This window comes from Pseudoalteromonas sp. SG41-1 (genome assembly GCF_014164575.1).
In the GTDB taxonomy this organism is placed as follows: Bacteria; Pseudomonadota; Gammaproteobacteria; order Enterobacterales; family Alteromonadaceae; genus Pseudoalteromonas; species Pseudoalteromonas rhizosphaerae.
The window spans coordinates 1-57,671 of the sequence record NZ_JACJFL010000008.1; the positions used below are offsets into that span (position 1 = coordinate 1).

General features: G+C 40.7%; 55 protein-coding genes and 1 tRNA gene (1 of these 56 running past the window's edge). 26 read left to right on the forward strand and 30 right to left on the reverse strand.

The window, feature by feature from the left end:
• Positions 1–495: 495 nt before the first annotated feature.
• From H5203_RS07150 to H5203_RS07195, 10 genes are all read right to left on the reverse strand, one after another.
• Positions 496–1,011 carry a hypothetical protein gene (locus tag H5203_RS07150; protein WP_182739800.1) on the reverse strand — a complete coding sequence of 172 codons (516 nt, stop codon included), beginning with the start codon at positions 1,009–1,011 and terminating at the stop codon, positions 496–498.
• A 315-nt stretch (positions 1,012–1,326) separates the two neighbouring features.
• The gene (locus H5203_RS07155; RefSeq protein ID WP_182739801.1) at positions 1,327–1,626 is read right to left on the reverse strand and encodes a type II toxin-antitoxin system RelE/ParE family toxin; all 300 of its coding nucleotides are present in this window, start codon (positions 1,624–1,626) and stop codon (positions 1,327–1,329) included.
• Entirely contained in the window at positions 1,614–1,871 is a 258-nt protein-coding gene (locus H5203_RS07160; protein ID WP_145241243.1) for a type II toxin-antitoxin system Phd/YefM family antitoxin, read from the reverse strand. Before H5203_RS07160 ends, H5203_RS07155 begins: the two co-directional genes overlap by 13 nt.
• Before the next feature lie 455 nt (positions 1,872–2,326).
• Positions 2,327–2,869 carry a hypothetical protein gene (locus H5203_RS07165; protein WP_182819532.1) on the reverse strand — a complete coding sequence of 181 codons (543 nt, stop codon included), beginning with the start codon at positions 2,867–2,869 and terminating at the stop codon, positions 2,327–2,329.
• A 127-nt stretch (positions 2,870–2,996) separates the two neighbouring features.
• Positions 2,997–3,509: a hypothetical protein gene (locus H5203_RS07170; protein WP_182758139.1), complete on the reverse strand. Its 513-nt coding sequence runs from the start codon at positions 3,507–3,509 to the stop codon at positions 2,997–2,999.
• Positions 3,510–3,627: 118 nt separating this feature from the next.
• Positions 3,628–4,182: a hypothetical protein gene (locus H5203_RS07175; protein WP_182819533.1), complete on the reverse strand. Its 555-nt coding sequence runs from the start codon at positions 4,180–4,182 to the stop codon at positions 3,628–3,630.
• 365 nt (positions 4,183–4,547) lie between these two features.
• Complete coding sequence (locus H5203_RS07180; protein WP_145235009.1) at positions 4,548–5,099, reverse strand: cytochrome b; 552 nt, start codon at positions 5,097–5,099, stop codon at positions 4,548–4,550.
• 502 nt (positions 5,100–5,601) lie between these two features.
• Positions 5,602–6,063 carry a GNAT family N-acetyltransferase gene (locus tag H5203_RS07185; protein WP_145235007.1) on the reverse strand — a complete coding sequence of 154 codons (462 nt, stop codon included), beginning with the start codon at positions 6,061–6,063 and terminating at the stop codon, positions 5,602–5,604.
• Positions 6,064–6,272: 209 nt separating this feature from the next.
• On the reverse strand, positions 6,273–6,617 hold the full coding sequence (locus H5203_RS07190; protein WP_310736546.1) for a GNAT family N-acetyltransferase: 345 nt from the start codon (positions 6,615–6,617) through the stop codon (positions 6,273–6,275).
• A gap of 193 nt (positions 6,618–6,810) precedes the next feature.
• Positions 6,811–7,437: a LysE family translocator gene (locus H5203_RS07195; protein ID WP_149981251.1), complete on the reverse strand. Its 627-nt coding sequence runs from the start codon at positions 7,435–7,437 to the stop codon at positions 6,811–6,813.
• A 519-nt stretch (positions 7,438–7,956) separates the two neighbouring features.
• Between H5203_RS07195 and H5203_RS07200 the strand changes: the two genes are divergently transcribed.
• A complete protein-coding gene (locus H5203_RS07200; protein WP_145234995.1) occupies positions 7,957–8,340 on the forward strand; it encodes a DUF1842 domain-containing protein in 384 nt (127 codons plus the stop codon).
• 461 nt (positions 8,341–8,801) lie between these two features.
• On the opposite strand, the gene H5203_RS07205 is transcribed toward H5203_RS07200, so the two are convergent.
• Positions 8,802–10,739, reverse strand: coding sequence for a BspA family leucine-rich repeat surface protein (locus H5203_RS07205; protein ID WP_182819534.1), 1,938 nt, complete (start codon positions 10,737–10,739; stop codon positions 8,802–8,804).
• Between the two features lie 296 nt (positions 10,740–11,035).
• Positions 11,036–11,120 (reverse strand) — tRNA-Leu (locus tag H5203_RS07210).
• A gap of 253 nt (positions 11,121–11,373) precedes the next feature.
• Here H5203_RS07210 and H5203_RS07215 point away from each other — a divergent pair.
• The gene (locus H5203_RS07215; RefSeq protein ID WP_145234991.1) at positions 11,374–11,874 is read left to right on the forward strand and encodes an RDD family protein; all 501 of its coding nucleotides are present in this window, start codon (positions 11,374–11,376) and stop codon (positions 11,872–11,874) included.
• Positions 11,875–11,906: 32 nt separating this feature from the next.
• Here H5203_RS07215 and lptG read toward each other — a convergent pair whose 3' ends face one another.
• Positions 11,907–12,974 (reverse strand): LPS export ABC transporter permease LptG, encoded by a 1,068-nt coding sequence (lptG, locus tag H5203_RS07220; protein WP_145234989.1) that lies wholly within the window; start codon positions 12,972–12,974, stop codon positions 11,907–11,909.
• The gene (lptF, locus tag H5203_RS07225; RefSeq protein ID WP_145234987.1) at positions 12,971–14,083 is read right to left on the reverse strand and encodes an LPS export ABC transporter permease LptF; all 1,113 of its coding nucleotides are present in this window, start codon (positions 14,081–14,083) and stop codon (positions 12,971–12,973) included. Before lptF ends, lptG begins: the two co-directional genes overlap by 4 nt.
• A 264-nt stretch (positions 14,084–14,347) precedes the next feature.
• On the opposite strand from lptF, the gene pepA reads away from it, so the two are divergent.
• From pepA to H5203_RS07240, 3 genes are all read left to right on the forward strand, one after another.
• Positions 14,348–15,859: a leucyl aminopeptidase gene (pepA, locus tag H5203_RS07230; RefSeq protein ID WP_145234985.1), complete on the forward strand. Its 1,512-nt coding sequence runs from the start codon at positions 14,348–14,350 to the stop codon at positions 15,857–15,859.
• 174 nt (positions 15,860–16,033) lie between these two features.
• The gene (locus H5203_RS07235; RefSeq protein WP_145234983.1) at positions 16,034–16,480 is read left to right on the forward strand and encodes a DNA polymerase III subunit chi; all 447 of its coding nucleotides are present in this window, start codon (positions 16,034–16,036) and stop codon (positions 16,478–16,480) included.
• A 60-nt stretch (positions 16,481–16,540) separates the two neighbouring features.
• On the forward strand, positions 16,541–19,396 hold the full coding sequence (locus H5203_RS07240; RefSeq protein ID WP_182734581.1) for a valine--tRNA ligase: 2,856 nt from the start codon (positions 16,541–16,543) through the stop codon (positions 19,394–19,396).
• Between the two features lie 97 nt (positions 19,397–19,493).
• Here H5203_RS07240 and H5203_RS07245 read toward each other — a convergent pair whose 3' ends face one another.
• Positions 19,494–20,756 (reverse strand): outer membrane protein transport protein, encoded by a 1,263-nt coding sequence (locus H5203_RS07245; RefSeq protein WP_145234979.1) that lies wholly within the window; start codon positions 20,754–20,756, stop codon positions 19,494–19,496.
• Positions 20,757–21,045: 289 nt separating this feature from the next.
• Between H5203_RS07245 and H5203_RS22825 the strand changes: the two genes are divergently transcribed.
• Positions 21,046–21,387 carry a hypothetical protein gene (locus H5203_RS22825; protein WP_145234977.1) on the forward strand — a complete coding sequence of 114 codons (342 nt, stop codon included), beginning with the start codon at positions 21,046–21,048 and terminating at the stop codon, positions 21,385–21,387.
• On the opposite strand, the gene H5203_RS07255 is transcribed toward H5203_RS22825, so the two are convergent.
• The 10 genes from H5203_RS07255 to H5203_RS07300 form a co-directional block, all read right to left on the reverse strand.
• On the reverse strand, positions 21,347–22,564 hold the full coding sequence (locus H5203_RS07255; protein ID WP_145234975.1) for an HD-GYP domain-containing protein: 1,218 nt from the start codon (positions 22,562–22,564) through the stop codon (positions 21,347–21,349). The two genes, H5203_RS22825 and H5203_RS07255, sit on opposite strands and share 41 nt — an antisense overlap.
• A gap of 193 nt (positions 22,565–22,757) precedes the next feature.
• Positions 22,758–23,093, reverse strand: coding sequence for a ribonuclease E inhibitor RraB (rraB, locus tag H5203_RS07260; RefSeq protein WP_064667208.1), 336 nt, complete (start codon positions 23,091–23,093; stop codon positions 22,758–22,760).
• Complete coding sequence (locus H5203_RS07265; protein ID WP_145234973.1) at positions 23,093–23,806, reverse strand: 1-acylglycerol-3-phosphate O-acyltransferase; 714 nt, start codon at positions 23,804–23,806, stop codon at positions 23,093–23,095. The genes rraB and H5203_RS07265 overlap by 1 nt, the downstream gene beginning before the upstream one ends.
• Before the next feature lie 157 nt (positions 23,807–23,963).
• The gene (gene parC / locus H5203_RS07270; protein ID WP_145234971.1) at positions 23,964–26,255 is read right to left on the reverse strand and encodes a DNA topoisomerase IV subunit A; all 2,292 of its coding nucleotides are present in this window, start codon (positions 26,253–26,255) and stop codon (positions 23,964–23,966) included.
• 10 nt (positions 26,256–26,265) lie between these two features.
• Complete coding sequence (locus H5203_RS07275) at positions 26,266–27,360, reverse strand: sorbosone dehydrogenase family protein (RefSeq protein ID WP_182731349.1); 1,095 nt, start codon at positions 27,358–27,360, stop codon at positions 26,266–26,268.
• 320 nt (positions 27,361–27,680) lie between these two features.
• Positions 27,681–29,570 carry a DNA topoisomerase IV subunit B gene (gene parE / locus H5203_RS07280; RefSeq protein WP_145234966.1) on the reverse strand — a complete coding sequence of 630 codons (1,890 nt, stop codon included), beginning with the start codon at positions 29,568–29,570 and terminating at the stop codon, positions 27,681–27,683.
• 31 nt (positions 29,571–29,601) lie between these two features.
• Positions 29,602–30,162: a YqiA/YcfP family alpha/beta fold hydrolase gene (locus H5203_RS07285; protein WP_182819535.1), complete on the reverse strand. Its 561-nt coding sequence runs from the start codon at positions 30,160–30,162 to the stop codon at positions 29,602–29,604.
• Positions 30,147–30,938: a metallophosphoesterase gene (locus H5203_RS07290; RefSeq protein ID WP_182819553.1), complete on the reverse strand. Its 792-nt coding sequence runs from the start codon at positions 30,936–30,938 to the stop codon at positions 30,147–30,149. Before H5203_RS07290 ends, H5203_RS07285 begins: the two co-directional genes overlap by 16 nt.
• Positions 30,925–31,383, reverse strand: coding sequence for a DUF1249 domain-containing protein (locus tag H5203_RS07295; protein WP_145234962.1), 459 nt, complete (start codon positions 31,381–31,383; stop codon positions 30,925–30,927). The genes H5203_RS07290 and H5203_RS07295 overlap by 14 nt, the downstream gene beginning before the upstream one ends.
• A 44-nt stretch (positions 31,384–31,427) precedes the next feature.
• Positions 31,428–32,057, reverse strand: a complete 630-nt coding sequence (locus H5203_RS07300) for an NUDIX domain-containing protein (RefSeq protein ID WP_145234960.1) — start codon at positions 32,055–32,057, stop codon at positions 31,428–31,430.
• Between the two features lie 178 nt (positions 32,058–32,235).
• On the opposite strand from H5203_RS07300, the gene tolC reads away from it, so the two are divergent.
• From tolC to H5203_RS07315, 3 genes are all read left to right on the forward strand, one after another.
• Entirely contained in the window at positions 32,236–33,579 is a 1,344-nt protein-coding gene (gene tolC, locus H5203_RS07305; protein WP_182731346.1) for an outer membrane channel protein TolC, read from the forward strand.
• Positions 33,580–33,685: 106 nt separating this feature from the next.
• Positions 33,686–34,612, forward strand: a complete 927-nt coding sequence (gene lpxL / locus H5203_RS07310) for an LpxL/LpxP family Kdo(2)-lipid IV(A) lauroyl/palmitoleoyl acyltransferase (RefSeq protein WP_145234954.1) — start codon at positions 33,686–33,688, stop codon at positions 34,610–34,612.
• Positions 34,613–34,666: 54 nt separating this feature from the next.
• Positions 34,667–35,239, forward strand: coding sequence for a TcpQ domain-containing protein (locus H5203_RS07315; RefSeq protein ID WP_182819536.1), 573 nt, complete (start codon positions 34,667–34,669; stop codon positions 35,237–35,239).
• Here the strand turns inward: H5203_RS07315 and glnE are convergent.
• Positions 35,236–38,034 (reverse strand): bifunctional [glutamate--ammonia ligase]-adenylyl-L-tyrosine phosphorylase/[glutamate--ammonia-ligase] adenylyltransferase, encoded by a 2,799-nt coding sequence (gene glnE / locus H5203_RS07320; RefSeq protein WP_145234950.1) that lies wholly within the window; start codon positions 38,032–38,034, stop codon positions 35,236–35,238. The genes H5203_RS07315 and glnE overlap by 4 nt on opposite strands.
• A 73-nt stretch (positions 38,035–38,107) precedes the next feature.
• Between glnE and H5203_RS07325 the strand changes: the two genes are divergently transcribed.
• From H5203_RS07325 to ruvX, 6 genes are all read left to right on the forward strand, one after another.
• Complete coding sequence (locus H5203_RS07325; protein ID WP_145234948.1) at positions 38,108–39,001, forward strand: hypothetical protein; 894 nt, start codon at positions 38,108–38,110, stop codon at positions 38,999–39,001.
• Positions 39,002–39,031: 30 nt separating this feature from the next.
• A complete protein-coding gene (locus tag H5203_RS07330; RefSeq protein ID WP_145234946.1) occupies positions 39,032–39,505 on the forward strand; it encodes a hypothetical protein in 474 nt (157 codons plus the stop codon).
• A 105-nt stretch (positions 39,506–39,610) separates the two neighbouring features.
• Complete coding sequence (rsmE, locus tag H5203_RS07335; protein WP_145234944.1) at positions 39,611–40,345, forward strand: 16S rRNA (uracil(1498)-N(3))-methyltransferase; 735 nt, start codon at positions 39,611–39,613, stop codon at positions 40,343–40,345.
• A 54-nt stretch (positions 40,346–40,399) separates the two neighbouring features.
• Entirely contained in the window at positions 40,400–41,353 is a 954-nt protein-coding gene (gshB, locus tag H5203_RS07340) for a glutathione synthase (protein ID WP_145234942.1), read from the forward strand.
• 27 nt (positions 41,354–41,380) lie between these two features.
• Positions 41,381–41,938: a YqgE/AlgH family protein gene (locus tag H5203_RS07345; RefSeq protein ID WP_145234940.1), complete on the forward strand. Its 558-nt coding sequence runs from the start codon at positions 41,381–41,383 to the stop codon at positions 41,936–41,938.
• A 36-nt stretch (positions 41,939–41,974) separates the two neighbouring features.
• On the forward strand, positions 41,975–42,421 hold the full coding sequence (gene ruvX, locus H5203_RS07350) for a Holliday junction resolvase RuvX (protein ID WP_145234938.1): 447 nt from the start codon (positions 41,975–41,977) through the stop codon (positions 42,419–42,421).
• Here the strand turns inward: ruvX and H5203_RS07355 are convergent.
• Genes H5203_RS07355 through H5203_RS07365 form a run of 3 tightly spaced genes read right to left on the reverse strand, consistent with a single transcriptional unit; the run spans position 42,384 to position 45,487 of the window.
• Positions 42,384–43,295, reverse strand: coding sequence for a hypothetical protein (locus tag H5203_RS07355; protein WP_145234935.1), 912 nt, complete (start codon positions 43,293–43,295; stop codon positions 42,384–42,386). The genes ruvX and H5203_RS07355 overlap by 38 nt on opposite strands.
• Position 43,296: 1 nt before the next feature.
• A complete protein-coding gene (locus H5203_RS07360) occupies positions 43,297–44,427 on the reverse strand; it encodes a PilT/PilU family type 4a pilus ATPase (RefSeq protein ID WP_145234933.1) in 1,131 nt (376 codons plus the stop codon).
• Positions 44,428–44,446: 19 nt separating this feature from the next.
• On the reverse strand, positions 44,447–45,487 hold the full coding sequence (locus H5203_RS07365) for a type IV pilus twitching motility protein PilT (protein WP_145234931.1): 1,041 nt from the start codon (positions 45,485–45,487) through the stop codon (positions 44,447–44,449).
• 2 nt (positions 45,488–45,489) lie between these two features.
• Here H5203_RS07365 and H5203_RS07370 point away from each other — a divergent pair, with 2 nt between their 5' ends.
• From H5203_RS07370 to H5203_RS07405, 8 genes are all read left to right on the forward strand, one after another.
• A complete protein-coding gene (locus H5203_RS07370; protein ID WP_145234929.1) occupies positions 45,490–46,203 on the forward strand; it encodes a YggS family pyridoxal phosphate-dependent enzyme in 714 nt (237 codons plus the stop codon).
• Between the two features lie 15 nt (positions 46,204–46,218).
• Positions 46,219–47,040, forward strand: coding sequence for a pyrroline-5-carboxylate reductase (gene proC / locus H5203_RS07375; RefSeq protein WP_182731342.1), 822 nt, complete (start codon positions 46,219–46,221; stop codon positions 47,038–47,040).
• A gap of 57 nt (positions 47,041–47,097) precedes the next feature.
• Positions 47,098–47,631 carry a YggT family protein gene (locus tag H5203_RS07380; protein WP_145234925.1) on the forward strand — a complete coding sequence of 178 codons (534 nt, stop codon included), beginning with the start codon at positions 47,098–47,100 and terminating at the stop codon, positions 47,629–47,631.
• A gap of 51 nt (positions 47,632–47,682) precedes the next feature.
• A complete protein-coding gene (locus tag H5203_RS07385) occupies positions 47,683–48,126 on the forward strand; it encodes a DUF4426 domain-containing protein (RefSeq protein WP_145234922.1) in 444 nt (147 codons plus the stop codon).
• Between the two features lie 3 nt (positions 48,127–48,129).
• On the forward strand, positions 48,130–48,729 hold the full coding sequence (locus H5203_RS07390; protein ID WP_182819537.1) for an XTP/dITP diphosphatase: 600 nt from the start codon (positions 48,130–48,132) through the stop codon (positions 48,727–48,729).
• Positions 48,726–49,862 (forward strand): radical SAM family heme chaperone HemW, encoded by a 1,137-nt coding sequence (hemW, locus tag H5203_RS07395; RefSeq protein WP_182731341.1) that lies wholly within the window; start codon positions 48,726–48,728, stop codon positions 49,860–49,862. Before H5203_RS07390 ends, hemW begins: the two co-directional genes overlap by 4 nt.
• A gap of 81 nt (positions 49,863–49,943) precedes the next feature.
• Entirely contained in the window at positions 49,944–51,776 is a 1,833-nt protein-coding gene (locus H5203_RS07400) for a DUF885 family protein (protein WP_145234916.1), read from the forward strand.
• A gap of 138 nt (positions 51,777–51,914) precedes the next feature.
• A complete protein-coding gene (locus H5203_RS07405) occupies positions 51,915–52,613 on the forward strand; it encodes a hypothetical protein (protein WP_182734559.1) in 699 nt (232 codons plus the stop codon).
• 2 nt (positions 52,614–52,615) lie between these two features.
• Here H5203_RS07405 and H5203_RS07410 read toward each other — a convergent pair whose 3' ends face one another.
• On the reverse strand, positions 52,616–53,332 hold the full coding sequence (locus H5203_RS07410; protein WP_182819538.1) for an SIMPL domain-containing protein: 717 nt from the start codon (positions 53,330–53,332) through the stop codon (positions 52,616–52,618).
• 170 nt (positions 53,333–53,502) lie between these two features.
• Between H5203_RS07410 and H5203_RS07415 the strand changes: the two genes are divergently transcribed.
• The 3 genes in view from H5203_RS07415 to H5203_RS07425 are tightly spaced (at most 30 nt apart) and all read left to right on the forward strand, a layout consistent with a single transcriptional unit that may run on beyond the window.
• Positions 53,503–56,157 (forward strand): bifunctional acetate--CoA ligase family protein/GNAT family N-acetyltransferase, encoded by a 2,655-nt coding sequence (locus H5203_RS07415; RefSeq protein ID WP_182731337.1) that lies wholly within the window; start codon positions 53,503–53,505, stop codon positions 56,155–56,157.
• 10 nt (positions 56,158–56,167) lie between these two features.
• Entirely contained in the window at positions 56,168–57,100 is a 933-nt protein-coding gene (locus tag H5203_RS07420; protein WP_182819539.1) for a uroporphyrinogen decarboxylase family protein, read from the forward strand.
• A 30-nt stretch (positions 57,101–57,130) separates the two neighbouring features.
• On the forward strand, positions 57,131–57,671 hold the 5' portion of the coding sequence (locus tag H5203_RS07425) for a M48 family metallopeptidase (RefSeq protein ID WP_145234906.1). Its footprint extends 500 nt past the window's final position; only the first 541 of its 1,041 coding nucleotides appear in the window; it begins with the start codon at positions 57,131–57,133; the stop codon falls past the right edge of the window.

The window sequence follows — 57,671 nt, forward strand, 5'->3', positions numbered from 1 at the left end:
GCAACGAGCAACGAGCAACGAAAAAATAAAAGTGCCGTTAATTTAAGTCAAGCATGTTTTTTTAATATAACTACAATTGGTTAAGTTAGCCGTAGCTAAATCGACTTAAATTAAAATAGCAGTCTTTTGACCTGTAAGAATTATTATGGCGACAGAGTGTCATGAACGGACGTTGCCGATCCTAATTGCTTGTTATTAGCATTTTAATTCTGGGATCCTGTTATATAAAGCTTCTCTTACTCTATCTTCTAGTTCAAACGCTTCAGCTTCCCACGGTTGATATTTAGAGCATGAGTAATTTGAATCACTAGCTGACAAGTTGGGATAGCTTTTGCCTTTTCAGAGACTATAACCTTCGCATGGTTCCGTCGGCAGGTCTTTCTTTTTGACTTTTATAATAAAATGCAAGATGTAAGACCTGATGCTGTTTTTCTTCGATATGGCGCGCGGGTTTGCAGTCTCAGCCCAAATTGTTGGGCGAACATAATCGACTTGTTAGAGTTTTTTTGCCAACTTATTATGAATTGCACTGTATGACGTCTCTAGTCTTTTTAAATGCTTACTGACATTTTTCCATTCCCAAACTAAAAAAGACCCAAACTCTGGATAAGTATCCTGCCACTCTTTTGCTTCCTTTTTATCTCTTGCATGAAGCGAAAACAACACGAAGTAATCTCCTTCAATAAAAATATTGAAATTGATTGTGCCCCAGCCATCTGCTGTATATCTATAGGTAGCACCATCACACTTATCTGGAACCAAATCATGTTTCTCAATGTAAACCTCCCCACCAGTGTCAGAGTAGTGGAGAGTCAAGTTGATATCTTTACACCTAAAGTCATTCTCAGATAGTTTGAAATTAGCATATTCATTCAAATCCTTCCGATTAGAAAAAATTTGTATTTCTTTATCGAAATCTGAATAAGCTTCGTAAATAAGAACATCATCTTCAAAGATAAGATTAAGAACCTTTGGTAGTTCTGAAATTGGAATTCCGTTTACAAGAGACATACAGAAAACTCTAACGAGGCTGTAGAATAACTCGTTTTTAATTTATTTTTATTGATGCATTAACCATAGCCCAGTTGCTATTTTGATTCAATCGACAACTGGCTTTCACGTAAAATATAAAAGACGATTTGCTGCTGTTTTAATTGGCGTTTTGGAAGGTCTGACAAGTGTTTGAGTGTCTTATTTTAGGCGGTAAGTGCCTAGCCTTATCAGTACATCTTGATTACAGGATATGAACCGCCCACTGCACTTACTGTAAATAATAAGCGCATATGGGTGATGTTGAAAGAGCTCAGGCTACCCGATTAGTGTAAGCTACATTTGCAACAAGAACTTACGTAAATCACGCTCTTGTCTCATTATGTGTAAAATAAAAATCTTATCATTGTCTATTTTGTAAAATATACGACAAGGATTAACTATCACTTCACGGTAATTCAGATTTGATAGTTCAATCGGTGTTTTCCCTGATTCAGGGAACTCTTCAAGGCGTTCAACTTTAGCAAAGATTTTCGCCACCAACTTTTTAGCTGACAGCAAGTTACTCAATGCAATATATTCAGCGATATCGTTTAGATCTTCCAGAGCAGGATTTGTCCAGATTATTTCAGCCATTTATTCATTTTCTCTTTAGCTTCAATATTAGACATAGTTTCTCCTCTACTTATTGCCTGCTCGCCTTTAGCTAACGCCTCAAGGATTTGCATACGTTTTTGCATGAATTCGAAGTCATCAACATCAACAAGATACGCTGACGGTTGCCCATGTTCGGTGATTAATACGGGCTCTTTAGTTAAATGCAGTTCAGATAATATTTTCGTCGCTTGGCGTTTCAATGTTGTTACTAACTCTACTCTCATAATAACCTCCACAAAAATGTATCACTATAGTAGCACTGAGTAAGCAATTTAGGAAACACGCCTAACGAGCATGTAGATTAAAATTAAACTAAACTAGACTGACATATTCGATTGAGGAAACCAGCCCTCTTGAGTAGTGCCATGATGAAGTTAACCGATGAATGTCTCGGCTCTGGCATACTGCTTCGCTCTACCTTCTAAATCCATTTGGTCGTAGTGCCCCAGCGACCCCAAAAGGATATGGGAAAAACCTGGCTGCGATGAGATCGCAATAATCTATTACTGCGTAACACGCCTATATGTGTTTGCCGTAAGCAACTTGCTTAACAGCCATATCGACAGACGAAGTAAACGAATTTGTTTATTGATTTAAAATTGACCGTCCATTTATAAAAACGGTCAGAAAGAATACTAGTGCCTATTGACAGAGTTAAGGCTCATATGTGTTATATGCTCTATCTGGAAAAGAAAACATATTCACCTGACTCTATTGGTGGCCCTTGCCAACCCCAATCAACTTTTATTTTATCGTTGATAATACTTGGATTGTCTCTTTCAAATTTTAAACGACAAAGATACTTAAACCATACAGATTGAATTGAACCACCCTTATCACGATTGCTAAAATAAGAAAGCATTTCCTTCAAATTAAGTGCTCTGAAGCGCTGACACTCTTCTACAAATAGCTTTTGACCTTTGGTTTCAGGATTAATCTGATTTGACGCAAGAGCGCTTAACCATGCTCCATATTTATTAATAATTTCAAGCTCGGCAAGTGTAAACACCTCTGTTTTACATTGCATGCTATACGGCTTATTAATTAATGCACGATGCTCCTTTGAATATGAGACCTTCTCATATTTTTTCGGAGAACGAGTTTCACTTGATTCACAATTGCTAGCCTGTAGCTGATCAGGTTTGTTTTCTTTCCTCTGAATAAGAAAAAAGAAAGCAATAACGACTACAAGTACAATTATCAATGTGACTTCTATATTCATATCGAAACTCTAAGGCTATCGTGCCAACGTCCGCATAGTGGGCTAAAAATTGTTGGCTATAATTAGCGACGAAGGAGCAAAAAACCAACAATTTTTTGTCCCTGTTAATGCGTTTGTTAGGGCTTCACTACTCGTTATAGGCATTGAAAGTCTCGATGAGCTTACTTGAAAGAAGGTATTTTTCATGCATGATTAGCTTAATAGCAAGCTCATTACCTTCTAGCCTCATTTTATTTTGAAGGTTTTCAAGTTTAACGAAACGACTCACTGTTTCATTTTCCACGAGCGCAAATACTTTCGCCGGAAGCCTCGACTCATTAACCGAAGTAATAATGGAGTTGTCGGGGTAAAAGTAAATTTCAGAAACTTCATGTTCAGAAGGAGTAACACACTTGAATGAGCCATCAGGAAGCTTTATGACAACATGACCCGTAAGTTTAAGGACTATCTTCCCAAGTTGAGAAAATGACCAACCAAATTGGATATCACCGCTGTTTGTCTCTAAGAATTTTAGAACGTTGTTGTAGCACTCAACCTTCTTACTACCACTGAACGGCTCAATAGAAACTCGCTCAACCGTTGATATACCAAGTGAATTCAAGAATTCATAAGGCAAATCTTTTGGTATCAAATAATCCACAAAACCCTCCTTGCAGCCCTAACGCCCGCATAAAGTGCGGAGCAAGTTGGACGCTTTTTTGCGCCGTTTGTTTTTGCAAAAAATCGGACATCTTGTGGAGTCAAATTTAATGCGCTTGTTAGCATATCTGTGCACGATCATAGATTCCTTCGTCGATTTGCTCTGAAAAGGAACAATTCGAGATATATAATGCATAAGGAAACATTGAACTTGCAACAATAAACGGCATACCTGATTTTTTAGTTATTTCAATTCCAGCATGCAAGGTAGCTTGATTATTTGCATTAGAAGGTATTTCTGAAGTTAAACCCTCACTCTGCACCATTGCACCTAAAGTTTCACCAACCATTTTAGATTTATCTTCTGGATTGGCAGCAACAGTCCATTCTGATTTACTCAAAATATTTACACCTAATTCAGGTAAAAAATCTGAACCATCTAATTCAATTTCAGGAGATACAGATAAATTTTGTTCTGAAACAGTTATAGGAAAAACTTCAAACCAATGTGCTACATACTCTTTCTTTATTCGAATAGTTACTGTCTTTCCATTTATTAATATAAATGACACTACCGATGGATATAAGCCACTCTTGTATATTTTTATCTTTTCAATACCAAGGCTCAAAGATAGCAATAATGCTTTTTCTTCTTTACTGATTTCAAAGTGCATGCTGAACCTATGGGTATGCTAACAATTTTATAGTGCGCGAAGGGCGGATCTTTCTACTCCGACCACACTCACATTAATACATTACACAGTTTTAACAAATTAGCTAAGGTATTACTATCACTAAGTTTTCTATTATCTTTAAGCAAAGCTAAATGAAACAATATACGCGCGCCGCTCATATCCTTGAATATGTGCGCAAACAACAGTTTGAGCACTTAATTAGCTATTATATTTAGTCAATTTCAATGTCTGGCTATCACTCTTAGCCGAACTTCGTCAAAGTGGCAATAGCGTTAAGTTAAACAGAAAGTAGCAAAATTAAAAAAGGGAGACTGAATCTCCCTTTTTTAAATTTTTATTCGCTGTTATTTTTTCGGCAAACGCATTCTTGCAACCGTATTATCAGATAAAACATAATGGTGGAATAAGGCGGCGGCTGCATGTAATCCAATCAAGTAATAACCAACTTCCCCTGCGGTTTCATGCAGCTCTTTGATGGTTTTAGCCAAGTCTAAATCTTTACTGGCCAATGGCGGCAGCTCTAGACCAAAAAACGGAATTGGTTTGCCTGCCGTGCTCAAAATTAACCATCCAGCAATAGGCATAGCAAACATGAAACCATACAAAATAACATGCACTAGTTTGGCGAGGTTATTTTGCCACTTAGCTGGTTCTGGTTTTATATCAGGAGCCGAGCCACCCACTACGCGAGCAATTAGCCTAACGCTTACTAAAGCTAAAACCGATAAACCAAGCATAAAATGCCACATTTTAAAGGCATCTCGGGTTGTAGTCCCTTTGTCGAATAATTCGCGCAGTTCAATGCTTGCGTAAACAGCTACAATCAATATGAACATAAGCCAATGCAAAGCAATGGAGAGCGTATTGTAATGAGTTGTCGTGTTTTTTAAATTCATAATGCCTCTCGAAAAATGAAATTATACCAATCGTGTTAAGTTACTGACCATTTATAGCGACAGATAAATACAGTAATAACAAGGCATAAATTTTGACATGTAGTTGTTCTACTTGAAAAATTATAACGCAGTTAGCGCTTTATTTAGCTCGCTAGAATGGTTAAATATTTAAGTCGATCGGTGTTACATGGCTACTCATCAACCTACCTCTTATGTTTTGAGAGCTTGAAGAGGTAACCTCTACCCTTGTACGTATTAAATACTCCACATACAGTAACCTATCGTTACTAAGTATTTAGTGATCTAAAACATAAAATTTGTATTTCAAAAATCATGTTTAAATATGTTTGGTTAAGCGTAAACAGTAAAACTTAAAATAAACTTAAGTGATTGGCATAACAAAATAACAACTGTTGGTTACCTTTCGATAAGTATTTGCTAGTTAAACTAATAATTGAAAAGAAATTGAATTTACAACGTTTTTTACACTGTGGCTTTTGAATCAAACAATGCCAGTTCGAATCATGGCCAGCTTTTCAATACCGTGATCGGGCGTCCATCTTTTAAACTCAACAAAGTCATGCTTTTTATATAACTTAATAGCGGGCTCGTTAACTACTGCGGTTTCAACTATCGCTGTTGATGCTGTTTCAATAAAGTTAGTTAACGCATAGCGGATTAACTTATCGGCGATGCCTTTTCTAAAATGCTTTGGGTCAACCGTTAAGCTATTAATTTCTAATCGCTCATTGATAATTACCAGTTCAATAACCCCTGCAAGCTGAGTATCGTCATAAAATCCATAAAAAAGCGTTTGCGAATTGTGTATATCATTAACAGTGCGCGATAAAGGCGGAAAATTCTGCGTACCTATTAATTCAGCTTCTATTTTATAAGAGCGTTGAAAGGTGGTGTAAATTTGCTTTGCGACTGCCTCATTTGCATTATCTAACTTTGCAATCATCTTTTAACGCCTCTGTATTCGATATTTAATCGCTTAGATTATAGTGGGAGTAAACTAGCAATATTATAGTTATCAACCGTTCCGTTTAGCTTGTTTTTCTCGAAGGTTATTGTTATTAAAAAATGACCAGCGCTCACATAACCAGCTCAAATTTGACCTAACTAAAACTGAACATCAGCTGCTTCAAGAAAATAAAGCAATGTATTTACTCATAACAAGCACTTCAACACCACGATTGCTAACCAGCTCAATAGGTGACCAACCAAGTTGCTATAAAGGCCACCATCTAACTTTTCAGTCTGTAGGTGTATATCAATCACACCGAGTGAAGCCGCTAAAGATTCAAGGTGATTAACTAATGCAGAGGCCACTCCTTTTCCTCGGTATTCATTAGTAACATACATCCCGCCTAACCAATGCTCTTTATCTGGATAAATAGTCACTTCATGGTAACGTAAGTGTGCGACTCCCAATACATCGTCCCCCTCGACAGCCATGATAACTAAAGGAATACTATCGCGGTTTAAGTAATCATTTAGCTTATTATCAAACAATTCGACAGAAGAGTCTTCTATCAGGTGCCCCCCACTGCTGAAAATACCACTTTGCTATAACGGGTTTCATGGCAGCCCTATCGGCAAGGAATACAAAATCCAACCAAACGCCCTCCTTTGCAAATTTCAAATATTGAGTTAACAACTGCTTGCAACTCTAATTGATGCAGCTCTTTGTAGAATCAACTTCTCCCTAACGTTCGCTCAATGCAATTTTACCAGCTAAACCAATTAGCAATACTCCTGATACTCCTTCCAATATTCGCGTGTATCTACCTGCGTTAGGTCGATTGAACAACCAACTTCCAACAGTTGCATACAGTACGTTGCAGAGGGTTGCTAACACACTAAAAACTAATCCTAAAATCAGTAATTGCGAGGCTGCTGAGCCAGTGGATGTATTTATAAATTGCGGGAGAAATGAGAGAAAGAACAAAGCAACTTTAGGGTTCAAAACACTGACCACAACCCCCTGCATAAAAATATTTCCTTTCGTATCCTTACTTTCACTAACGACTACCCGACTATTCCCTTTGTACATGGAAATAAGTGCTTGAACACCTAAATAAACTAAATAAAGAGCACCAAGCCATTTAACGATACTAAAAGCTAAAGCTGAACTTAAAATAATGGCTGATAATCCCACACAGGCCGCTAATGTATGAAAAAAGTAACCAACCCCCAAGCCAAGCGCAGCTTTCATGCCACTGACCATCTTACCTTTCATGGTATTTGATACGATGTAGATAACATCAGGCCCCGGTATTAAATTGATAGTCAGACAAGCAATAACAAATAACATCATTGAATTAAATTCCATTAACTTTCTCCATTTTTACTATTAAGGCTTAATATTAGGTTTTTTATACACATTGCTAGCTTTGCAATGTAGATACAAGTGGTTAATTGTCTATTTTCTAAACTCAACACACAGCCATGTTTTTAAAACCATAAAAAGTGTTGTTGAGTTTTTTATATTATTAACTTTACAAGATAAACAAAGAGAATTAAACATACCTATTAGTGGTACGGTTGATTTATTTGGAATATATTGATAAATGCTGTTTATTTGCATCACTTGTAAATAGAGCAAGCTACTCTGCTTTTTTAATAGCTCACAATTCACCTGCATTCCTAATCTATCGCAAAAACGACTAATCCAACACATTACAGCAGATATTTGAACTGCAAGAATAGAGCGACTATGCCGTAAACTAATTTACATGACCTAGCTGTAATACGCTGTAATATGTCTTTTGTGGTGGTCATTCTACACTTTCACTCGGTTACTGAGTAACCATATAACAGTGTGAATGCAATCTACAAAAGGAACAAGAAAATGTCTGATGAAAGCTTATATCTCGTTAAATTACAATTTCAATCTGGTGTTGTTGGTGGTGGCTCTATGGAAATTCAGTTTGCTGTAGATCCAAAAACAGGTTCATTAAATGGTCGAGCGAATGGCAGCATCCAAGAAGGAACGCAGCATTCACCTCATTTCACCGCTAGCGCATCGGGCCATATGCATGCAACTGGCTATAATGATGTAACTAAAGTTGGCGCGCTAACAGGTCAAGCAGTGGTGTCTTTTCCACCACCTGCAATTGGTAGTTACCAGTCACCTTTTACGGCAAGCTTTGGCGTTGATAACCAATGGAATGGCAAAGGCAGTTTTTCAGTGGGTGATAATACCTACCAATGCAAAGTGACTCTAATTGACTAAATAGAACATAGTTTGCTCTACTAGATTAAATTAAGCGGCGTATAGTAACTTTGAACGTCGCTTAGCTCTCACCTGTTTAGGTTTTCTTGGCTCACGTTTTAACTAAAGCTGAAGGTAAACAAGTCCGCACGACTACAACTATATTTAAAGTATCTGTTGATTTAATACTGAGCAACTTGCTTCTATTTGATAAGTGCGCTGAAGAACAGTGTGAATTTGCTTTACGACTGTCCTTGTATGCATTACCTAGATTTTTAATCAATAAGTTAAGTTCTCTGCCAACTTGTTTTATGGCTCAACTTATCATGTATCGCGTTTTTAAAAGGCTTATTACCGTAACTCATAAACACTAGATAAATTTACACTTATATAATATAGAGCTTATTAACCATGCACTTCTGTGATGCAAGTAAATGCTGCGATGCTCTAAACATAGAACAACACAGCTTACTGGTTAAATGCTATTGTACTAATCCGCCATCAGCAATATTCCATTCATGTATGTTAGTGAGAATATCGCGTCCAGTTTTTCCAGCTTCAGAATACTGGCTATTACCAGCATGAAAACCAATTTTTAGCGGTGGAGTCGATAACTTACTCCAGCCATTGAGTAGAGCATCGTAGTTTTCAACCGACAATGCAATCCCTTCAAACATGCTACGCATATCACTGAGGTTAGAAATATCCCAATCACTTAAGTTCTGATCAAATGAAACCGCATTGCGAAACATACTGTTCATATAGGCAACGTCGGACACATTCCAGCGGCCAATGTCTTGATTAAATGCTGATGCACCATCAAACATATTGCCCATATAAAATACAAACCCAACTTTCCAATCACCTAAGTCTTGATTAAATGACACTGCATTAGCAAATAGTCCTGTCATCCTATAAACACCGCCAACTGTCCATCTGCCTATTGGTTGGTTGAATTGACTGGCATTATTAAACATGCGTATCATGTCTTTTAAGCTCGCTGTATCCCAATTGCTAATATCTTGATTAAAGTTCGTTGCACCATCAAACATATGCCCCATTCTTACGACACGAGACACATCCCAGCTTTCAAGAGCTTGATCAAATAAAATAGCACCTTGAAACATACCGGTCATATCAGTAATAGTAGAAACATCCCAATCGTTTATGTCTTGATTGAACGATTGCGCATACGAAAACATGTAAGAAAGATTCGTGACGTTTGATAAGTCAGGTGTATCTAAGGCATTAATAACAAGGTTAGAGCAGCTTATAAATGCACGCTCCATTGATGACCAACGAATATCACCCCACTGCTCTACCGTTAATAATTTGCTCCAATCAGCTTGCATTTCATCAAAGTAAAAACGTGGGAAATCACCACTTATTTTAATGGTATAGGTTCCGCTAGTTTCGTATGTGTGGGTAATTGTATTAACAACATTGCGGTCGATAGTGCCATCGCCCCACTCTATCTGGAAATTATAACCCTCGCCTTTAGTTGTAATTTTAATTGTATTAGCATCTGTTGAGAGCAGTTGTGTATTATCCGTTTTCCAGGTTGTGATAAATTCACGAGGTATAACCACCTCAACAGTGCGCTCAATACTTGCCGTGTTTCCTGCTTTATCTGTTGCAGTATAGGTAACTATGTATACACCTACGTTATTAACGTCAACCTCACCAAATACTGTCGCACTGATTGCACCATCAAAGTCATCAAGTGCCGACGCCCCTTGCTCTGAGTACTCTTCATTTAAGAATAACTTAATATACTCTTTACCAATGAGAGTAAGCAGCGGTGGCGAGATGTCTTTAGCCTCAAGTACTGTCACTTTTCGGGTAATTGAACCCGTATTACCAGCGGAATCGACTGCAGTATATGTAATTGTGTAGTCGCCGGGCGTACTTTCGTCCACTGAGCCTGAAATAGCGACACTGACTGTTCCATCCACATTGTCTTGTGCTTGCGCCCCTAGTTCTTGGTATGATTCGCCCAGCTCAAGAGAAATAGACTTTTCACCATTCAACGTTATAGTTGGCGCTTGTGTATCGTCGGGTGCAACCACTGTAATTGTTCTAATTACACTTGAAGAGTTTCCCGCGCTGTCAGTAGCAGTGTATGTAAACGTATATACACCAGCTTGATTAAGGTTCAAAGAGCCTGACACGCTAACACTTACGCTACCGTCTTTATCGTCTGAAGCAGATGCACCTAACTCTTGGTAGCTATTGCCTATATTGAGCGTAATAGCTTGCGAACCGTTTAAAGTAATAACAGGCGCTGTTATATCTAGGTTTGAATTAGTTCCTGTGTCAGATTTTTCTGCACTACCAGAGCCACCGCCACAAGCAGATAATGTAAACAGAATGCACAAAATAAAAATATGCTTAAAGATAAATAAGCGATTAGTCGTCATTTTTTTTCCTTTAAAATGCCTCAATGTACGAACTTTGAGTAAGGGTAAGTAATAAAGTAAAAATATATTTAGGGCGCGCATTCTACTATACCCACAATAGGTAATCTGTATTTATTTACCAATAGACTATTGTTGATAAGTTTTTTAATCAGCATGAGGGAAAGTTAAAACGATACGGATTGGCTAAAAAAGCTATGGTTCATCGTCAAATATTGGTTTGAGTGGCGCTCGAGTCCGCATTTCACTTTTCTATAGGCATAAAAAAACCCTTGCTAAAAAGCAAGGGCTATCAAAAGTGGTACCAGCGGCCGGACTTGAACCGGCACGCCTTGCGGCAGGGGATTTTGAATCCCCCATGTATACCAATTTCATCACGCTGGCATCATTTTTCTTTAACCTTCTAACATGAGAAGATAAAGAAAAACCACTTTAGAGCTAGGACTTATCAAGCTGTCTTTGTCTCTATGCCATGCATTATACAAACAATAAGAGGAGCAGCAAGCGTTTTTTACAAAACCACGAACAACCGCTTAACAATTGAGCAACCATTAACATTCACTCATAAAAGCGACTAGCTAGTATTTGTCTCGCTATTTGCTAAACTAGCGCACATATTAACTTTGTGAGTTTATTTATGTCTGCTGAATTTCCGCGTGCGAGCTTTTGGCGTCGCTTTGCGTCGTTAGTTTACGATACGTTAGCTATTATTGCATTTGCTATGCTAAGCGTTGTTTTGTATCTGTTTGCCGTACAAGGGCTTATTTCACTTGAGGTTATTAGTTTAAATGGTGCTGAGGATGTGTCTGCGCTAATTCAAAATTCACTATTGTTATCAGGTCTTCGCAGTACACTTTTAGTCGTTGTAGCGTTAGTGTTTTTTGGCTATTTTTGGACTAAGAGTGGCCAAACGATTGGTATGCGCGCATGGCGTTTAAAAGTACAAACTCGCGATGGTAAGCTAATTAGTTGGTCACAAGCCGTTATTCGTAGCGTAACCGCATTACTTGGCTTGGGTAATTTAGTGGTATTAGTTGATTTTAAAAACAAACGAGCGCTGCAAGATTACCTGTCTAAAACCGAGGTTGTTGCGCTAACAAAAGAAGAAAACAAACGAATTTATCGTTCTTTAGATTAGCAATAAGGAGCTAGGCTGCTAGCTCCCCATTATCAATTTCGCTTATTAAGCAAGTAAGTCGCAAAACCTATAAATATTATGCTTGGTAAAGTCGCCCCGATTATCGCAGGGATTTGATACACCATCACCACAGGACCAAATATTTCATTGGTTAGGTGAAATGCAATACCGGTTACTACGCCCATTACAATCCGCGCGCCCATCGTCACTGTACGCAGTGGGCCAAATATAAACGACAGCGCCACTAATAACATCACCGCTATCGATACTGGCTGCATAATTTTACGCCATAAAGCCAGCTCATAGGTGCTGGTATCTTGCTCATTTTGTTTTAAATAACCTAAATACGACCAAAGTCCTGTGAAAGAAAGCGCCTCTGGTTTTACCGATACTACACCCAGCTTTTCAGCTGTAAGTTGTGATTCGTAAAACTCTTCATCTTGTTGCTGTGTACTGATCAACTCTTCACTGAGTTGCAGTTTACTTACATCACGAAGTAACCAACCATCTTTACGGCCTACTGCTTCGCGAGCTTTAGTAATTTGTGTAAGTTGTAGTGATTTATCAAAATGATACATGTTCACACCGTGTAATACGCCGTTTTGGTCAACATCTTCTATATTAATAAAGTTATTACCATCTTTAGCCCATACACCTTGCTGAGCGTTAAATACATCGCCACCGTGTATAGCTTGATTACGCATTTCTTTCGCTTTGAGCTGTGCGGCCGGTGCGCCCCACTCGCCTAATACCATCATACAAAGCGCCATAAATATTGCAGTTTTCATCACTGAGACAATAATTTGCAAACGCGACATACCAGCAGCTTGCATAACCACCAGCTCACTATTTGACGCAAGTGCTCCAAGACCTGTTAAGCCACCAATTAAAGCGGCCATTGGGAAGAACACCACAAGATCGCCAGGCATGCTATATAATGTATATAACAATGCAGTTGCAATATCATAGCTACCGCGACCGACTGATTTAAGCTGCTCAATAAATTTAATCAGGGTACTGATCCCCACCAAGACCATCAAAGCAAAACCAGTGGTTTGCAAGATGCTACGGCCTAAGTACCAATCAAGCATTTTCATCATGCGCCATACTCCCGCTTAGTCAACACAGCTTTTAGCCAAGCACCGAGTGGCCGCCCTTTAATGATCAAAAAGCCGCCGATAAATAACGCCGTAAAGTGGATCCACCATAGGCCAATTGAAGGCGGAATTTTACCATCCTCAACTGCAAATTTTGCTGCATTCAATAAGATGAAATAACCTAAATACAAGCTTATGGCAGGTACTAACTTGGCAAACTTACCTTGGCGCGGATTAACGACACTCAGCGGTACTGCTAATAAAGTAAGTAGCGGAATAGAAAGCGGAATAGCAAGACGCCACTGCCACTGAGCAATCGCATCAGTCGTTTTCATCGCAAACAAATCAATGGTCGGCACAGCTTCAAGTTTGCGGCGTTGATGTTCTATCTCTTGCTCACGGATTTGTACACTATAGCCATCAAATTCGGTTAAATTGAGCGCTGGCGTTTCGCCGTCAGTTTCGTAACGCTTACCGTCACTGAGCACCAATTCCTGCTCACCGCTTTCTTGCTCGACCACCACACCCCGCTGCGCATATACTAACCGTGCGAGATTGTCTTTTTCACTATCGGGTAGTTGTGCTACAAATACTTTGTGTAATTCTTTGCCGCCGTTTTCGATATTGTGAATAAACACCACCGCTTTTTCGTTCCCTGTTTGTTGAAAGCGCCCAGCACGCAGCGCTGATAACCCGGCATCCGCTTTGGCTTGTTCTTTCAATTGATATTCTTGTTCACTCGCCCATGGGGCTATATATAAAGTCAGTACTCCCGCCAATAGCGCTAGTACCACACTAGAAACTAAGGTTACACGCACTACGTACCATTCACTAACGCCACAGGCTTTGAGAACAGTCATTTCACTGTCGGCATAAATGCGACTGTAGGCGAGAATAATCCCTAAAAAGATACTTAGCGGTAGTATTAATGATGCCAATTGCGGTAACTTTAGTGCAATCATCGACAGTACTAACTTAGCAGGAATACCGCCTTCAGAGGCGTCGCTTAGAATAACAACAAACTTTTGCGACAAAAAAATTGTCATCAAAGTTAAAAATACGGCGACCTGAGACTTTAAAACTTCAGTGGTCAAATAACGGAAAATTAGCAATGATCGCCCCTGTTAAACATGATGTTTTACTTCAAGAGTAAGAAAATTTGAGTAAACTTAGGGTTTTATTATATGTCATCAACATTAAATATCATACCTAGCAACTCGATATATTGTCGCATTAGTGGTATTGATGGCTACAAAAGTATAAAGTTCAAATACACATAATGAGTCAGCGTTTATAAGCTAATATTAAGCTAGTATCTGGATTTTTATTTTATTACCCTTATTTAAGGGTTAAATGACTCAAAATTAGGAGTGACAATGGAATTTAGCGTAAAAAGTGGTAGTCCTGAAAAGCAACGTAGCGCATGTATTGTAGTTGGCGTTTATGAGCCACGTCGTTTATCCCCCATTGGTGAACAACTCGATAAAATCAGTGATGGTTATATCTCTAATTTATTGCGTCGCGGCGACCTTGAAGGCAAGCCGGGACAAGTGCTGTTATTGCATCATGTACCCAATGTGTTAAGTGAACGCATACTATTGGTCGGCTGTGGTAAAGAGCGCGAGCTAGACGACAAACAATACAAACAAATTATTTCAAAAACTATCAATACCCTAAATGAAACTGGGTCGATGGAAGCGGTATGCTTTTTAACTGAGCAACATGTTAAAAGTCGCGACACCTACTGGAAAGTCCGCCAAGCGGTCGAAACCACCCAAGACTGCTTGTACACATTTAACCAATTAAAAAGCAAAAAAAGTGACCCGCGTCGCCCGCTGCGTAAAATTGTGTTTAACGTGCCAACTCGCCGCGAACTTACCATTGGTGAAAGCGCCATTGAACATGGTCTAGCGATCGCTGCAGGTAGTAAGTTATGTAAAGACGTAGCGAACATGCCGCCAAACATCTGTAATCCTGCATATTTAGGTGAACAAGCGCAAGAACTTGCAGCTAACTTTGACAACGTTACAGTTGATATAATTGGCGAAGATAAAATGGCAGAGTTAGGTATGAATTCATACTTAGCAGTTGGTCGTGGTAGTGATAACGAATCTATTATGTCGGTAATTAACTACCAAGGCGGCGCGAAAGATCAAGCCCCAATCGTGCTAGTTGGTAAAGGTTTAACCTTTGACTCAGGTGGTATTTCACTCAAACCAGGCGAAGCCATGGATGAAATGAAATACGACATGGGCGGTGCAGCCGGTGTTATTGGCGCAATGCGTGCTTTGGTGCAAATGCAATTACCGATTAACGTAATTGGTGTACTCGCAGGTTGTGAAAACATGCCAAGCTCGAATGCTTATCGTCCGGGTGATATTTTGACCACTATGTCAGGGCAAACAGTTGAAGTACTAAATACCGACGCTGAAGGCCGCTTAGTATTATGTGATGCACTCACTTATGTTGAGCGCTTTGAACCTGAAACCGTGATTGATGTCGCTACTTTAACTGGCGCTTGTATTGTTGCCCTTGGCGCTCATGCAACGGGGTTATTATCTAACCACAACCCACTGGCACATGACTTGTTAAAAGCATCTGAGCAAAGTGGCGACCGTGCGTGGCAGTTGCCACTGTGGGATGATTATCAAGATCAACTAGAAAGCCCATTTGCTGATTTTACTAACTTAGGCGGCCGCTCTGCGGGAACGATAACAGCAGCATGCTTCTTATCTAAGTTTACTAAAAAGTATAACTGGGCCCATTTAGATATCGCAGGCACTGCTTGGCGCAGTGGTAAAAACAAAGGCGCAACAGGTCGACCGGTGCCAATGCTTACGCAATATTTACTCAACCGTGCCGGTGTAAGCGAAACCAGCCAAGATTAAACCCCGCGTTTAACAATACATTGTAAATTTAAATAAGGCGCTTTTTAGCGCCTTATTTATTCCCCACTTATTAACGTATAAATTAGCGTATTAATTGAAGCAAAACGCGTTATATGGCAAAATCCCTGCTTTGATTTAAGTATTATTTTCAATACTGTGGGAAGCCCCGATACAATGAGCATGAACGCCCAGTTTTTCGTTCTAAAGCAACAAGATGAGTCATTAGCCAAGGCTGATGATCACTTTAGCTTAGCGGCTGATATTGCTGCTGAACAGTATCGTCTTGGTCATCGTATCTTTATTTACGTTGATGATCTTGAAATTGCCCATGCCATTGATGAAACTATTTGGTCATTCGACCCCGACAGTTTTGTGCCTCACAATCTCCAAGGTGAAGGTCCAAAAGGTGGTGCGCCCGTTGAAATAGGTACTACCCCGCCAGTCGGTAATCGTAAAGTTTTAATTAACTTGGCTGCACAATTGCCGGACTTTATTCGTCGGTTTAACCAAGTTTTTGATTTTGTGCCCGTTGAAGCCACTGCTAAACAAGCTGCCCGTGAGCGCTTTAAAAAGCTACGCCAACTCGGTGCTAATATCACCACGCAAGATATTAATAGCTAACATACCTTTTGTATAAATAGCTAACTAACTCATTTAAGTACTTATTTAAGGTTCTGTGTAATGGATAAAACCTACAATCCGCAAGATATTGAACAGTCGTTATACCAAGACTGGGAACAAAAAGGCTACTTCAAACCATCAGGTAAAGGCGATGCATATTCAATTATGATCCCGCCACCCAATGTCACTGGTAGCTTACACATGGGCCACGCTTTCCAAGACACCATTATGGATACCTTAACGCGTTTTAAACGTATGCAAGGTAATAACACATTATGGCAAGTAGGTACTGACCACGCAGGTATTGCTACGCAAATGCTGGTTGAACGTAAACTCTCTGCTGAAGAAGGTAAAACACGCCACGACTTAGGCCGTGAAGCTTTCATCGACAAAATTTGGCAGTGGAAAGAACAATCTGGCGGGACTATCACAAAACAACTTCGTCGCCTTGGCGCATCGGTTGACTGGGATCGTGAACGTTTCACTATGGATGACGGCTTATCAGAAGCAGTTAAAGAAGTGTTTGTACGCTTACACAAAGAAGATTTAATTTATCGTGGTAAGCGCCTAGTAAACTGGGATCCAAAGCTACACACGGCTATCTCTGATCTTGAAGTTGAAAACAAAGACAAACAAGGCCACATGTGGCACCTACGTTACCCATTGGCTGATGGTGTTACAACCCAAGACGGTAAAAACTACATTGTAGTGGCAACGACTCGCCCAGAGACCATGCTTGGTGACTCAGGCGTTGCAGTAAACCCAGATGACGAACGCTATCAAGACTTGATCGGTAAAGAGATTTTACTGCCGATTGTTAATCGTCGAATTAAAATTGTTGCTGATGAACATGCCGATAAAGACAAAGGCACTGGTTGTGTAAAAATCACGCCAGCACACGACTTTAACGATAACGAAGTTGGTAAGCGTCATCAAATGCCGTTGATCAATATCTTCGATAAAGATGCCGCAATTCTAAGCCAAGGCGAAACCTACACCTTTGATGGTAAAGAGCTTGAGTTTGATGCACCAATTCCTGAGCGCCTGCATGGTCTTGACCGCTTCGATGCACGTAAAGCAATTGTGGCTGAATTTGAACAATTAGGCTTACTTGAAAAAATTGAAGATCACGCTCTAACCGTACCTTACGGCGACCGCTCTGGTGTGGTTATTGAACCGCTACTTACTGACCAATGGTATGTACGTGTTGCACCACTGGCTGAGCCTGCAAAAGACGCAGTAAAAAATGGCGATATTCAATTTGTACCTAAGCAATACGAGAACATGTATTTCTCGTGGATGAACGACGTACAAGATTGGTGTATTTCGCGCCAGTTGTGGTGGGGTCACCGCATTCCAGCTTGGTACGACAGCGAAGGCAACGTTTTTGTTGGCCGTGATGAAGCAGAAGTACGTCGTGAAAACAACATTGCTGATAGCGTAACACTTAGCCAAGACGAAGATGTACTCGATACCTGGTTCTCATCAGCACTTTGGACTTTTTCAACCCAAGGCTGGCCTGCGAACACAGATGATTTGAAAACTTTCCACCCGTCTGACGTATTGGTAACTGGTTTTGATATTATCTTCTTCTGGGTAGCGCGCATGATCATGATGACCATGCATTTCATCAAAGATGATAACGGCAAGCCACAAGTGCCCTTTAAAACGGTTTACGTTACGGGTCTTATTCGCGATGAAAATGGCGATAAAATGTCAAAATCTAAAGGTAACGTACTTGATCCAATCGATATGATTGACGGTATCGACCTTGAAAGCTTAGTAACAAAACGCACCAGTAACCTGATGCAAGAAAAAGTCGCTAAGAAAATCGAAAAAGATACTCGTAAAACCTTTGATAACGGCATTGAAGCCCACGGTACAGATGCACTGCGCTTTACTTTAGCGGCAATGGCATCGACTGGTCGTGACATCAACTGGGATATGAACCGCCTTGAAGGTTACCGCAACTTCTGTAATAAGTTGTGGAACGCCAGCCGTTATGTACTAATGAACACCGAAGAGCAAGATTGTGGCTTTACAAATGATGCTGTTAAAGAGTATTCACTTGCTGATCGTTGGATCTTAGGCCAATTTGAAGCAACTGTTAAAACCTATACTGAGCACTTAGATAACTACCGTTTTGACCTTGCAGCAAATACGCTTTATGAGTTCACTTGGAACCAATTTTGCGATTGGTACTTAGAGCTGACAAAGCCTGTATTATTCAAAGGCAATGAAGCACAACAACGTGGTACGCGTCATACACTGATCACTGTGCTTGAAAGCCTACTGCGCTTAATGCACCCAATGATGCCATACATTACCGAAACGATTTGGCAACGTGTTGCGCCACTGGCAGGTCTTGAAACAGCGAACACTAGTATCATGGTACAAGCCTTCCCTGTTTACAATGAAGCTAACGTTGATGCAAAAGCAATGGATGATTTAGAGTGGGTTAAGCAATTCATTTTAGCCATTCGTAACATTCGTGGTGAAATGGATATTAGCCCAAGCAAGCCGTTATCAGTATTACTAGCAAATGCATCTGCGGATGATGTACGTCGTATTGAAGAAAATAAATCTTTCTTAGCATCACTTGCTAAAATTGAAGAATTTACGCTGCTTGATAACAAAGATGACGCTCCTGCATGTGCAACATCTTATGTTGGTAACCTTGAGATCATGATCCCAATGGCAGGTCTAATCGATGTTGACGCCGAACTTGCACGTATTGCTAAGCAGCTTGAAAAAGCCGAAAAAGGCCTTGCTCAAGTACAAAATAAACTAGCAAACGAAAAGTTTGTTAACAATGCACCTGAAGCAGTCCTTGCTAAAGAAAATGAGAAGCTTGCAGAGTTCTCAGATGCGAAAGCAAAACTACTTGAGCAAAAAGCCAAGATCGAAAGCTTGTAACTAGATGCGGGGAAACCCGCACAGCTAGACACAAAAAAAACCGCGTTAATAAATAACGCGGCTTTTTATTTGCGCGGGATAAACCCGCGCCTACAAATTAAAACGTGTAGTTATACTGCGCACCAAATAAGTATGCATGGCCTTTTGATTCAAAGCCCCACTGCTGACCTAAGCCATCAGATTCAGTAAAGTTTTGTGTTTTACCACGGAGAATACTCATACCAATATCTAGGTTTGCTTGTTCGCTCATGGTGTAGTTAACGCCAAACGAGTACCAAAAACGGTCAGTATCAGGGATAGAAATCGACAGGTGTTTTTGATCGGCTGGTGATTCATCATAAGCAATACCAGCACGTAATAGTACAGCATCGTTAAACTGATAATCGCCACCGATTGAGTAACGCATTGAGTTTGAGAAGTGCTCATCTTTAGAGAATACAGGTGTATCTTTGCCTGGAACATAAGCTTCTAGCTTTTGGAAGCTATCCCAACCAGTCCATAATACACTGTAGTGTAAGCCTGTTTTCTCATCTAACTGGTGTGTACCAGAGAACTCAGCAATCGCAGGGAGAGTGATTTCAACACTTCCAGGTACACTTACGCCAGCTAGGCCACCGATTTGTGCAGGTAATTGGTTAGAAAACTCGCCATCAAATGTGATATCTGTCTCGCTACGATAGTTAAAACCAAAGCGACTATTTTCATCAATCTGATAGCTAGCTCCTAAGTTCCAACCAAAGCCAGTATCATCGCCTTCTAAATGTACTGCTTGAGTTTGTGCTGGTAAACCTAATGGATTGGCACCAAAGTTACGAATGATTTTCGCATCTGCATAAACATAGTTTAAGCCAAGGCCAACACTAAATTGCTCATTGATTTTGTATGAACCACTTACGTTCATATTTACAGTAACAATCTCTGTTTCACCAGCAAGCTGGCCTGCAGGGTAATCTGCTTCAAATTCAGTTGATAAACCAAAATTTGAAAACGCACCAAAACCAACAGCAAACTTGTCATCGATAGGCATTACAAAATAACCTGCAGGAACAAAAGCGGCTGGCGCAATACTGCTGTCGTTTAGTTGACCAGGGTTAACTGATTGATTACTAGCTTCAGTGCCACGAAGGCTGACATCTGGAATGACAGCAATACCTGCAATACTTAGCTGCTGCTCTTTAAATACAGACATAAGAGCTGGATTACGCGCAACTACAGAGGCATCATCAGCCACTGCTGCTTCACCAGCATATGCACGCCCTAAGCCAGAGGCATTTTGCTCTGCAAGCTGGAAAGCCGCTGCAAACGTATCTGCAGACATAACAGCAAGTGATGCTGCAATTAAAGTTTTTGTAAATTTCATTGTGTTTCCTTAACCAAACAAAATGCTTGGGTTCCCATGTGTTGTCTCTAATTATTAGGAGTAAGTTACTTCAAAACCTTTGCACAGTACCTTACTTTTAAATAAAAAACTGTAACAAAGCGTTAAAAAACCCCATAAAAACCATTTTTTAACAGCAAAGTAACAGTTTTTTAAAACTCATCGGATAAGCTGCTGCGAAAAACTCATTTGCAATTAATTATCATTTAGATTGACTTGTTTGATAAGCACTATTAGACTGCCAAATAGGACTAGCAAAGGAGATGAAGCGGTGGAGATAGGATTAATTATTGCTGCGTTGGCTTTTTGTGGGGTAAGTGTATATTGCTTTTGCAAAGCTAATTTTTGTGCCTGCACTAGAGATGGTGAATGCGATAACCCTGTTAACCATTATTGGTTAGGTGCTATTGTTTGTGCTTTAGTCGCACTAGTGTGCTGCTGCAGTGCGTTACATTCAGAGAATGGGACTTTATTGTGGCTATTATTAATGGTGAGTTGCTTCAGTGGTGCGCTATTATCGGCTAAGCAATCAACTAAAAAACACTGTAACAAAGCAATAACCAAAAAACCGCTTAAACCAACAGATGCTCTTTTAACAAACGAGCCAAATTAAGCTGATAATCTAATGGTTTGATACTCGCTAAAATCTTTAAGTCATGATCTGGTGAAGTTAAATCAACATCTTTTGCCGTAATATGATGACTATGCTTAGCATTATAGAAAACTTTAACTTTAGGTTGAATGGGGTTCTGATGATTACCTTCAGTTACTAATGCCAATCGTTCATTGGTTAATTTAACAATCGTACCGACCGGATGCACACCTAAACACTTAATAAACCGCTGTACTAACTCACCATCAAACATGTGTTTATTAGCTAATAAATAGCGCAATGCGTTGATCGGTTCATCACCAATTTGATGGGGTCTATCTGCGGTCATTGCATCATAAACGTCAACTATCGCCATAATTCGCGCTGGTCGACTAAGTTTTTCGCCCTGCAGACCTCGAGGATAACCACTGCCATCTAAGCGCTCATGGTGATTAACTATCATATCAAGCATTAATGGGGTAATGCCTTTTTCGCCTTTTACCAAGCCTAAACTTTGCGCTACATGCTTTTTAATCGCCTGCATCTCAAGCTTATTTACTTTCTCAGGTTTAGAAAAAATCCCTTGTGGTAATTTAGCTTGGCCTAAGTCATGTAGCAAGGCCCCCATGGCCAGCTCTTGTACAACACTTTCTTTGTAACCTAAGTACTTGGCAAATACAGTGACAAAAATGGCGCAGTTAGTCATATGTCGCCAATTGTACATATGCTTATCTTTAATACGAGTTAAAATAGTCATTGCATTATGATTACGAAATACCGATGCCACGATATCTTTGGCAATGCCATCAAGCAATGCGATATTCATCTTTAAGCCTGAAGTAACATCGCCATATAAACTTTGTAAATTACGATTATGTTGCTCATAGCTCACACTCGCTTTGGCAAACTCTTGCTCAACTGTAATAACCTTTTTTATTTTTGATTTTTTAGGCTTGTCGGCTGCCACAGTCGCGACTTCAGGTTTAAGCTGATATTTGGCAGGAACACTCACGTCACTTTGCGTAAAATCTATCAGCAGCTCTTGCACTCCTTCTGATACCAAGCGCTTGATGATCGATTTATCGCGAACTAGGCCGCGAGTTTTGATTTTTATACTATCAACCCCCTCAAACTGCTTGCTAACACTGTCAACAAACATTCCTGGTACGAGTTCAGAAATTGGAAGGGTAATAAGCATATAAAGTGATTAATTCATTTCAAACAATAATAATTACTGATTATCAACGATCCACTACAAATGTCTATAACAAAAGTAACGAATACGAAATAAGCACTAGGAAATGGCGAGTTGGCGAGTTGGCGAGTTGGCGAGTCAATAATAGGTATGAATTACACTAGGTCCTAGTGGTTAGGACCTAGTGGATAACATATTACTCTTGAAAGTAAGTGCCCCAGCCGTCGTATTCTACGTCGGTGTCGATCGCAAGTTGTGCTAGTTTATCAACATCTTCCATTATTACGTCAACATCTAACTCAGCTTCAACAACGATGTCAAAGCCCCAAATCTTACTGCCGTCTTCAAGCTCAAGTTCTGCAGGCTCTTCAACATCATAGCCTAGTTTAAACGCAGCTAGTGCAGCTTGCTCAAGCTTGACAAAGTCTTCGCAAACAAAGTGATGTTCTACTTCGTATAAGATCTCAGGATCAGAACCATCTTCTAATAACGAAGTTACAATGTCTTCACTAATTTCACGCCAATTTTCCATTACTTTTCTCTCACTTGAGCATCTAATTCAGTTATTCTAGCAGCCATTTTGCTATGAATACGCTTTGCGTGTTCACGTGCTCCAATCGTTTTATCAAGTGGCTCTGGCGCTAACATGTCTATGTAGATTATACCATTGTCCCAGCGATTTAGCTTAATGGTTTTATATGTTGTGCTCATACATACAGGTACTACAGGTACATCCGCATTTAAAGCCGTGTGAAATGCACCTGTTTTAAATGGTAATAAGCCACGTCCGTAACTGCGGGTTCCCTCTGGGAAAATCCACACTGACAAGCCTTTTTGTTTGATTTTATCGGCCGATTTAGTGATCGTGCTAGCCGCTTTAGAACGATTTCCCCGATCAATTAAAATATTGCCCGAAAGCCAATATAGCTGTCCAAAAAATGGGATCCACTTAAGACTTTTTTTACCTAAACTGACACAGTTTTTTGGTACCGCCGCCGGTAAAGTGAAAATATCGTAATTATTTTGATGGTTTGCAACATACACTGCAGGGCCACAATTTTGCGCGTCAGGATGGCGTGTAATAACCACGTTTACACCAAGCATTTTAGCCACTGTACCAAACCAACTTGAAATAATATGTACATTATTTATATGAAAAGGTTTTACTAAACAAAGGAGTAAACCAAATACACAGCTTAATAAAATAAACAATGCCATAATAACAATACGAATAATAGCTAACAAAGAAAACGCTCCAAAAATAATAACGCCAGCATTATAGCGTTATTTTTGCCGCTAAACGAGTGTTTAGCGAACACATGTAAGCTTAAAATAATTTTCTGCTTTAAAAACAAACGACCTGCAATAACAGGCCGTTTTATTCATAGATATAAAAAAATACTTACTCGGTTTCTGTCGGCTCAATATCATCATCAATCGCCGTCAGCTCTACAACCGCTTCATCGACACGCTGTAAACCACGCGGTAGTTTGTTACCTCGACGGCCACGCTCGCCATGATAGTGCTCCAAATCAGTAGGTTTAAGAGTCAGTTTACGCTTACCTGCATGCAAGGTAACACTGGTACCTTCAGGCACCACTGCCAGCACTTTAACAAACTCTTCACGCGCTTGTACTTTGGCACTTGGGATAGAGATTATCTTGTTACCCTTACCTTTACCTAGTTTTGGTAAATCACGTAATGGGAATAACAACATCCGGCCCTCATTAGATATCGCCATACAGTAATCGTTAGCAACATCATTAACCCGAATTGGCGCTAATAATTGCCCACCTTTAGGCACACTGACCAGGGCTTTACCGTTTTTGTTTTTACTTACTAGATCTACAAAATCAGTAATAAAACCATAACCTGCATCTGATGCCATTAACAACACTTGTTTGTCTTCGCCCATCACTACATGCTCAAAATTAGCACCTGCAGTAAGGTTAAACCGACCTGTCATTGGTTCACCTTGGCTTCGTGCCGACGGTAACCCATGCGCATCAGTGGCAAATGCACGCCCAGCAGAATCTAAGAACACCGCAGGTTGGTTACTCTTACCACGCGCAGAGGCTTTATATGCATCGCCAGCCCGGTAACTGAGCCCTTCAACATCTAAATCATGGCCTTTACCAACACGCGCCCAACCTTTTTCAGACAACACAACGGTTACTGATTCTGATGGGATTAAATCTTTTTCGCTTAATGCTTTAGCTTCAAGACGTTCGACAATCGGTGAACGGCGCTCATCACCATACAGCTCTGCTGCTTCTTGAATCTCTTTTTTTAGTAACGTCGACATACGACGTTCAGAGCCTAAAGTCAGCTGTAATTTATCGCGTTCTTTGGCAAGCTCATCTTGCTCACCTCGAATTTTAAACTCTTCAAGTTTCGCTAAATGACGTAGTTTTAATTCAAGGATTGCTTCGGCTTGGATGTCTGTAATACCAAAGCGTTCCATTAACACAGGCTTTGGCTTGTCTTCGCTACGAATAATCTCAATAACTTCATCAATATTTAAAAAGGCTGCAAGTAAACCTTCTAAAATATGTAAACGAGCCAATACTTTATCTAAACGATATTGCAGGCGACGGCGCACTGTTTCACGACGGAACACCAGCCACTCAGTTAAAATGGTTCGTAAATCTTTTACCTGCGGACGGCCATCAAGGCCAAGCATATTGATATTAACGCGGTAATTTTTTTCCAAGTCCGTAGTGGCAAATAAATGAGCCATTAACGGCTCCACTTTAATGCGATTAGAACGCGGAATGATGACAATCCGGGTTGGATTTTCATGATCTGATTCGTCACGTAAATCAGCGACCATAGGCAGCTTTTTGGCATTCATTTGCGCTGCGATTTGCTCAAGTACTTTACCACCAGAACATTGATGTGGCAGTGCAGTAATGACAATATCGCCGTGCTCCTCTGTATAAATAGCGCGCATTTTTATCGAACCACGGCCGGTTTGATAAATTTTACGAATATCCGCTTTTGAAGTGATTATTTCAGCTTCAGTTGGGTAATCGGGAGCTTGTACATGCTCAAGCAATTGATCTAACTCAGCTTTAGGGTTATCCAACAGCAAACAACAGGCACTGGCTACTTCGCGCACGTTGTGTGGCGGAATGTCAGTTGCCATACCGACTGCAATACCCGTAATACCATTGAGTAAAATATGTGGTAAGCGTGATGGTAATACTTGTGGTTCATCCATTGTGCCATCAAAGTTTGGCGTCCAATCAACAGTTCCTTGGCCAAGTTCTTTTAACAGTACTTCTGAGAACTTAGATAAACGCGCTTCGGTATAACGCATTGCCGCAAATGACTTTGGATCATCTGCAGCCCCCCAGTTCCCTTGCCCATCAACTAATGGGTAACGATAAGAAAATGGTTGTGCCATTAACACCATCGCTTCATAACAGGCGCTATCACCATGAGGATGATACTTACCGAGTACATCACCAACGGTACGGGCTGACTTTTTATACTTAGCCGTTGCCGATAAACCCAGTTCACTCATGGCGTAAATAATACGACGTTGTACTGGTTTTAGACCATCGCCAATATGTGGCAATGCCCTATCCATGATCACATACATGGAATAATTCAAATAGGCGTCTTCAGTAAAACGCCCCATTGTTTGTTGCTCAATTCCTTGCAATAGCAAGGTATCTGTATCACTCATCAAAGCCTACCTAATTTTTTTTATAGCTTACACGGTAGATCACATTGGCATAATCATCGGAGATCAATAAGCTGCCATCGGCAAGTTCTGCAAAAGCAACCGGACGACCCAATGTTTCTTCGTTTTTCATAAAGCCCGTAATAAACGGCGTGTATTTTATCACACGTCCTTGCTCAATAGTGGCAACTGCCACTTTATATCCAGATTTTTTACTGCGGTTCCACGAGCCATGTTCAGCAACAAATAATTGCTGCTTATAAGTAGCAGGAAATTGTTTACCTTGATAAAAATGAATCCCTAATGGAGCAACATGCGCACCCAAAGCTAAAGCTGGGGCACTGTAATCGGCAATATTTTTACCTTTACCAAATTCAGGATCTAAGATGGCACCTGCATGCACATAGGGAAAACCAAAATGTTCACCTTCGGTTGTTAAGCGGTTTAGTTCATCCGGTGGAAGATCATCCCCCATCATATCTCGGCCATTATCACTAAACCACATAGCCTGGGTGCTAGGATGAAAGTCAAAACCAACAGAGTTACGCACACCTTGTGCTAACGTGGTCATTTGTTTGGTGTTTACATCCAATGAAAATATTCGCCCATAGCGCTCATCTTCGCCGCAAATATTACAAGGTACACCCACAGGAATGATTAACTCGCCAGTTGGTGAAAAGCGTAAGAACTTCCAACCGTGGTGACTTTCTGTCGGTAATGCGTCGTATACCACTTCATATTTAGGTGCTTTTAATTGTGTATCAATATTCTTGAAGCGGATAATACGTTGTACTTCAGCAACATACAGGTCGCCATCTTTGATTGCTAAACCCGATGGCATAGTTAAACCACTGGCCACCAGTATTTGTTTATCAGCAACCCCATCACTATTGTGATCAATAAGTGCATATACGTTTCCCGCTCTGCGCGAGCCAACATAGACAATACCTTTTTTAGATACTGCTAATTGCCGTGCATTTTCTACATCACTGGCAAATATGCTTACAGTAAAACCATTAGGAACACTGAGTTCTTTAAGGATTTCTTTTGCTGCTAAGGACGGGCTTAGCAAGCCTAAAGTTAGTAGAGAAACTAGTAATTTATTCATCGATTTTACCCTATTTGGCCATGCTGCTTCGCTGCATATAACGCTTAATCTGCTTTCTATTAAAAATCTTTGAGCGACGTTTTTTCACCACAGCAAACTTGCCATGACTTAGAACTCACCGCGAACACTGATTATACGAGCTTTAATTAAGTAATCAGGACTTTGATTACATAGTCGTTTGTCAGCAAATACCAATTGCATTAAATTAGTGAGTTATTTTACCTTAGGGGGATATAACTCACTAAATAATCATGTTTTTAATAAATTGGTATAAATCGAGTTACAGCTTTATACGATACAAGTACAAACAACTTTAAAAATCACACTTGAGCACGATTACCATGATCTTCTAACCATTGACGACGATCTGATGAGCGCTTTTTCGCCAGCAACATATCCATCATTTCCATGGTTTCCACTTCATCCTCTAAGGTTAGCTGGACTAAGCGGCGAGTATTAGGATCCATGGTCGTTTCGCGTAGTTGCAGTGGGTTCATTTCACCCAAGCCTTTGAAACGCTGTACGTTTACTTTACCGCGTTTTTTCTCTGCTTCAATACGCGCTAGGATGCCGGATTTTTCATCTTCATCAAGGGCATAATAAACATCTTTACCAATGTCGATTCTAAACAACGGTGGCATAGCTACATATACGTGACCCGTTTTCACCAACGTTGGGAAATGACGAACAAATAGTGCACACAACAAAGTCGCAATATGCAGTCCATCGGAGTCAGCATCCGCTAAGATACAAATTTTATTATAGCGTAACGAAGAGATATCAGTTGAGTCAGGGTCGATACCCAGCGCCACAGAAATATCGTGCACCTCTTGTGACGCTAAAATTTGCCCTGATTCAACTTCCCACGTATTCAAAATTTTACCACGTAGTGGCATTATTGCCTGAAACTCACGATCACGTGCTTGTTTAGCTGAGCCACCAGCTGAGTCACCTTCTACTAAAAACAGCTCAGTACGGTCGTTATCTGCAGCGCTACAGTCGGTTAATTTGCCCGGTAATGCGGGGCCTGCGGTAACACGCTTACGCACCACTTTTTTGGCTGCGCGAAGACGTTTTTGTGCATTAGAAATACATAACTCTGACAGTAACTCAGCAGTATCGGTGTGCTCATTTAACCATAAACTGAATGCATCTTTTACCACCCCAGATACAAATGCCGAGCACGAACGAGAAGATAATTTCTCTTTGGTTTGACCAGCAAATTGTGGATCTTGCATTTTCACTGATAAAACGTAGCTACACCGTTCCCAAATATCATCGGGGGTGAGCTTAACGCCACGCGGCAGTAAGTTTCTAAATTCACAAAACTCACGCATAGCCTCAAGTAAACCTTGTCGCAAACCATTTACGTGAGTACCGCCTTGCGCAGTTGGTATTAAGTTAACGTAACTTTCAGCTATCGATTCACCGCCTTCAGGTAACCAAACAACCGCCCAATCAGCACCTTCCGTTGAACTTGAAAACTCACCGGTAAATGGGTCTTTTGGCAGTACTTCGTAACCTTTAACAGCTTCGTTTAAGTAGTCTTTAAGGCCTGTTTCGTAATACCACTCTTGGGTTTCTTTGGTTTGTTTATTAACAAACTTAATACGTAAGCCTGGGCAAAGTACGGCTTTAGCTTTTAATAAATGATGTAATTTAGTCAACGAGAAATTAGCTGAGTCAAAGTAGCTTACATCAGGCCAAAAACGTACAGTTGTACCTGTATTACGTTTACCTACTGTGCCTATAACATGAAGATCTTCAACTTTATCACCGCTTTCAAACGCCATCATGTATTGTTGTGCATCGCGGCGCACAACCACTTCAACGCGCGTTGATAATGCATTAACCACGGAGATCCCTACCCCGTGCAAACCACCTGAAAATTGGTAGTTTTTATTAGAGAACTTGCCACCAGCATGCAGCTTGGTAAAAATCAATTCGACCCCAGGAATACCTTCTTCTGGGTGAATATCGATAGGCATACCACGGCCATCATCGCTAACTTCTAGCGAATTATCTTCATGCAAAATGACATCAATTCTAGTGGCATGTCCGGCCATGGCTTCATCGACACTGTTATCAATAACCTCTTGTCCTAAGTGATTAGGACGGGTGGTGTCGGTGTACATACCAGGACGGCGTTTAACAGGTTCTAACCCATTTAATACTTCAATGGCTTCGGCGTTATAATTTTGCTGACTCATAGTTTTTATCTTTTATGCGCTTAGCTATGTTTTACGTGATTTTAAGAAAATCTACAATACTAGCAATGGAGTCTTCAAAGCCAACAAAGCTATGATCACCACCAAATTCTATCTGTTGCTTGCATTGTGAATAATATTTAACGGCCTGCTGATAATCCAGTACTTCATCACCCGTTTGCTGTAATAAATACAGTAATGATGGGCGCTCTAAGCTAGGTATCGACAGTGATTTTAACGCGTTAATATGACTATTGTTGAGCTCGTAATGGCTATCCTGATAGGGATTATAGTTCGGCCCTAACAAAGAACTCAATAATAAATAAGGCTTAACTGCAGGGTTTATAACCACTGCTGGTAACTGATATTTTTGCGATAAATAAGTGGCGTAAAAACCACCTAAAGAACTGCCAAGTAATACAGTATTTGGCGTTAATAATTGTTCAATTTGAATTATCGCATGAAACGGTTCATGGCTTAGCCGTGGCACACAATAATCAACGTCATAGTGTGCCATATACTCACCAAAGCGGACAGCTTTAAATGAATGTTCGCTGCTATTAAAACCATGAATATAAATTAATCGTTGGGCCACATCAGTTCCGAGTTAATTAATAGTTTTGCACTGTTTGTTGGCTTTGATATTGTCAACAATCGATAACCAGGCCCCGCATTATGTTGCTGCCAGTCATCGGTGTATTTAGTAAACTGCACTGAGCTTGCTGGCGTAGCAAAAATCTCAATACTTCTGAATTTAAATTGATAGTCATTGTGAACATGACCATGAAATAACTGCCTTACTAGCGCGCTATTATGCAATACATTAAGTAATTGCGGGCCATTTTCGAGCATATGCTTGTCTAGGTAACCATTAATAGGTAATGGATTATGGTGGCAAAAAGCCACGCTTGGCGACTGTGAAGTCGCTAATAAATCAGCGAGTTCATTTAAATCGGCTTCGCTTACCCAACCTGCTGGTGTTGGCCCTTTAGAGCTAATTAATAACACTTCAAACCCATCGGCAATTAACCGTTTTGCGCTATTGATTTGACCACCAGAAATACGCTGCATCGCACTGATATCATCATGATTACCTGGCAGCCAAAAGACTGGGCAAGTAAGTGCTGAATCGGCAATCAACTGAGCAAACAACAAATATGATGCAAAACTGTGATCTTGGGTTAAATCGCCACCAAAGATCACGGCGTCTAGTGACTGTTTTGCCATATCTGCAAGCGCGCGAGAAAAGTGCTCAGCGGTATTGACCGCAAAATACTCCCCTTGTGGGTCTGCAAATAAGTGACAATCGGTAATATGTGCTAAGCGCAGCTGAGTATTATTGAACTGCGCCGACTCATCAAACCAGGCCATCATTTATATCCCAGTTAAGTACCGCTCGACCACTTTCAACACACGCCACTAACCAATCATACAAAAACGCATTAAGTTGATATTTTTCATCTTTTTGATGCATTTGCGGATTAGGGTAACCATATGAAGGTTTGATCCTTTGATGGTAATCATGGTGAATTATTTCAGCAACTTTTGCATCGTGATATAAACGCACAGTTAAAAACAGCGGATTAAACCCTTTTAACATACCGGTTAATTGCGTTATTGAAATATCCATCGTGTATTTAGCACAGCCATCAACCTTGATTACAAACTGGTTATTACCCAATTGTACTTGACGTGTATTGCCTTCTTTGCGCTCATTGGGCAACAATTTTAAAGCACGTAAGTAGTTATGCTCACATAACGTCAAGTATTTAGGAAGACTCTGAATATATCGTTGTTTCACTGCAAGTGCTGTCACATTACCGCCATAAAGTTAGAGGTTAAGGGTAGTCTATTACTATTTTAGCTGCGCTGATTATTAATTATACGTTCGCGATTAAGCGCTAACCACTGCAATGAAATTACCGAGGCAGCATTATCTATCTCACCGGTTGCTAAACGCGCCATTGCATCATCAAAACTGAGAATATGCGTTTTAATATCTTCACCTTCAGTTGCAAGTCCATACACGCCACTTTGCAGCTGGCTTAAATCAGTCTTTGCAAGGTAAAGATGTAACCGCTCAGTAGTCCCACCAGGGCTTGACAGATACGATAGCATAAATTCTAATTCACTCAGTACTAAGCCCGCTTCTTCAAATGCTTCGCGCCTAACGACATCTTCATAATTAGTGCTGCCATCGGTCATGCCTGCTATACATTCTAATAACCAAGGTGACTGTTTACTTTTTATCGCGCCAATACGTATTTGTTCGATCAGCAAAATACAGTCTGTTACGGGATCATACGGTAAAACCGCAACAGCGTCACCGCGTTCAAGTATTTCACGGCGGATCGTCGCTGATTGGCCCCCCGCAAATAATGCATGTTCAAACTGATATAAGTTAATCTTAAAAAAACCGTTATAAAGTACCTTTATAGGAGCTATTATAACGTCTTGCTTGGTAAATTTTGTGAGTATTTCATCAGCCATGAAGTTTCCTATTACACATATTATTACTTGAGTTTCAACCTAGATACTTACTATCATGTCCGGGATATTATATTCTGTTACACTTGTTTACGCTGTTTTACGCAAATTTTTTTTTGTTCTTATGTAAAACAGGTTACCATGCTTTTAGAACGTAAATTGTCTAAGGACTGAACGAATAATGAAAAAGAACATTCTTGCTGCGCTGATTGGTATATCTTGCGCATTAACAGCTACAGCGTCAAATGCTGAAGACTTATTACAAGTTTATGAAATTGCCACTGCTAACGATCCTACAGTTTTAAAAGCAAAAGCCCAAGCAAATGCACAAGCTTATAACAGTGACCGTGCGATGAGCGCATTATTGCCACAAATCGGTTTTTCTATGGGGTATGAGAAAACCGATAGCACATCATTTAACGGAACTGATGCGGCAGGATATACCAAGATCGATAGCGATTCAGATACTTTCAGCCGTGGTCTTAGACTAAGCCAAACTCTGTTTGATTTAGGTGCATGGAATTCACTCGGTATTGCAGACAAACAAGCGTTGCAAGCAGCTGCTCAATATGATTTTGCCAAGCAAGACCTAATTGTTCGTGTTGCAGATGGCTATTTCAGCGTATTAAGTTCAATTGATAACTTAGAATTTGTACAATCTGAAAAACGCGCTATTGAACGTCAACTTGAGCAAACCAAACAGCGTTATGCTGTAGGCTTGACGGCAATTACCGATGTGCATGAAGCGCAAGCACAATTTGATAACTCGGTTGCCCGCGAAATCGTTGCCAGAAACGGCGTTGAAACTGCCCGTGAGCAGCTTCGTGAAATTACCGGTAAATATCATGCTAAGCTTGATGTATTAAATACCGAAACATTCTCTACGGTACAACCGACAAAAAAATCACCCGATTACATTAAGCTTGCAGAACAAAATAATTTAAACCTGCAGGTCTCCAAGGTAACGGTTGATATCGCTAAAGATCAAATTGATTTAGCACAAGCAGGCCATTATCCTAAGCTGACTTTAGATGCCAGCTACGGTGATACACTAACTGATAGCAATAGCAACACTGCCCGCCCACGTGGTGATAGTACAAATATTGGCATTAACTTTAGTGTGCCAATATATTCAGGCGGTGCTACTACTGCAGCGACTGAGCAGGCACGTGCTTTTTATGTTGCTGCAAGTGAAGATCTAGAAGCTAGTCTGCGTGGCGTAACCCGCTCGGTGATCACCTCTTATAATCAAGTAGTATCAGATATTGCGACCTTTAAAGCGCTTGAACAAGCCGTAGTTTCTGCTGAAAGTGCATTAAAAGCCACTGAAGCTGGTTTTGAAGTGGGTACTCGTACTATTGTTGACGTACTGGTCAGTACACAAAACTTATTTAACGCCAAACGTAACCTCGCTGATGTACGTTATCGCTACGTTGTATCAACGCTACGCTTAAAACAAGCAGCGGGCACGTTAACAAGTAATGATTTACAAGCCATCAACCAAGGTTTAAAAGAAATCCAATAAAGATAAGCTTAACATTACTCATTTAAAAGCCAGCAACTTGCTGGCTTTTTTGTATTTTTTTATTCATCCAGTTAAACTAGCTACTTTTCGTATGTGAGATATTTCCGTGGTCAACTCTTCTGAATTTAAATGGTCCTTTCTGGGGCCTCGCTATTGGCTTACTTGGCTTGGTGTGTTTATTTTATATACAATATCTTGGTTACCTTCGAAACTACAACTTTGGCTAGGAAGGCAACTTGGCCGTTTGGTGTATCGCACTATGAAAAAACGCCGCCATATTGCCGAAGTAAATATTAAATTGTGCTTTCCTGAAATGCCCGCTGAGCAGCAACGCGCACTGGTCAAACAGAATATGGAAAACACCGGTATTGCGACTCTTGAAACCGGAATGGCATGGTGGTGGCCAAACTGGCGGATAAAACGCGTTTATGGCTCAGTGAAAGGACTTGAGCACTTTGACAGGATCCAACAATCAGGTAAAGGTGTACTGTTACTCGTGCCACACATTCTTCATCTTGAAATGACAAGCCGCATTATGGGGCTCAATCACCAAGGTATTGGCTTCTATCGTCCACATAACAACCCGCTAATGGAATTTTTTATGACTCGTGGCCGCTTACGTTCCAATGAGTATTTAATTGGCAAGCGCGATGTCAAAGGGTTACTAAAAGCACTTAAGGCTAAAAAGGTTTGTTACTATTTACCAGATCAGGACTACGGTCGTAAACGTTGTGAATTTGCACCATTTTTTGCAGTCAAAGATACAGCAAGTACCACTGGTACATTACTTTTTGCAGCCAGCAAAAATTGCGAAACAGTTAGTTTAACCAGCCGTCGCGATGAACATGGCAAGTATCATTTAGAAATACTGCCAACACTAGATAATTTTCCAAGTGGTGATGATCATGCTGATGTAACACGCGTCAACCAACGTATCGAGCAAGCTGTAAACGTTGCACCAACGCAATATATGTGGCTTCATAGACGTTTTAAAACACGCCCTGATATTGATGCACCTTCTTATTACAAGTGACAACAGCATTGTAATATGCTTTTATTAGTAAATACAAATACAAGAGTATGAGCCATGTGGTTTTGGATTAAGCATTTATCATTAGCTGCTATTTTAATTGCCGCAGCAATTTATTTTTTATTAGGCCATGGTCCAGTCATGGACATGAAAGATACCAAAAATGCGGCTGCGCAAGGTTTATCACGTTTTTATTCATCATTACGCAACCAAGTAAATAAAAGCAATGAACGCGATAAATACGTACTTAAATTAGCTAATCCGGATATAAATATAGATGCGGCGCTGACCGAGCGCGCTAAAGTTGTTGAACCATCCTCACCAAATTGGACTGGTGAATTAATGCCGAGACGCTTTGAAAATGGCTCGACTTTAAAAAAAGTGTTAACTGATTACGCACGCGATGAAGATATCGTTCTGTATTGGTATTTAAGTAAAGACTATGTGATCAAAGAACACTTTAGAGTGGATAGCAATTTTAATTCAACACTTTATCAAGTTGGCCGGGCGATCAATGATGACTTTGAAAACGAAGTTTATACCTTCTTTTGTTTTAAACAGCGAGCAGCCGTGATAACCGAGCTGCCCTCTGAATATGTGCGCGAAAACTGTAAGCGCCTAAGAAGTTAAGCGCTTAACTCAAATATCTGCTGCCATGCTTGTGTAACAAATGCGATGTCTTTCGCAAATTCAGCTTTTGTTACACAACGTCCCTGCTGATCTAGGCTCAACACATGATAACGCGAGCGATAATCAATATAGGCTGTAATAAGCCCTTGCTTGATCTCATCACTAATACAACCAAGCCTTGCTGCATCGGTTAAAATCCTTACGTTGTCTGAGTAAGTAGTTAGTTGCTCTAAGCTATAAGCGTTATCAAGCACTAAATATTGAGTCAGAAACTCAATATCAGCAATGCCGCCAGTATCTTGTTTTAAATCAAACTCAATATCGTTGCCTTTCGCTAAATGTGTGCGCATTTTTTCACGCATGATGATCACATCTTCTTTAAGCTTTTGCGGGTCGCGCTGCTGGCACAAAATGCCTAAGCGAATTTGCGCAAAGCGCTGCTGTAATTCGGGTTGCCCAAAAATCATCCGAGAACGCACTAGCGCTTGATGTTCCCATGTCCAAGCTTGCGTTTGCTGATAGTGGTTAAAGCTCTCAAGATTGATTGCCATTAACCCTGAGGCACCTTCTGGGCGTAACCGCGTATCTAGTTCATATAAAATGCCCGACGCCGTACGAGTATTAAATAAATGCATTAGTCGCTGTGCTAATTTTAAATAAAACTGTCGTGAATCAATCGCTTTAGTGCCATTAGTTTGCTCTGAGCCATCACTATTATGTACAAAGACTAAATCGAGATCAGAATCATAACCCACTTCAAAACCACCGGTTTTACCATAAGCTATTACGGCAAAGCCCTTGTGCTCTTCATCAGTATTGGGCGGAATACCAAAACGCTGCGCCATTTGCTGCCAAGCAAGGTTCACCGCTTGCTCAACTATCGCTTCGGCTAATGCTGTTAAATGATCGCTTACTTTCATTACATCTAACACACCGGTTGCATCAGCGGCAGCAATACGTAGTTGATGGGTTTGTTTAAACTGACGCAGTGCTTCCATTTGCTGTTCTAAGTCTGCGCTATCAATTCGTAAAAAATACTGTCGTATTTCGTCTTTATATGCAGTCAGTGGTGTAGGCTTATACAGCACCGCAGGATCGATAAGCTCATCAAGTAAAATCGGGTAACGCGAAATATGCTCACCAATCCATTTACTATGGCAACACAACGAAACAAGCTGTTTTAACGCGCCTTGGTTTTCAAACAGCAACTCTAAATAGGCTGTTCGTGAAATAACCTTGCTTAATACTTGGCAGATCATACTAAATACGTCACCACTTGCTTGACTGTCTGATAGTTGCTTTAGCATTAATGGCATGAGTTTATCGAGAATATCACGGCCACGATGACCAATTTTAGTTTTCGTTAAGCGGGCTTTAAAATCTTCTAATGGTATTTGCCATGCATCATTTGGGTCGGTTAAAACACTAATATCGGTGTGTTCCCAAGCACTTATAAAAGCACTTTCGCAAGGATCAACAGGCTCACTTTCATAACCAATAACTTGTTCAAATTCACTGTGTATGCCAGCCATAATATCATTTATTTGCGCTAAAGATGCGCTGAAGTCACTCTGCTCTAACAGGTAATTTAATCGTTGTTGGCTCAAGGCATCATCTGGCAATGTTTGCGTTTGTTGATCTGCAAAAATCTGTAAATATTGCTCAACTCGCCTTAAAAACAAATAATTGTGGCGTAATAATTTTGCTTCATCTGCGCCAATAACTTGAATATTTACTAATTCAGCTAACGCTTTTTGTAATGATTGTGTTTGTAAATTGGCTTCACGCCCACCTCGTACCATTTGCAATGCTTGCACCACAAACTCGACCTCACGAATTCCACCAGCGCCTAGTTTTATATTGTTGGTTAAGCGCTTACGGCGTACTTCTTGAGCTATCATTTGCTTCATTTTACGCAGCGATTCAATCACTGAAAAATCGATATAGCGACGATACACAAAAGGCTTTAATAACTGATAAAATTCATCACAATAGCCCGTTTGAGGGCCAATTAAACGTCCTTTGAGCATGGCATAGCGTTCCCACTCACGGCCTTGATCTTGGTAGTAATCTTCCATGGCATTAAAACTCATCACCAAGGGGCCACTTTCACCAAAAGGTCGCAGCCGCATATCGACCCTAAATACTTGTCCATCAACCGTTGTTTGATTAAGTGCGGCAATCAGCTTTTGTGCCACTTTAGTGTAAAACACTTGCGCTTCTAAAGAGCGCCGCCCACCTTGAGTTTTTACACTACGTGGATAAGAAAAAATTAAATCGATATCTGACGAATAGTTAAGTTCTTGGCCACCTAACTTACCCATTCCTAATACCAACATCGCCAGAGGCTGTTGTTGCTCATCGAATGGTTGCCCATTAATCTGAGCAACCTGAGCAAATGCCCAGTTATTGGCACTATCAATTAGCTGATCGGCTAAAGCCGAGATATAGCCAATACTATCGGCTATATCATTGCTGTAACATAAATCTAAACACGCTACTTTTAGCCAATAGCGTTCCCGGTAACGGCGTAAAATTTTATGGCACTGCGCTTCATCAACCTCGGTAAGATTTAAGTCTTGAAATGGGTTAGGACTATCTCGCAAACTCATTTGAGTATCACTGAGCAACATCTCAATTAACTGCGGCTGAGATTGCAGGCAACGCCAGGCGAAGTCACTCAAACCTAACAAATTAATAATTAATTCATTAGCAGGAAGCTCTGGATATAGCTGAAAAAAACGTTCGCTGCCTAAACCATGCAGTGCTGTTGGGAGTTGTTCGCCTGGTGTCATCAAATACTCTCTTTTATATCAGTCGTAACCGTACTAGAATAGTTAACATAATAATAACCACCCTAGGTTCTCAATGTCATATTTATCTTTATCTAACACTAGTTTACTCGCGATTGCTATCTGTTTTATGGTTATTTGTTTAGCTGTTATTTGTTTGCGGGTAGTGAGTCAACTCAAGGCTAAACAAGCATTAAAAGAAGAACTTGCTCAACATGACAATTTTGCTCTAGGAATTAGTTTTGCGTCAGAAATTAGTGTAGTGATCGCGACTGTAGCATTTTTATTTGATGAAATTAGTATCAGTGCAGCCCAATCAAACCCGCTTAAGATGATTGTACTGATAGTTCTGTTGTTTACTTTTATTAAAGTAGGCCACTTGATCCACCGCAAGTGGATCTTGCACCGCTTTAATGAAGAAGCCGCCATACTAAAACAAAATGTCTGTGCCGCTTTGGTAGATTCAGGCATGTTGATCGCTAACTGTATTATTACATTAGGGCTATACAGCTGGTCTCATACCCAAGGGTTTAGCAGCTTACTAATTGCCTTTGTCAGCTTCTTTTTACTGCAAACTATTTTTGCCTTAGACAGTAAATTCCGTGAATATCGCTTTGCTCGCGCCAATCAAGGGGCGTCATTACAAAGTAACTTTAATTTAGAAAACACCTCTATTGGCATTCGTTATGCCGGTAAATCCATTGGCCTTGCATTAGCTATCTATGCGGGTCTTGCCAGTGCCACTTTTCACAGTGGTAAAATGGTTGAGAATTTATTCACATTAGCTTTACATTGCGGAACTATGTGGTTATTACTGTATCTATTAACGACTATAATCAAGTTCATCTCTCTGCCAAACATTGATACTGAGCTTGAAATTGATCATCAGGATAATATTGGAATAGCTTGCATTGAATTTGCTGTTTTCAGCGCTATAGGCTATTTACTAATAAGTATGTTTTCAATTTAATATTGAAAATGACGTAATACGTGGGGCCTTATGCCGTTTGAAGTAAATAACTATCTACTGATCGATAACGACAGTGAATTCAGCCGGCAATTCACTGAACATTATTTTGCTCAGCCACACGGCACCAGTCCAAGTACCCTTGTTGTTGCTGGTGCAAATACCCGTCACTTGGTTAAATTAATGTTTGACCAGTTGATCAAAGATTATTGCTACTGCGACTTTAGTAATGAAATTAGCGTGTCAGAACTGGCGAGTTATTTACATGAACACCATGATATTGCCGGTGTACTATACAATCAAACGGATTATTTATTAGCTGATGATAAACAACGATTTATATTCAATTCTTTACATTCTGTACGGTTTTTAATTAAAGAGATTGATGATGGATACCTGTTTGAACCAGTCACAGACTTAGCACAAAACAATCACTTATCATGTCAAACCGAAATAGCCGAAACACCGCAAAATTTAGACGCATTATGTGAAAAGCTTAATAATTAGTTAAAATAAAACTTAACTAATTATCACTGACTCACAATAAGTATTTGCACCGAAGAGATGACTTACATACCATAACGATATTAGCTATTTTTGTTGAAGGTCATCATGAGAGTTCCTCATATTTATCAAGCAAGTCCTATTGTAATTGCCACTGCACTTCAGTTAGAAGATGATGCAGCAGGCCACATAGGTCGCGTATTACGGATGAAAGTCGGTGAGCATATCTCGTTGTTTAATGGCCAAGGCGGCGAATATCTTTGCGAACTCATTGAAGTAGGAAAAAAATCAGTCGTTGCAATGCCGCTTGAATTTAATGAAAAAGATGTTGAATCACCGCTGAGCATTCACCTAGGCCAAGGGATTTCTCGCGGTGACAAAATGGACTTTACCATTCAAAAGTCTGTTGAATTAGGGATCACTGAAATCACCCCTATTTTCAGTCAACGCTGTGGCGTTAAATTAAGCGCCGAGCGACTTGCAAAAAAACACCAGCAATGGCAAAAAATAGCGATTGCTGCAGCAGAGCAATCTGGTCGTAACCGAATCACCACGATTCATCCACCGATAGACATCAGCCAATGGCTTGCACAAAGCAGTGATGAAATTAAGCTTACCCTACACCCTCGTGCAGAGCACAGTATTAAAACAATCGAAGTACCTAGCGCTGGCGTGCGGTTTTTAGTTGGTCCTGAAGGTGGCTTCACTGATGATGAAATTGCCCAGACCAAACAACAAAATTTTGTTGATATCCGTATCGGTCCACGCGTGCTGCGCACTGAAACTGCCGCTTTGACAGTCTTAAGTGCACTACAGCTACAATTTGGCGATTTAGCTAATTGAAATTAGTAAAACCACCCTCATATCAATAGCAACAGATTCAGTAAGGCAACGAACATGGCAATTAAGTTAGGTATAATTTCAGATCCGATCAGCGGATTCAACATCAAAAAAGACACCGGTTTTGCAATGATGATGCAAGCCCAAAGCCGTGGCTATGAAATTTACTACATGGAAATGAATGATCTTTCATTGCGTAAAGGCAAAGCGTATGCCACAGCCGCAAAAGCAACCGTGTTCGACGATACAAACCATTGGTATGAGCTGGAAGAAAAAGCCAGTATCGCACTTGCTGATTTAGATGTTATTTTAATGCGTAAAGATCCACCGTTTGATACTGAGTACATTTACGCAACCTATATTTTAGAACGCGCCGAACTTGAAGGCACGCTTATTATTAATAAGCCACAAAGCCTGCGTGATGCGAACGAAAAGTTATTCACCGCATGGTTTAGTGAGCATACACCTGACACTTTAGTAACCCGTTGTAAGCACCAGATCCGCGCATTTTTGGCTGAGCATAAAGACATCATTCTAAAACCTTTAGATGGTATGGGTGGCGCCTCTATTTTCCGTGTGACTGAAAATGATGCCAACATTGGGGTTATTTGCGAAACACTCACCGAACACGGTAGCCGTTTTGCCATGGCACAAAACTATATCCCAGAGATCAAACAAGGTGATAAACGCGTATTGGTGGTCGATGGCGAAGTGATCCCATATTGCCTAGCCCGCATTCCACAAAATGGTGAAACACGTGGTAATTTAGCTGTTGGCGGTCGTGGTGAAGCACGCCCAATCAGTGATTCAGATCGTAGAATTGCCGAAGCCGTTGCACCAACATTAAAAGCTAAAGGGCTTATTTTTGTAGGTCTTGATATCATTGGTGATAAGCTAACAGAAATTAATGTTACAGCACCTACTTGCGTAAAAGAAATCGAAGCTGCCTATGATATTTCAATTACTGGGCGCTTATTTGATGCCATAGAAAGAAAACTGAGCCATACTTAAATTTACTAACAATAAAGGGGTATCGTTATGCAATCATTAGAAAATCATTTTTTAATCGCAATGCCATCAATGCAAGACCCTTTTTTTAAACGTGCTGTCGCGTATATTTGTGAGCACAATGAAGACGGGGCTATGGGGCTGGTGATCAACCAGCCGATCAATATTACAGTCGGCGACTTGCTCGACAAAATAGAGATTGATAACGACAAATCCACCCACGCAGCAAGTGTTGCAGTATTTGCTGGAGGACCTGTAAAAACCGATCGTGGTTTTGTACTGCATTCTCCAAAAGCAGGTTATAGCGCAAGCCAAGAACTTAGCAGCGAAATAATGATAACCACATCCAAAGATGTGTTGGCAAGTTTAACCACAGCCCAAGCACCAGAACAGTTTATTATTACACTGGGCTATGCGGGTTGGGAGCAAGGCCAGCTCGAACAAGAGCTACTCGAAAATTCATGGCTAATTATAAAAGCCGATCCTGAGATTATTTTTAACACACCGATAGAGCAACGCTGGGAAAAAGCAGTCGCGACGCTCGGTTTTGATATTAGCCAATTAAGTTCGGAAGCTGGCCACGCATAAGCGTGGTCAACCACAATTTTAAAGCACAGAGATAGCATGACTAAAAAACAACTAAAGCCCAAAGGTGAACGCACCGTGATGGGCTTTGATTTTGGCACCACCAGCATTGGTGTTGCTATCGGCCAAGAACTAACAGGAACCGCATCGAGCCTAAGCGCTATCAAAGCCAAAGATGGTATTCCAAATTGGGATTTTATTAAAAAGCATGTCGATGAGTGGCAACCTGATTTACTGGTGGTTGGATTACCGCTTAATATGGATGGCACAAATCAAGAAGTCACCTTTAAAGCTAAAAAGTTTGCCAACCGCTTACATAATCACTATGGACTGCCTGTAGAGACCCAAGACGAACGTTTAACCACAGCAGATGCAAAAGCACGATTATTTGAGCAAGGCGGTTACCGTAGCTTAGGTAAAGGAAATGTGGATAATATGTCGGCTGTTATTATTTTGGAAAGCTTCTTTGAACAAGCTTACGGGTAAGCGGTAGGTTTATAATAAGCTGCTCACTCAGTTCAGGAATAAATCCAGCTTGGCGATAGGCTTTTTCTATCGCACCTTGTTCTCGTAATATCTTTAAGCCTTTTTGCAACGCTTTAAAAGCCTGAGCGCCATCAGGATGGCGTTTTGATATTACAAAATGACGACTATCATCTAATAATATCAGCACATTAGGTACCGCTTGCAAAACAATATCTTCAAGTACATATTGGTTACCCATCTGTGGCATCAGTGGCATTAACATAAAATCAATCCATTGCATCGATACCATACGCACTTGACTGAGCCATTCATCCTCTGCAACTAGATCTTTTAATGGTAATTGCGATAAAGTTTTCCAATCTGTACGCCAACGCGGCGTAGACACACTAGTTAGTTGATTAAAATCTGACAGGTGCTGCAGCTGAAATACTTTTTTATTGTTTGGAGAAGTAAAAATCCCCGCAAAATACTCGCCTTTACGGATCAGCTCATCGCTGATATACACTTTATCTGCTAGTGATTTGGCATCTTCATACCAATAACTATCAAAGCTGATCAGTAGCTCACCTTTTTCTAACAGTTTGGTATTACGAAAATTAATTTTACCAATTTGATAACTGAAAGTTTTATTAAAGCCCCCCAAGTACAAGGCTTGTTGGGCAATGATCATATCAACTACATCGCGACGTATAAATCGACCACTAAAATCAGTAATATCCTGCGGTGCTCTACCGGCTAAAAAATGTGTGTAATCATAATGCACGTCATCTCGGATAAAAATAGCAATCGATTGATCTGTCGCCATCGCAAAAAATGAGTTACTAACAACATAAAAACTAACTGTTACAAGTAACCATTTTATGCGTTTTTTCATACTACTGACCTTTAGGTTCTAACCCGTCAATTGTTACTCCCTGTAAAAAACCAGCCCCTTGCTGTTCATTATTTCGAAGCTTAATCATCAAACGTAAATCGTTAGGTGAGTCAGCGTGATGCAAAGCATCTGCATAGTTGATACGTTGCTGTTTATAGAGCTCAAATAACGCTTGATCAAAGGTTTGCATACCCATATCTTTCGCTTTAGCCATGGCTTCTTTAATGCCGCCAATGTCGCCTTTTTTGATAAGCTCGCCGATAATCGGGGTATTCAATAAAATTTCGATAGCAGCTACTCGACCATTGCCATCGGCTGTAGGCACTAGTTGTTGTGCTATGATAGCTCGTAAGTTTAAGGATAGATCATATTTTAGCTTATCGTGCTTTTCTTTAGGCACTAAATGCATAATACGGTCAATTGCTTGGTTAGCGTTATTGGCATGTAATGTAGCAACACATAAATGACCGGTTTCAGCAAAACTAAGTGCGTATTCCATGGTCTCTTGCGAACGTATTTCACCAATTAAAATGACATCGGGGGCTTGGCGTAATGAGCTTTTTAACGCCGCCTCAAAACTTTCCGTATCTAAGCCAACTTCACGCTGAGTAATAATACTTTTGCGATGTTCATGGACAAACTCAATCGGGTCTTCAATGGTCAAGATATGCCCACGTTGATTACGATTACGGTAACCTAATAATGCAGCCAACGACGTTGATTTACCGGTGCCAGTACCACCAACAAACAGCACTAAACCACGTTTAGCCATGATCACATCAGTCAATGTCGACGGTAGACCAAGCTCAGCAACATCAGGAATTTGCGTAACAATACGGCGAATAACCATACCCGCGCAATCTCGTTGCCAAAATGCCGAGATCCTAAAGCGCCCTTCATCGGTAGCTATGGCAAAGTTGCACTCTTTAGTATTATGAAACTCTGCTTTTTGTTTTTCACTCATCGCTGATTCAACTAATTGCAGCGACTCTTCGTCTGATATTTTTTCGTCGCCAAGTGCAATTAGCTCGCCATTAATCTTTGCGCTGACTGGCAATTGGCTCGATACGAATAAATCCGAACCTTGCTTTTCAATCATCAAATGTAAAAAGTAATCAAGAGAATGTGTCATTACTGCTCCTTACTCGGGCCTAGCCGCCGAAATTATTTTTATCTTGTGCTTTAGCACGCGCTTCAGCATTGGTAACAACACCGTGATTCACTAAATTGATTAAACACTGATCCATGGTTTGCATACCATGCGATGCGCCAGTTTGAATGGACGAATACATTTGCGCAATTTTATCTTCGCGGATAAGGTTACGGATCGCAGGCACTGCAATCATGATTTCATGTGCTGCGACTCGCCCGCCACCAATTTTTTTCAACAGGGTTTGTGAAATAACTGCGCGTAATGACTCTGAAAGCATTGAGCGGATCATACTTTTTTCTTCACCAGGAAACACATCGATAATACGGTCAATGGTTTTCGGGGCTGACGTAGTATGCAATGTACCAAATACTAAATGGCCGGTTTCAGCAGCAGTCATGGCAAGGCGAATAGTTTCTAAATCACGTAGCTCACCAACCAAAATTACGTCTGGATCTTCACGTAAAGCACTGCGCAATGCATTAGAAAAACTATGCGTATCGCGATGCACTTCACGTTGATTAATCAACGACAGTTTATTGTCGTGCACAAACTCGATGGGATCTTCGATGGTTAAAATATGATGATGCTTGTGTTGATTTATATGATCCACCATCGCAGCCAATGTGGTCGATTTACCAGAGCCTGTAGGTCCTGTTACCAACACTAAACCACGCGGCGTATCTGAGATTGTTTTAAATATATCTGGCGCACCTAAATCATCAAGCGTCAGCACTTCACTGGGAATGGTACGAAATACAGCTGCGGGGCCTCGATTTGAGTTGAAGGCATTAACACGAAAACGTGCTAAGTTTGGCACTTCAAACGAAAAATCCACTTCAAGGTTTTGTTCATAGTCCTTGCGTTGATTATCGTTCATAATATCGTAAACTAGGCTGTTAACATCTTTGTTTTCCAGCGCTGGTATATTAATACGTCGCACATCACCATCAACACGGATCATTGGCGCAACCCCTGATGATAAGTGTAAATCTGATGCTTTGTGCTGCACACTAAAGGCCAACAATTCGGTAATATCCATTTATGACTCCACAACTAACTGATAATTATATGGTTACAATAGCAGAACGACTTAAGTCCGCCTATGCTAGAATTGCCTTAGCGGCAAAAAAATATCATCGTAATGAGCACGATGTCTGCTTGTTGGCAGTATCAAAAACCAAACCTGCTGATTTCATTCTAGCGGCTTATCAACAAGGTCACCGAGAATTTGGTGAATCATACGTTCAAGAGGCTGTTGATAAAATAACCCAATTAGCAAATTATAGCGATATTGTTTGGCATTTCATTGGCCCTATTCAATCAAATAAAACCGCCCTTGTTGCCAGCCACTTTGATTGGGTGCAAAGTATTGAACGTGAAAAAATAGCGCAACGTTTAAACGATCAAAGGCCCGCAGATAAAGCCCCTTTAAAAGTACTGATCCAAGTAAATATCAGCTTAGAGGACTCAAAATCAGGCTGCCACCCCGATAAACTTGCAAGCCTCGCTGAATTTATTCACCATTGCCCGCATTTAGAATTGCGTGGTGTCATGGCAATCCCAGCAAAAACTGACGATCCACAGCAACAAATACAATATTTTGAGCAATTACGTGCTTGCTTTGATAGACTTAAAGCCCAATATCCTCAAATAGACACCCTGTCGATGGGGATGAGTGGTGATGTCGAAGCTGCGATTGCAGCAGGCTCAACCATGGTACGCATCGGCACGGATATTTTTGGCCAACGAAGCTAAGGTGATAACTAAGATATGTCAGATAAAACAATTGCATTCATAGGCACAGGTAATATGAGCTACGCCATTATTGGCGGCATGGTAAAAAAAGGATTTGCTGCATCGAGTATTATTGCAACAAATCGTAACCAAGAAAAACTCGCTAAGGTAGCAGCGGATTTCGGGGTTAAAACCACCGCAGATAATAACCAAGCACTGCGCGATGCCGATGTTATTGTGTTGTCTGTAAAGCCGCAAATGATGGGTGATTTATGTCAATCATTTCAAGATTCGGGTATCGACTTTAGCGATAAGCTATTTATTTCTGTCGCCGCAGGCTTAACGGTTAAGCGGTTACGTGAAATGCTCGGACAAGACGTTAAGATGGTACGTTGTATGCCAAATACCCCGTCTTTATTAGGGCGCGGTGTATCAGGTTTATTTGGTGCTGGCGAAACCGAGCAAGAACACACTTTTGTGCAACAAGTATTTGAATGTACAGGTATTGCGGTATGGGTTGAGCAAGAGTCACAAATTAACGATGTTATTGCTGTTACGGGGTCATCACCGGCTTACTTTTTCTTATTTATGGAAGCCATAGAAGAAAAAGCCAAAGCACTTGGCTTTAGCGGTGAAGACGCACGTCGCTTAGTACAGCAAACAGCATTAGGTGCAGCTGAAATGGCACTATCTCAGCCTGAGATTAGTATTTCACAATTGCGTGCTAATGTGACATCAAAAGGTGGCACCACGCATGCAGCCGTTGAACATTTAAAAGCACACGGTCTGACTAACACTGTCGCCGATGCAATGGATGCCTGTATTGCTCGCGCAGAGCAAATGGAACAAGAACTTTAAAAGCACTTTGCTGCTTTTAGCCCTATTTATGTTTAAGGTTTTTAATTAAGGTACGTTATGAACGCCATGCAATTTTTAATAAGCACACTATTCGATCTATTTTTAATGGTCGTATTAATGCGCTTTTGGCTACAAGCCGCCAAGGCTGATTTTTACAATCCGTTGAGTCAGTTTGTGGTCAAAGCTACTTCATTTGCTGTTAATCCACTGCGTAAAATTATTCCAGGGTTAGGTGGTCTAGACTTAGCTTCGTTATTACTGGCGTTCATTGTCGCTGCTGCAAAAACTACTGCGCTGATATTTTTAGTAGGCGCGACATGGGAAGTTGGATTTGTACTGTTAGATGCGCTAGAAACGGTGATTAAAGAAGGCTTAAACTTATTGTTTTGGGTATTAGTTATTCGCGCGTTATTAAGCTGGGTAAGCCAAGGCAACAATCCAGTAGAAGCGGTATTTCAGCAGCTAACTGAACCAATGTTAAGACCTATTCGTAAAGTGTTACCGCCACTGGGCGGCTTAGATCTATCAATTTTAGTGTTGATTATCGCGCTGCAATTTGCCCAGTTTCTGTTTATGGATTTAGTCGGCTAACCTTATCATTAACACAGAGGCCTACTAGGCCTCTTTTTTTAAGAGTCATTTATGAAAAAGCTCGCAAGTATTTTATTTTTTGCACTGGCAGGCATTACCTTTAGTGCTCACAGTGAACAAATGCAAGGCGCACAATACAAAGAACTCGGTCCATGGCAAGTACATTACATTGCATTTCCGTCAACCTTTATTCAACCACAAATAGCTAAAACCTATGGCCTAGAACGTAGTGGTTATAAGGGCATTGTAAATATTTCAATCCTTAAAAAAGATACCGATGCCACAGCGCAAACCGCAATTCTTAAAGGCACTGCTAAAAACCTACTTGGTAATAAGCAAACCTTAGATTTCAAAGAAGTCATCGAAGGCGATGCAATTTATTACCTCGCGCAAGTTGATTTTACTAACGAAGAAATTCTGCGCTTTGAAATTGAAATACAACAAGGTAATCAATTTCAAAAGCTGCAGTTCCAGCAAAAATTTTACGTAGATTAATTCATGAAAAAAACTTTAGTGTTAGCCACTGGCAATCCGGGTAAGGCCAACGAATTGGCGCAAATGCTAAACCCGCTTGAAATAAACGTTGTGCCACAAAGCGATTTTAATGTGCCAGAAGTAGCAGAAACAGGCACCACCTTTGTTGAAAACGCTATTATCAAAGCTCGCCATGCTGCAAAAATAACTGGGCTACCAGCTATTGCTGACGACTCAGGATTGGAGGTTGATGGCCTTAACGGCGCCCCTGGCGTTTACTCAGCTCGCTATGCCGGTGAAGGCGCTAGCGATCAAGATAATATTGATAAATTATTAAGCGAACTTGCTGACAACCCAAACCGCAGTGCGCGCTTTTGGTGTGTGCTGGTATTAATGCGTCATGCTGATGACCCTACCCCACTGATTTGCAGTGCGAGCTGGGAAGGTCAAATTACCTTAGCCCAAAACGGCCAAGGTGGTTTTGGTTACGACCCTATTTTTTATGTGCCAGAACTTGAATGCACCAGTGCGCAACTGACTAAACAGCAAAAAAATGCAGTTAGCCATCGTGGTCAGGCGTTACAACGTTTATTGTCTGAGCTTAAGCTCAAAGGCGGCCTGTGAATTTACCACCATTAAGTTTATATGTGCACGTCCCTTGGTGTGTGCAAAAGTGCCCGTATTGTGATTTTAATAGTCACGGTCAAAAAGGTGAGCTCCCTGAAAAGGAATATGTGCAGCATTTAATTGATGATTTAAAAACCGATCTGCACTTAGTGCAAGGACGTAAAATTCATTCAATCTTTATCGGTGGTGGCACGCCTAGCTTATTAACCGGTGAGGCCTACGTTAATTTATTAACGGCGGTGGATTCATTAATTGGCCTAAGTGAAAACTGCGAGATCACCTTAGAAGCCAACCCCGGTACGGTTGAAACAGGCCGCTTTAAAGACTATGTGGCAGCTGGCATTAATCGTATTTCGATTGGTGTGCAAAGCATGCAAGACGACAAGCTCAAAGCGTTGGGGCGTATTCACGGTGCCGATGAAGCCATATATGCCGCTGAGCAAGCTCATGAAGCAGGTTTAAATAGCTTTAATCTTGATTTAATGCATGGCTTACCGGGGCAATCTGTTGCTGATGCGCTGAGCGACTTGAAAAAAGTCATCGCCCTTAATCCGCCACATATTTCGTGGTATCAGTTAACGATTGAGGCCAATACCCAATTTGCATCTAAACCGCCAACGTTACCGGCCGATGACACCTTATGGGATATTCAAGAGCAAGGCCAAGCCTTACTTACTGAGGCAGGTTATCAGCAATATGAAATTTCCGGCTATGCAAAACCTGGCTACCAATGTCAACACAACCTAAATTATTGGCGCTTTGGCGATTATTTAGGCATTGGTTGTGGTGCCCATGGTAAGGTAACCGATGCTAAAACAGGCATCATTACCCGCACTGAGAAAGTAAAACATCCTCGCGGTTATATGGATTTAGCTAAGCCCTATTTATTTAAACAGTGGCCAGTTGAACAGCACGACTTACCGTTTGAATTCTTTATGAATCGCTTACGGTTATTTGAAGCCTGCCCAATTAGTGACTTTACAGCCTTAACTCAGTTACCGCTGCAAAGCCAAGCTGATGCGCTGCAACAAGCCATTGCCAAGGGTTTGCTTAAGCAAACGGATAGTCACTGGCAGGTAAGCCAAAAAGGTCATCGTTTTTTAAATGACCTGCTAGAATTGTTTGTGTAATAACGACCCAAACTTTACTAACAAATACACACTAATAATAATTAATAACCTTCAATGGTTTCTAACAACAAAAGGGAAAACATGCGTAAACTAACCTTTATCGCCGCCGCAGTGAGTATTGCACTGCTAGGTGGTTGCCAGCAAACACCAGAGCAACAAAGCACGCCAACTGTACAAGCACAACCTGTACAAAGCGAAATAGACAAAGCGAATGCGTTCTTCGAAGATACTTTTAACCGTGATGTGATGAGCAGCCCTGTTTATCAAACATACATGGGTATCAAACAAGACTACGACAAATGGGATGACGGTAGCGAAGCGCGCGTACTGAAAGATCATCAACAAACAAAAGATGATTTAGTGGCATTAAACGCTATTAACCGCGAACTCCTAGATGACACCACAAAAGTTAGTTATGACCTTAAAAAGCAAGACCTTGAAAACAGCATTGCTGATTTTAAATGGCGCTATCATAACTACCCAGTGAACCAAATGTTTGGTACTCACTCGATGATCCCGGCCTTTTTAATCAACCAACACCAGATTTCTGATGTTACCGATGCCAAAGCCTATATCTCGCGTTTAAATGGCGTAACCACGGTTATTGATCAACTGATCACCGATTTAGAAGTACGTGCTGATAAAGGCATTATCGCTCCTAAATTTGTATTCCCACATGTGATTGATTCAAGCAAAAATATCATTCACGGTGCGCCATTTGAACAAGGTGATGATTCCACCTTACTTGCCGACTTTAAACGTAAAGTTGCGAAGCTTGAAATTGCTCAAGCTGATAAAGACGCGTTAATCAGCGATGCTGAGAAAGCCCTTAAAGCGGCTGTAAAACCTTCTTACTCTAAGTTAATTAATTATTTAGCACAGCTTGAAAAACGTGCTGATGATCGTGATGGTGCTTGGAAATTTCCTGATGGCGAAGCGTTTTACAACAACGCATTAGCGCGCACTACTACTACTGATTTAACGGCTAAAGAAATCCACACCATCGGTTTAGCTGAAGTATCTCGTATTCATGAAGAAATGCGCCAAATCAAAGAAAAAGTTGGCTTTAAAGGCGATTTAAAAGCCTTTATGCAGTTTATGAAAACCGATAAGCAATTTTACTTACCTAATACTGAAGCAGGTAAGCAGCAATACCTTGACGAAGCCACGGCACTTATTAACACCATGAAATCACGCTTAGATGAGCTATTCATTGTTAAGCCTAAAGCCGACATGATTGTTAAGCGTGTTGAAGCATTCCGTGAAAAAGCGGCTGGTAAAGCATTCTACCAACAGCCTGCACCAGATGGTTCACGCCCGGGTGTTTACTACGCTAACCTTTACGACATGGAAGCAATGCCAACGTATCAAATGGAAGCGCTGGCTTATCACGAGGGTATTCCAGGTCACCACATGCAAATTGCAATTTCGCAAGAGCTTGAAGGCGTGCCTAAGTTCCGTAAATTCGGTGGCTACACAGCCTATATCGAAGGTTGGGGCTTGTACTCAGAGTTATTACCAAAAGAAATGGGCATGTATGCAGACCCTTATTCTGACTTTGGCCGTCTATCGATGGAACTATGGCGTGCATGTCGCTTAGTGGTTGATACTGGTATCCACGAAATGAAGTGGACTCGCCAACAGGGTATTGATTACTACGTAAATAACACGCCAAACGCGACGTCTGACGGCGTTAAAATGGTTGAACGTCACATTGTAATGCCTTCGCAAGCAACTGCTTACAAAGTAGGTATGCTGAAGATTTTAGAACTTCGTGAAGCTGCCAAGGTTAAACTAGGCGATAAGTTTGATATTCGCCAATTCCACGATGTAGTACTTAAAAATGGCGCAGTGCCACTAAACGTACTTGAAAACTTTGTTGATGAATGGGTTGCAAGCAAACTAGCAGCTTAAGCATCCTTACTTTATAACATATACAAAGGCCGTATCTACGGCCTTTTTTATTGCCTGAAAGATAGATAAACACTTGACCAACAAGTGCTTTACGCTAGGATAAAGCAATTGATATACACGTAACGTATAGGATTAACAATGGATACATGTATCAGTCAACTAAATCAACAGATGCAGCAGCATCAGTTGCAAGCCATTGTTGATAGCTTTGCCAGTTTATCTGCAATACAACAAGCCATGCAGTTACAGCACTTATATAGCAGTGCGCAACGCATGAGTGTAAAATATACTTATCTGCAAAATATCGCCACACGCATATTAACTCAACACTCTCTACCAACAGCCATCATCAGTCAGCTAAATAATACCGAACAATTAAGTTTTTTTACCCCTGGTCTCAAGTTCAATCATGGTTTTACACAACAAAACCAACAGCAGCAAAATGTATTGCACCGCTTATTTAGCGAGTGTAGTGAGGCTAATTTACCGTTTAATTATGTACGTTCACTGATGCTATTTGAAAGTAACGAAAACTTGCTGCAAGCATTAGCGCAAGTTAATGATATCGGGCTGACCCCAGTTGCTAGTTACATTGCAAACAACCCAGCTCAACACAGCTTACCAAAGCATGAATTTTCGGCCTTGCTGGCATTAATGGAAGTTGAGTTTAAACAAAATCAGGGCAATATAAACACTACCGCATTCTTAAAAGCCTTACTCACGTTATCTCAAACAAGCCCAGAAAAGCCACTCAGTGACTATAAAATACTGCTCAGTGGCGCTTACTTACGCTGTAAAACAGAACAAGTTGAGCGCTACCTTGTACAACATAAATAAAATTAATCAGATAAATAATATTCAACGCTGGTTACAACTCGCACTTTTTTTATCTGCGGAGTGTTTGAATCTCGGTCGATTATACTAAACTGCCCTTGTCTTGCGGTGCGAATTTTACCTAGTTTTGACTGTGAGTCCTTGGCAAATTTTAATGCCACTTCGCGAGCTTTTTCGGTTGCTTCTTGCACCATTGCTGGTTTTATATCGTTTAGCCCAGAGAACAAATATTCAATGCGGGTTTCATAGTTATCTTGCACAATCGCAATACCTTGTTTGGCTAGCTGGCCCACCTTAGTTAAGGCGTTTTGCACTTTATCAGGCTGCTGCGAATACACGGTAATATTTGCGCGGGCAATATAGCGAAACTGTTGATTATCAGCGCCATATTCGCGCGCTTGTTTATCAACAATTGATTGCCTACCTTGGCTGATCTCTTGTTCATCAAAGCCATGCAGTTTTAAAAAAGCGATCACTGCGGCATTTTTCTGCTCAACTCGTTCAACTAACTTTTCGAGGTTATTGTCCGCATCACTAAATTGTACCGGCCAGATCACTGTATTAGCAGTTACTTCACGCTCTGCTAATCCTTTAACCTCAACCGTGCGTTCCATATTTTTTACATCAAGCGCTGCTGATTTTAAAATCCATCCGCAGCCAAGTATAGCGACACTCAATACAGCTGCGCCAAGCAACTGGTAATATCCATTTGGCTTATTCATTTAGGTTCCTTTGATAATTATCAATGTTAAGTTGGTTTGATGCTCGAAAAATCAACTTAAACAGGTTACATTGAGCATATACCCAAACCACCTCAAGATGCGAGCGTCGTTAGCAAAAAGATTCTATTGCATCGTCGTGCTAAAAAACAAATAACCCGCAAGGAAAGACCATGAGTGTAAAACGCATTAGTCAGTTTTTCAATCCGACTTCGGTTGCCGTGATTGGTGCATCGAATAACGTTTCCCGAGCAGGATTTGTAGTAATGCGCAACTTATTACAAGGCGGATTTAACGGCCCTATCATGCCAGTAAGCCCGACTAATAGCGCCGTACATGGCGTGTTGGCCTACCCGTCTATTGCGGCGCTACCGAAAATACCGGACCTTGCAGTTATTTGTACGAACAAACACACTCTACTTAATATCATTGCAGAGCTGGGAGAGTTTGGCTGTAAAAATGCGATTGTGATCGCAGCCGGACTCAATCATGAACAAAAAACAGCACTGCAAGAAGCCGCTAAACATGCCAAAGTATCGTTACTTGGCCCTAATTGTTTGGGTTTATTGATCCCCCATATTGGCCTCAATGCGAGTTTTTCTCACACTATCGCAAGCCCTGGTAAATTAGCGTTTATTTCACAGTCAGCTGCTGTGTGCTCCACTATTTTAGATTGGGCAAAACATAAAGAAATTGGCTTTTCATACTTTGTCTCTGTGGGAGATTGTTTAGATATCGACTTTGCTGAACTACTCGACTTTTTAGGTCGCGATGCAAAAACGAAGGCTATTTTGCTGTACATCGATAACATTGAGAATATCCGCAGCTTTATTTCAGCTGCTCGTGCCGCTGCGTTTAGTAAACCGGTGATCGCCATTAAAACAGGTAAAACAGCGGCTGGAGCACTTGCTGCCGAAATTCACACTGGCGGCAAGCAAAGTTCAGATGCGGTGTATGACGCCCTCTTCCAACGCGCAGGTATGTTACGGGTAAATGATTTAACTGAACTGTTTGCTGCTACACAAACACTGGCCATGCATCCTAAATTATTAAAGGTGGAACAACTCACCATTTTAACCAATGGCGGCGGCCCCGGCGTAATGGCCGTTGATAGCTTATTACAAAGTTCTGGTAAGCTGACACAATTAAGTGAAGAAACCCGTGCGGCGCTCAATAAAGTGATCCCACAATCGGATATGACCTCTAATCCGGTGGACATTTTTGGTGACTCAGTTCCGGCACGCTACCAACAAGCACTGGAAATTTTATTGCATGCTAAGGAAGTAAAAAATCTACTCATCATTCACACGCCATCGGCCCTTGCGCCAAGTGAAGACTATGCATTAATTATCGCTGAAACGTTGAATAAACTACCGAAAATGGCGCGTCCTTATGTGATCACAAATTTTATGGGCGAAGATGCCGCCTATGCCGCCCGTCGTGTATGTAGCAACTACGGCATTCCTACTTATCGCACCCCTGAGGGCGCAGTACGTGCCTTTATGCACTTAGTAAGTTATCGCCGTAATCAAAAACATTTAACCCAAACTCCAGAGTCAAACACAGATGACGCTAAAATCAATAAACACGCAGCAAAAGCGCTCGTGAATGAGTTTTTAGCAGAGCAGCAAAGCTATCTATCCACCCATCAAGCCAGCCAAATACTCGCTCACTATGGCGTTGAATGTATTCAAACCGAGGTCGCATACACGCCGACAGAAGCAAAAGAGCAAGCCATAGAGCTAGGCTTTCCTGTGGCACTGAAACTGATCAGCCCTAGCATTCCATCTAAATCAGAAGTCGGTGGTGTAGTACTTAATCTCAATGACGCACAAGAAGTTGAGCAAACCGCTTTTGCAATGTTATTAAGAATAAGAAACACCTACCCTGATGCGATTATTGAAGGTTTTTCGCTACAAAAAATGGCTCCCAGAGCGGGGGCCAATGAACTACGCATTGCCGTAAAAACTGAGTCTAATTTTGGTCCTGTAATACTTCTAGGAGAAGCCGGCACAGGTCTAGAGTTTGCTCAAGCAGCGGTTGCTTTACCACCTTTGAATATGAACTTAGCAAAATATTTAATTGCTGCGGCGCATGATAAAGGCGTGCTTAAAGATCGCATTTTGCCTGAGAAAGTTGATAAGTATCGCCTGTGTGCATTGCTTACGCGAATTTCACAACTGGTAATTGATCAACCCGATATAACTTCGCTTGAGTTAAATCCTATTTTAGCCAGTAATGGCCAGTTTTTGGTGCTTGATGCCACCATGACCCTGAGTCACTACCAAGTACAATCACATCGTAAACGCTTATCTATTCGCCCTTACCCAATTGAGCTGGTTAAACAAGTGACGCTTAAAAATAATACCCTTGCGACACTCAGACCAATAAAGCCAGAAGATGAACAGGCGCACCAAGAGTTTGATCAATCTCTCAGCAAAGAAGATCGCTACAAGCGCTTTTTTGGTGAGCTGCCGCAATTTAACCACGATCAACTCGCTAAAATGACGCAAATTGACTACGATCGTGAAATGGCGTTTATTATCACTCAAGACAACGCCACGCTTGGCGTCTCTCGGGTGTTAATGGACCCAGATAAAGTGCATGCCGAATTTGCTATAGTAGTACGCTCAAACTGCCAAGGCCTTGGCTTAGGTGGCTTATTAATGCGCGCCGCTATTGAGTATTGTCAAAGCCAAGGCGTACAATTTATTGAGGGTATCACCCTGCCGGAAAATACCGGAATGATTGAATTAGCCCGAAAACTAGGCTTTAAGATCAGCCGCGACTTTGAAGAAGGCAGTATAAACATGGTACTGAAGTTATAAGGGACTATAGTTGAAAGTAACGAGCTGGAAACACTGGCCTAATATCGACTTAGATGCTGACTTACTAGCAAAGTCAGTTATTAGATACCAAGATATTCATGATCATTGCTTTATAAAACTGAGCTGTAATAGTAATAGTGTATGTAGCGCATTTGGCATTAAACGGCACTTCAAACATAACCCATTAGGAACAGTTGAAAAAAACAGCTACCCCCATAGTTTATCAGCTTTGTTAGATGATAAAAAAAGCCCTAAAGAATTAAACGATTGTCCGCAACTACTCATAAATATTGAAGCACATAAACGTGTTAGCGAGCACTTTAGCAATGAGAATAAACTGTGTTTTGCAACGGTTTACTCTCCGCTTTATCATTTAAATTCAATGCTTGCGGGTACATTAACTGCAGCCGAGTTAGAGCGCGCACCTTACAAAAAGATGTTATCTTTATTAAGTGATATAACAGCACAATATATTGAAGCTTTACTATTAATTAAAAATGTTAGAATTTACTACTGCAGCTTTCATGCTTGTGGTGCATTTTGCAGTTATCAGCAATTTAAAACACTTGTAGCGCCTTATGATGAACAATGCATAGCGCAGTTAACACATCAAAACCACCTTCTTCACTATCATTGCAGTTCTTCCATTTATTTTGATTACCTAGATAGTAACAGGTTCTCTTTACTATCAATTGATGACTGCCACGATGTGGTATCTATAAAAGCTTTGCTCACTAGCTTCCCTGATATTACATTTGTAGGGCTATTGGATAAATTATTATTACCGCGCCCACTTAAAACGGAAGAAATTGAACAATTTTTATTATACTTCCGCCGCAACTTAGACCTTAATAGAGTCATTATTGCCCCAAGCTGCACTCTACCTGTAAGCATTAAAAACAATACATTATTAAGAACATGTTCTATTGTGAAAGAACTGTGATTTTTATTTATATCTACGGAAAATAATCAATTGAGCATAATACATACAGAGTTAATAAAAGGCATTGAGTTATACCAAAAAAACCAATACCAATTAGCGCAGGCAAAATTTAAATATGTACTGAGCAAAGACCACTCATCTTTGATTGCACATCGTTATTTGACCGAAATAGCACTGATAGAGGGCACAGCAAAAAATCACATAGCGCCATTAATAGCTTGCATGGCAGCACACCCAGCTTCAAGTGAGCTTAGTTATACCTTAGGTATGTGCTACCAACAAGCACGTGAGCTTCCCTTAGCGGTTGCACAATATCGCCATGCATTAGAGATGTTTTTAGACACTCCACCCATCCATAGCTACAAACAACAACCAAAAGTTGAATTCGATACCAAAATACATGAGGCCTTGCTATGGAAAACCCTTGCCCTTTTACGCCAAGAAAACATTAAATCCTTTGCCACAGCAGGTAGCTTATTGGGCATCATACGCGAAGGTGCAATTCTCCCTTTTGATAAAGATATTGATATTGGAGTTGATTGGGGGCAAATGGAGCAGGCTATTACACTTT

Coding starts and splice junctions, on each gene's coding strand:
- H5203_RS07150 (WP_182739800.1), bottom strand. CDS start 1,011: ATGTCTCTTGTAAACGGAATTCCAATTTCAGAACTACCAAAGGTTCTT.
- H5203_RS07155 (WP_182739801.1), bottom strand. CDS start 1,626: ATGGCTGAAATAATCTGGACAAATCCTGCTCTGGAAGATCTAAACGAT.
- H5203_RS07160 (WP_145241243.1), bottom strand. CDS start 1,871: ATGAGAGTAGAGTTAGTAACAACATTGAAACGCCAAGCGACGAAAATA.
- H5203_RS07165 (WP_182819532.1), bottom strand. CDS start 2,869: ATGAATATAGAAGTCACATTGATAATTGTACTTGTAGTCGTTATTGCT.
- H5203_RS07175 (WP_182819533.1), bottom strand. CDS start 4,182: ATGCACTTTGAAATCAGTAAAGAAGAAAAAGCATTATTGCTATCTTTG.
- H5203_RS07180 (WP_145235009.1), bottom strand. CDS start 5,099: ATGAATTTAAAAAACACGACAACTCATTACAATACGCTCTCCATTGCT.
- H5203_RS07185 (WP_145235007.1), bottom strand. CDS start 6,063: ATGATTGCAAAGTTAGATAATGCAAATGAGGCAGTCGCAAAGCAAATT.
- H5203_RS07195 (WP_149981251.1), bottom strand. CDS start 7,437: ATGGAATTTAATTCAATGATGTTATTTGTTATTGCTTGTCTGACTATC.
- H5203_RS07200 (WP_145234995.1), top strand. CDS start 7,957: ATGTCTGATGAAAGCTTATATCTCGTTAAATTACAATTTCAATCTGGT.
- H5203_RS07205 (WP_182819534.1), bottom strand. CDS start 10,739: ATGACGACTAATCGCTTATTTATCTTTAAGCATATTTTTATTTTGTGC.
- H5203_RS07215 (WP_145234991.1), top strand. CDS start 11,374: ATGTCTGCTGAATTTCCGCGTGCGAGCTTTTGGCGTCGCTTTGCGTCG.
- lptG (WP_145234989.1), bottom strand. CDS start 12,974: ATGATGAAAATGCTTGATTGGTACTTAGGCCGTAGCATCTTGCAAACC.
- pepA (WP_145234985.1), top strand. CDS start 14,348: ATGGAATTTAGCGTAAAAAGTGGTAGTCCTGAAAAGCAACGTAGCGCA.
- H5203_RS07235 (WP_145234983.1), top strand. CDS start 16,034: ATGAGCATGAACGCCCAGTTTTTCGTTCTAAAGCAACAAGATGAGTCA.
- H5203_RS07240 (WP_182734581.1), top strand. CDS start 16,541: ATGGATAAAACCTACAATCCGCAAGATATTGAACAGTCGTTATACCAA.
- H5203_RS07245 (WP_145234979.1), bottom strand. CDS start 20,756: ATGAAATTTACAAAAACTTTAATTGCAGCATCACTTGCTGTTATGTCT.
- H5203_RS07255 (WP_145234975.1), bottom strand. CDS start 22,564: ATGCTTATTACCCTTCCAATTTCTGAACTCGTACCAGGAATGTTTGTT.
- rraB (WP_064667208.1), bottom strand. CDS start 23,093: ATGGAAAATTGGCGTGAAATTAGTGAAGACATTGTAACTTCGTTATTA.
- parC (WP_145234971.1), bottom strand. CDS start 26,255: ATGAGTGATACAGATACCTTGCTATTGCAAGGAATTGAGCAACAAACA.
- H5203_RS07275 (WP_182731349.1), bottom strand. CDS start 27,360: ATGAATAAATTACTAGTTTCTCTACTAACTTTAGGCTTGCTAAGCCCG.
- parE (WP_145234966.1), bottom strand. CDS start 29,570: ATGAGTCAGCAAAATTATAACGCCGAAGCCATTGAAGTATTAAATGGG.
- H5203_RS07290 (WP_182819553.1), bottom strand. CDS start 30,938: ATGGCCTGGTTTGATGAGTCGGCGCAGTTCAATAATACTCAGCTGCGC.
- H5203_RS07300 (WP_145234960.1), bottom strand. CDS start 32,057: ATGGCTGATGAAATACTCACAAAATTTACCAAGCAAGACGTTATAATA.
- tolC (WP_182731346.1), top strand. CDS start 32,236: ATGAAAAAGAACATTCTTGCTGCGCTGATTGGTATATCTTGCGCATTA.
- H5203_RS07315 (WP_182819536.1), top strand. CDS start 34,667: ATGTGGTTTTGGATTAAGCATTTATCATTAGCTGCTATTTTAATTGCC.
- glnE (WP_145234950.1), bottom strand. CDS start 38,034: ATGACACCAGGCGAACAACTCCCAACAGCACTGCATGGTTTAGGCAGC.
- H5203_RS07325 (WP_145234948.1), top strand. CDS start 38,108: ATGTCATATTTATCTTTATCTAACACTAGTTTACTCGCGATTGCTATC.
- H5203_RS07330 (WP_145234946.1), top strand. CDS start 39,032: ATGCCGTTTGAAGTAAATAACTATCTACTGATCGATAACGACAGTGAA.
- rsmE (WP_145234944.1), top strand. CDS start 39,611: ATGAGAGTTCCTCATATTTATCAAGCAAGTCCTATTGTAATTGCCACT.
- gshB (WP_145234942.1), top strand. CDS start 40,400: ATGGCAATTAAGTTAGGTATAATTTCAGATCCGATCAGCGGATTCAAC.
- H5203_RS07345 (WP_145234940.1), top strand. CDS start 41,381: ATGCAATCATTAGAAAATCATTTTTTAATCGCAATGCCATCAATGCAA.
- ruvX (WP_145234938.1), top strand. CDS start 41,975: ATGACTAAAAAACAACTAAAGCCCAAAGGTGAACGCACCGTGATGGGC.
- H5203_RS07355 (WP_145234935.1), bottom strand. CDS start 43,295: ATGAAAAAACGCATAAAATGGTTACTTGTAACAGTTAGTTTTTATGTT.
- H5203_RS07360 (WP_145234933.1), bottom strand. CDS start 44,427: ATGACACATTCTCTTGATTACTTTTTACATTTGATGATTGAAAAGCAA.
- H5203_RS07365 (WP_145234931.1), bottom strand. CDS start 45,487: ATGGATATTACCGAATTGTTGGCCTTTAGTGTGCAGCACAAAGCATCA.
- H5203_RS07370 (WP_145234929.1), top strand. CDS start 45,490: ATGACTCCACAACTAACTGATAATTATATGGTTACAATAGCAGAACGA.
- proC (WP_182731342.1), top strand. CDS start 46,219: ATGTCAGATAAAACAATTGCATTCATAGGCACAGGTAATATGAGCTAC.
- H5203_RS07380 (WP_145234925.1), top strand. CDS start 47,098: ATGAACGCCATGCAATTTTTAATAAGCACACTATTCGATCTATTTTTA.
- H5203_RS07385 (WP_145234922.1), top strand. CDS start 47,683: ATGAAAAAGCTCGCAAGTATTTTATTTTTTGCACTGGCAGGCATTACC.
- H5203_RS07390 (WP_182819537.1), top strand. CDS start 48,130: ATGAAAAAAACTTTAGTGTTAGCCACTGGCAATCCGGGTAAGGCCAAC.
- H5203_RS07400 (WP_145234916.1), top strand. CDS start 49,944: ATGCGTAAACTAACCTTTATCGCCGCCGCAGTGAGTATTGCACTGCTA.
- H5203_RS07405 (WP_182734559.1), top strand. CDS start 51,915: ATGGATACATGTATCAGTCAACTAAATCAACAGATGCAGCAGCATCAG.
- H5203_RS07410 (WP_182819538.1), bottom strand. CDS start 53,332: ATGAATAAGCCAAATGGATATTACCAGTTGCTTGGCGCAGCTGTATTG.
- H5203_RS07415 (WP_182731337.1), top strand. CDS start 53,503: ATGAGTGTAAAACGCATTAGTCAGTTTTTCAATCCGACTTCGGTTGCC.